At 58.2% G+C, this 55,948-nt stretch carries 54 protein-coding genes and 5 pseudogenes (2 of these 59 cut by a window edge); 22 read left to right on the top strand and 37 right to left on the bottom strand.

Translation table 11 applies throughout. From position 1 onward, the window contains the following. The 6 genes from FFH90_RS16865 to FFH90_RS16840 form a co-directional block, all read left to right on the top strand. Nucleotides 1–1,061, top strand: partial view of a polyamine ABC transporter substrate-binding protein gene (locus tag FFH90_RS16865; protein WP_018926094.1) — the 3' portion only. It extends 31 nt beyond the left edge of the window; the window shows 1,061 of its 1,092 coding nt (coding positions 32–1,092); its start codon lies off the left edge, out of view; the stop codon is at nt 1,059–1,061. A gap of 22 nt (nt 1,062–1,083) precedes the next feature. Then, the gene (speB, locus tag FFH90_RS16860) at nt 1,084–2,043 is read left to right on the top strand and encodes an agmatinase (protein ID WP_018926093.1); all 960 of its coding nucleotides are present in this window, start codon (nt 1,084–1,086) and stop codon (nt 2,041–2,043) included. A 107-nt stretch (nt 2,044–2,150) separates the two neighbouring features. Beyond that, complete coding sequence (locus FFH90_RS16855; RefSeq protein WP_018926092.1) at nt 2,151–2,867, top strand: YafY family protein; 717 nt, start codon at nt 2,151–2,153, stop codon at nt 2,865–2,867. A gap of 52 nt (nt 2,868–2,919) precedes the next feature. Beyond that, the gene (locus tag FFH90_RS16850; protein ID WP_008010768.1) at nt 2,920–3,261 is read left to right on the top strand and encodes a nuclear transport factor 2 family protein; all 342 of its coding nucleotides are present in this window, start codon (nt 2,920–2,922) and stop codon (nt 3,259–3,261) included. A 91-nt stretch (nt 3,262–3,352) separates the two neighbouring features. Continuing rightward, the gene (zapE, locus tag FFH90_RS16845; RefSeq protein ID WP_111453591.1) at nt 3,353–4,471 is read left to right on the top strand and encodes a cell division protein ZapE; all 1,119 of its coding nucleotides are present in this window, start codon (nt 3,353–3,355) and stop codon (nt 4,469–4,471) included. A 130-nt stretch (nt 4,472–4,601) separates the two neighbouring features. Beyond that, nucleotides 4,602–5,093: a GNAT family N-acetyltransferase gene (locus FFH90_RS16840; RefSeq protein WP_018926090.1), complete on the top strand. Its 492-nt coding sequence runs from the start codon at nt 4,602–4,604 to the stop codon at nt 5,091–5,093. A 65-nt stretch (nt 5,094–5,158) separates the two neighbouring features. On the opposite strand, the gene FFH90_RS16835 is transcribed toward FFH90_RS16840, so the two are convergent. Further along, a complete protein-coding gene (locus FFH90_RS16835; protein ID WP_138867634.1) occupies nt 5,159–6,904 on the bottom strand; it encodes a phosphoethanolamine transferase CptA in 1,746 nt (581 codons plus the stop codon). A gap of 194 nt (nt 6,905–7,098) precedes the next feature. Then, nucleotides 7,099–7,281, bottom strand: a complete 183-nt coding sequence (locus tag FFH90_RS16830; RefSeq protein ID WP_018926088.1) for a DUF6026 family protein — start codon at nt 7,279–7,281, stop codon at nt 7,099–7,101. 272 nt (nt 7,282–7,553) lie between these two features. On the opposite strand from FFH90_RS16830, the gene gnd reads away from it, so the two are divergent. Genes gnd through FFH90_RS16815 form a run of 3 tightly spaced genes read left to right on the top strand, consistent with a single transcriptional unit; the run spans nt 7,554 to nt 10,872 of the window. Then, on the top strand, nt 7,554–8,534 hold the full coding sequence (gene gnd, locus FFH90_RS16825; RefSeq protein WP_018926087.1) for a phosphogluconate dehydrogenase (NAD(+)-dependent, decarboxylating): 981 nt from the start codon (nt 7,554–7,556) through the stop codon (nt 8,532–8,534). Beyond that, a complete protein-coding gene (gene zwf / locus FFH90_RS16820; RefSeq protein ID WP_018926086.1) occupies nt 8,531–10,054 on the top strand; it encodes a glucose-6-phosphate dehydrogenase in 1,524 nt (507 codons plus the stop codon). Before gnd ends, zwf begins: the two co-directional genes overlap by 4 nt. Continuing rightward, on the top strand, nt 10,051–10,872 hold the full coding sequence (locus FFH90_RS16815) for a Cof-type HAD-IIB family hydrolase (RefSeq protein ID WP_064618116.1): 822 nt from the start codon (nt 10,051–10,053) through the stop codon (nt 10,870–10,872). The genes zwf and FFH90_RS16815 overlap by 4 nt, the downstream gene beginning before the upstream one ends. A gap of 55 nt (nt 10,873–10,927) precedes the next feature. On the opposite strand, the gene nhaB is transcribed toward FFH90_RS16815, so the two are convergent. The 3 genes from nhaB to FFH90_RS16800 form a co-directional block, all read right to left on the bottom strand. After that, nucleotides 10,928–12,430: a sodium/proton antiporter NhaB gene (gene nhaB, locus FFH90_RS16810; RefSeq protein WP_064618114.1), complete on the bottom strand. Its 1,503-nt coding sequence runs from the start codon at nt 12,428–12,430 to the stop codon at nt 10,928–10,930. A gap of 67 nt (nt 12,431–12,497) precedes the next feature. Next, a complete protein-coding gene (locus FFH90_RS16805) occupies nt 12,498–13,787 on the bottom strand; it encodes a hypothetical protein (protein WP_138867633.1) in 1,290 nt (429 codons plus the stop codon). Nucleotides 13,788–14,069: 282 nt separating this feature from the next. Then, nucleotides 14,070–14,336, bottom strand: a complete 267-nt coding sequence (locus FFH90_RS16800) for a hypothetical protein (protein ID WP_018926082.1) — start codon at nt 14,334–14,336, stop codon at nt 14,070–14,072. A gap of 343 nt (nt 14,337–14,679) precedes the next feature. Here FFH90_RS16800 and FFH90_RS16795 point away from each other — a divergent pair, with 343 nt between their 5' ends. Beyond that, complete coding sequence (locus FFH90_RS16795; protein WP_138867632.1) at nt 14,680–16,005, top strand: sigma-54 dependent transcriptional regulator; 1,326 nt, start codon at nt 14,680–14,682, stop codon at nt 16,003–16,005. 68 nt (nt 16,006–16,073) lie between these two features. Here the strand turns inward: FFH90_RS16795 and FFH90_RS16790 are convergent, their stop codons facing one another. From FFH90_RS16790 to FFH90_RS30715, 10 genes and pseudogenes are all read right to left on the bottom strand, one after another. Further along, nucleotides 16,074–17,378 carry a transporter gene (locus FFH90_RS16790; protein WP_138867631.1) on the bottom strand — a complete coding sequence of 435 codons (1,305 nt, stop codon included), beginning with the start codon at nt 17,376–17,378 and terminating at the stop codon, nt 16,074–16,076. A gap of 46 nt (nt 17,379–17,424) precedes the next feature. Beyond that, a complete protein-coding gene (locus FFH90_RS16785) occupies nt 17,425–18,171 on the bottom strand; it encodes a hypothetical protein (protein WP_064618105.1) in 747 nt (248 codons plus the stop codon). A 45-nt stretch (nt 18,172–18,216) separates the two neighbouring features. Continuing rightward, entirely contained in the window at nt 18,217–18,897 is a 681-nt protein-coding gene (locus FFH90_RS16780; RefSeq protein ID WP_138867630.1) for a C39 family peptidase, read from the bottom strand. Between the two features lie 67 nt (nt 18,898–18,964). Beyond that, a complete protein-coding gene (locus FFH90_RS16775; RefSeq protein WP_086946101.1) occupies nt 18,965–19,903 on the bottom strand; it encodes a heme utilization protein in 939 nt (312 codons plus the stop codon). A gap of 64 nt (nt 19,904–19,967) precedes the next feature. Further along, nucleotides 19,968–20,561 carry a hypothetical protein gene (locus FFH90_RS16770; protein WP_018926077.1) on the bottom strand — a complete coding sequence of 198 codons (594 nt, stop codon included), beginning with the start codon at nt 20,559–20,561 and terminating at the stop codon, nt 19,968–19,970. Between the two features lies 1 nt (nt 20,562). Beyond that, nucleotides 20,563–21,015, bottom strand: coding sequence for a hypothetical protein (locus FFH90_RS16765; protein ID WP_064618101.1), 453 nt, complete (start codon nt 21,013–21,015; stop codon nt 20,563–20,565). Nucleotides 21,016–21,386: 371 nt separating this feature from the next. After that, nucleotides 21,387–21,911, bottom strand: a complete 525-nt coding sequence (locus FFH90_RS16760; RefSeq protein WP_064618099.1) for an AAA family ATPase — start codon at nt 21,909–21,911, stop codon at nt 21,387–21,389. Continuing rightward, nucleotides 21,908–22,471 carry a nicotinamide riboside transporter PnuC gene (gene pnuC, locus FFH90_RS16755; protein ID WP_138867629.1) on the bottom strand — a complete coding sequence of 188 codons (564 nt, stop codon included), beginning with the start codon at nt 22,469–22,471 and terminating at the stop codon, nt 21,908–21,910. The genes FFH90_RS16760 and pnuC overlap by 4 nt, the downstream gene beginning before the upstream one ends. A 238-nt stretch (nt 22,472–22,709) precedes the next feature. Further along, on the bottom strand, nt 22,710–23,444 hold the full coding sequence (locus tag FFH90_RS30720; protein WP_370695259.1) for a methyl-accepting chemotaxis protein: 735 nt from the start codon (nt 23,442–23,444) through the stop codon (nt 22,710–22,712). 123 nt (nt 23,445–23,567) lie between these two features. Continuing rightward, nucleotides 23,568–24,254 (bottom strand): annotated as a pseudogene (locus FFH90_RS30715) (cache domain-containing protein); the annotation flags it as partial. A 384-nt stretch (nt 24,255–24,638) separates the two neighbouring features. Between FFH90_RS30715 and FFH90_RS16745 the strand changes: the two are divergent. Then, entirely contained in the window at nt 24,639–25,469 is an 831-nt protein-coding gene (locus tag FFH90_RS16745) for an undecaprenyl-diphosphate phosphatase (protein WP_026286415.1), read from the top strand. Beyond that, nucleotides 25,466–25,894: a DUF1294 domain-containing protein gene (locus FFH90_RS16740; protein ID WP_086946410.1), complete on the top strand. Its 429-nt coding sequence runs from the start codon at nt 25,466–25,468 to the stop codon at nt 25,892–25,894. The genes FFH90_RS16745 and FFH90_RS16740 overlap by 4 nt, the downstream gene beginning before the upstream one ends. Before the next feature lie 7 nt (nt 25,895–25,901). Here FFH90_RS16740 and FFH90_RS16735 read toward each other — a convergent pair whose 3' ends face one another. Continuing rightward, on the bottom strand, nt 25,902–26,261 hold the full coding sequence (locus FFH90_RS16735; RefSeq protein ID WP_026286414.1) for an MmcQ/YjbR family DNA-binding protein: 360 nt from the start codon (nt 26,259–26,261) through the stop codon (nt 25,902–25,904). Then, nucleotides 26,258–27,166, bottom strand: a complete 909-nt coding sequence (locus FFH90_RS16730; RefSeq protein WP_018926069.1) for a LysR substrate-binding domain-containing protein — start codon at nt 27,164–27,166, stop codon at nt 26,258–26,260. Before FFH90_RS16730 ends, FFH90_RS16735 begins: the two co-directional genes overlap by 4 nt. Before the next feature lie 130 nt (nt 27,167–27,296). Between FFH90_RS16730 and FFH90_RS16725 the strand changes: the two genes are divergently transcribed. Beyond that, nucleotides 27,297–27,908, top strand: coding sequence for an FMN-dependent NADH-azoreductase (locus FFH90_RS16725; protein ID WP_064618091.1), 612 nt, complete (start codon nt 27,297–27,299; stop codon nt 27,906–27,908). Nucleotides 27,909–28,077: 169 nt separating this feature from the next. After that, a complete protein-coding gene (locus FFH90_RS16720; protein ID WP_018926067.1) occupies nt 28,078–29,115 on the top strand; it encodes a dienelactone hydrolase in 1,038 nt (345 codons plus the stop codon). Nucleotides 29,116–29,142: 27 nt separating this feature from the next. Here FFH90_RS16720 and FFH90_RS16715 read toward each other — a convergent pair whose 3' ends face one another. The 4 genes and pseudogenes from FFH90_RS16715 to dapF all read right to left on the bottom strand — a co-directional run bounded on the left by FFH90_RS16715 (nt 29,143) and on the right by dapF (nt 33,395). Further along, nucleotides 29,143–30,330, bottom strand: coding sequence for an MFS transporter (locus tag FFH90_RS16715; protein WP_138867627.1), 1,188 nt, complete (start codon nt 30,328–30,330; stop codon nt 29,143–29,145). A 169-nt stretch (nt 30,331–30,499) separates the two neighbouring features. Next, entirely contained in the window at nt 30,500–32,089 is a 1,590-nt protein-coding gene (locus FFH90_RS16710) for an ABC-F family ATPase (protein ID WP_026286413.1), read from the bottom strand. Then, a pseudogene (locus tag FFH90_RS30380) lies at nt 32,073–32,344 on the bottom strand (hypothetical protein); the annotation flags it as partial. The pseudogene FFH90_RS30380 and the gene FFH90_RS16710, both read right to left, overlap by 17 nt. 214 nt (nt 32,345–32,558) lie before the next feature. Further along, the gene (gene dapF, locus FFH90_RS16700) at nt 32,559–33,395 is read right to left on the bottom strand and encodes a diaminopimelate epimerase (RefSeq protein ID WP_138867626.1); all 837 of its coding nucleotides are present in this window, start codon (nt 33,393–33,395) and stop codon (nt 32,559–32,561) included. A gap of 154 nt (nt 33,396–33,549) precedes the next feature. On the opposite strand from dapF, the gene FFH90_RS16695 reads away from it, so the two are divergent. Next, complete coding sequence (locus FFH90_RS16695; protein ID WP_018926064.1) at nt 33,550–33,891, top strand: hypothetical protein; 342 nt, start codon at nt 33,550–33,552, stop codon at nt 33,889–33,891. On the opposite strand, the gene FFH90_RS30375 is transcribed toward FFH90_RS16695, so the two are convergent. Together FFH90_RS30375 and FFH90_RS16685 are read right to left on the bottom strand one after the other, a co-directional pair. Continuing rightward, nucleotides 33,861–34,073, bottom strand: coding sequence for a hypothetical protein (locus tag FFH90_RS30375; protein WP_111453605.1), 213 nt, complete (start codon nt 34,071–34,073; stop codon nt 33,861–33,863). The two genes, FFH90_RS16695 and FFH90_RS30375, sit on opposite strands and share 31 nt — an antisense overlap. A 182-nt stretch (nt 34,074–34,255) precedes the next feature. Further along, complete coding sequence (locus FFH90_RS16685) at nt 34,256–34,933, bottom strand: SOS response-associated peptidase family protein (protein ID WP_028940522.1); 678 nt, start codon at nt 34,931–34,933, stop codon at nt 34,256–34,258. A gap of 234 nt (nt 34,934–35,167) precedes the next feature. On the opposite strand from FFH90_RS16685, the gene lpxO reads away from it, so the two are divergent. Beyond that, nucleotides 35,168–36,067 carry a lipid A hydroxylase LpxO gene (lpxO, locus tag FFH90_RS16680; RefSeq protein ID WP_026286412.1) on the top strand — a complete coding sequence of 300 codons (900 nt, stop codon included), beginning with the start codon at nt 35,168–35,170 and terminating at the stop codon, nt 36,065–36,067. A gap of 80 nt (nt 36,068–36,147) precedes the next feature. On the opposite strand, the gene FFH90_RS16675 is transcribed toward lpxO, so the two are convergent. Further along, nucleotides 36,148–37,008, bottom strand: a complete 861-nt coding sequence (locus FFH90_RS16675; protein WP_086944223.1) for a Ku protein — start codon at nt 37,006–37,008, stop codon at nt 36,148–36,150. Between the two features lie 213 nt (nt 37,009–37,221). Here FFH90_RS16675 and FFH90_RS16670 point away from each other — a divergent pair, with 213 nt between their 5' ends. Next, complete coding sequence (locus FFH90_RS16670) at nt 37,222–37,584, top strand: hypothetical protein (RefSeq protein ID WP_138867625.1); 363 nt, start codon at nt 37,222–37,224, stop codon at nt 37,582–37,584. 51 nt (nt 37,585–37,635) lie between these two features. Next, nucleotides 37,636–38,784, top strand: coding sequence for a PQQ-dependent sugar dehydrogenase (locus FFH90_RS16665; RefSeq protein ID WP_111453608.1), 1,149 nt, complete (start codon nt 37,636–37,638; stop codon nt 38,782–38,784). A gap of 55 nt (nt 38,785–38,839) precedes the next feature. Here the strand turns inward: FFH90_RS16665 and rimI are convergent. Further along, a pseudogene (gene rimI, locus FFH90_RS16660) lies at nt 38,840–39,286 on the bottom strand (ribosomal protein S18-alanine N-acetyltransferase); the annotation flags it as partial. Nucleotides 39,287–39,486: 200 nt separating this feature from the next. On the opposite strand from rimI, the gene FFH90_RS16655 reads away from it, so the two are divergent. Both FFH90_RS16655 and ilvA read left to right on the top strand, forming a co-directional pair. Continuing rightward, nucleotides 39,487–40,965 carry a RimK family protein gene (locus FFH90_RS16655; RefSeq protein WP_168206168.1) on the top strand — a complete coding sequence of 493 codons (1,479 nt, stop codon included), beginning with the start codon at nt 39,487–39,489 and terminating at the stop codon, nt 40,963–40,965. A 222-nt stretch (nt 40,966–41,187) separates the two neighbouring features. Beyond that, a pseudogene (ilvA, locus tag FFH90_RS16650) lies at nt 41,188–42,183 on the top strand (threonine ammonia-lyase, biosynthetic); the annotation flags it as partial. A gap of 30 nt (nt 42,184–42,213) precedes the next feature. Here the strand turns inward: ilvA and eco are convergent. Continuing rightward, nucleotides 42,214–42,695 (bottom strand): annotated as a pseudogene (gene eco, locus FFH90_RS16645) (serine protease inhibitor ecotin). A 391-nt stretch (nt 42,696–43,086) separates the two neighbouring features. Here eco and FFH90_RS16640 point away from each other — a divergent pair. After that, nucleotides 43,087–43,356: a DUF1652 domain-containing protein gene (locus FFH90_RS16640; protein ID WP_026286409.1), complete on the top strand. Its 270-nt coding sequence runs from the start codon at nt 43,087–43,089 to the stop codon at nt 43,354–43,356. On the opposite strand, the gene FFH90_RS16635 is transcribed toward FFH90_RS16640, so the two are convergent. From FFH90_RS16635 to FFH90_RS16625, 3 genes are all read right to left on the bottom strand, one after another. Next, the gene (locus FFH90_RS16635) at nt 43,353–43,751 is read right to left on the bottom strand and encodes a hypothetical protein (protein WP_138867622.1); all 399 of its coding nucleotides are present in this window, start codon (nt 43,749–43,751) and stop codon (nt 43,353–43,355) included. The two genes, FFH90_RS16640 and FFH90_RS16635, sit on opposite strands and share 4 nt — an antisense overlap. Before the next feature lie 90 nt (nt 43,752–43,841). Further along, nucleotides 43,842–44,111 (bottom strand): DUF2790 domain-containing protein, encoded by a 270-nt coding sequence (locus FFH90_RS16630; RefSeq protein ID WP_018926051.1) that lies wholly within the window; start codon nt 44,109–44,111, stop codon nt 43,842–43,844. Between the two features lie 171 nt (nt 44,112–44,282). Beyond that, entirely contained in the window at nt 44,283–44,816 is a 534-nt protein-coding gene (locus FFH90_RS16625) for a hypothetical protein (RefSeq protein WP_111453611.1), read from the bottom strand. A 373-nt stretch (nt 44,817–45,189) separates the two neighbouring features. Here FFH90_RS16625 and FFH90_RS16620 point away from each other — a divergent pair, with 373 nt between their 5' ends. Next, nucleotides 45,190–45,486, top strand: coding sequence for a hypothetical protein (locus FFH90_RS16620; protein ID WP_138867621.1), 297 nt, complete (start codon nt 45,190–45,192; stop codon nt 45,484–45,486). An 82-nt stretch (nt 45,487–45,568) separates the two neighbouring features. On the opposite strand, the gene FFH90_RS16615 is transcribed toward FFH90_RS16620, so the two are convergent. From FFH90_RS16615 to xylB, 8 genes are all read right to left on the bottom strand, one after another. Next, nucleotides 45,569–47,698 (bottom strand): lipase family protein, encoded by a 2,130-nt coding sequence (locus FFH90_RS16615; RefSeq protein ID WP_138867620.1) that lies wholly within the window; start codon nt 47,696–47,698, stop codon nt 45,569–45,571. A gap of 12 nt (nt 47,699–47,710) precedes the next feature. After that, nucleotides 47,711–48,505, bottom strand: a complete 795-nt coding sequence (locus tag FFH90_RS16610; RefSeq protein WP_138867619.1) for a hypothetical protein — start codon at nt 48,503–48,505, stop codon at nt 47,711–47,713. A 10-nt stretch (nt 48,506–48,515) separates the two neighbouring features. Next, nucleotides 48,516–49,346: a hypothetical protein gene (locus tag FFH90_RS16605; RefSeq protein ID WP_138867618.1), complete on the bottom strand. Its 831-nt coding sequence runs from the start codon at nt 49,344–49,346 to the stop codon at nt 48,516–48,518. After that, nucleotides 49,315–50,166, bottom strand: a complete 852-nt coding sequence (locus FFH90_RS16600) for a DUF4123 domain-containing protein (RefSeq protein WP_138867617.1) — start codon at nt 50,164–50,166, stop codon at nt 49,315–49,317. Before FFH90_RS16600 ends, FFH90_RS16605 begins: the two co-directional genes overlap by 32 nt. Beyond that, nucleotides 50,163–52,235, bottom strand: a complete 2,073-nt coding sequence (locus FFH90_RS16595) for a type VI secretion system tip protein VgrG (protein ID WP_138867616.1) — start codon at nt 52,233–52,235, stop codon at nt 50,163–50,165. Before FFH90_RS16595 ends, FFH90_RS16600 begins: the two co-directional genes overlap by 4 nt. Nucleotides 52,236–52,464: 229 nt before the next feature. Beyond that, entirely contained in the window at nt 52,465–53,196 is a 732-nt protein-coding gene (locus FFH90_RS16590; protein WP_018926045.1) for a hypothetical protein, read from the bottom strand. A gap of 396 nt (nt 53,197–53,592) precedes the next feature. Continuing rightward, nucleotides 53,593–54,531 (bottom strand): carbohydrate kinase, encoded by a 939-nt coding sequence (locus FFH90_RS16585; RefSeq protein ID WP_064618063.1) that lies wholly within the window; start codon nt 54,529–54,531, stop codon nt 53,593–53,595. Nucleotides 54,532–54,544: 13 nt separating this feature from the next. After that, on the bottom strand, nt 54,545–55,948 hold the 3' portion of the coding sequence (gene xylB, locus FFH90_RS16580; protein ID WP_138867615.1) for a xylulokinase. Its footprint extends 93 nt past the window's final position; 1,404 of the gene's 1,497 nt are visible here — the last part of the coding sequence; the start codon falls outside the window, past its right edge; the stop codon is at nt 54,545–54,547.

The following is a 55,948-nucleotide window of genomic DNA, read 5'->3' as shown; positions in this document are numbered from 1 at the left end:
CGCTGTTCCTCGCCATGGCCGTGCCGGCCCAGGCTGAGGAAAAAGTCCTCAATCTCTACAGTTGGGCCGATTACGTGGCGCCCGAGACCTTGCAGCGCTTCGAAAAGGAAACCGGCATCCACGTGCGCTACGACACGTTCGATACGCCGGAAGTGCTGGAAACCAAACTGCTCACCGGCGGCAGCGGTTACGACGTGGTGGTGCCGTCGTCCAGCGTCCTGGCGCGCGGCCTGGCGGCGGGAGCGCTGAAGGAAATTCCTCACGATGGCCTCAAGGGGTACGCCAACCTCGACCCGGACATGCTGGGAAAACTGGCGGCGGTCGATCCCGGTAATCGCTATGGCGTGCCTTACACCTGGGGCACGCTCGGGCTTGGGATGAATGTTGAAGCGGTAAAACAACGCTTGCCCAACGTACCGCTCAACAGCCTGGACCTGCTGTTCAAGCCCGAATACGCCAGCAAACTGAAAGACTGCGGCATCGCGATTCTCGATTCGCCGCAAGAGGTGATTGGCCTGGCGCTGCATTATTTGGGTAAAGATCCCTACAGCACCGACAAGGCTGATCTGACAGCCGCCGACGCCCTGTTGCGTCAGCTACAGCCGTCGGTGCTCTACGTCGCCACCGGGCGGCAGATCAACGATCTGGCCAATGGCAGCGTTTGCCTGGCACTGACCTACAACGGCGACGCGAGCATGGCCGCCGATCAGGCGCGCAAGGCCAATAAACCGTTCGAGGTGGCTTACCGCATTCCACGTGAAGGCACACTGGTGTGGCAGGACAACCTGGCAATTCCCAAGGACGCGCCGCACCCCGAAGCCGCCCGAGCCTTCGTCGAGTTCATGTTGCGCCCCGAATCCGTCGCTGCACTGACCAATACGCTGTTCTTCGCCACGGCCAATGAGGCGGCGACGCCACTGGTGGATGAGGCGGTGCGCAGCAATCCCGACATCTACCCGCAGGCCGTGGTGCGTGAGCGGCTGTATGCCGACCGCAGCATGAGCCTCAAGGACATGCGTCAGCGCACCCGCCTGTGGACCACTTTCCGTAGCCACCAATAAGCCAACAATAAGGAACACACCCATGGACGTCCCTGCACAGAACGATCAGGCCATGACCCGCGACAGTCTTTATGGGACTGCCGCCGAAAGCACCTACGCCGGTATCACCAGTTTCATGCGCCGGCGCTACAGCCGCGACTTGCGTGGCGTCGACGTGGTGGTCAGCGGCGTGCCGTTCGACACCGCCACCAGCAACCGTTCCGGGGCGCGTTTCGGACCACGCGGCATTCGGGCGGCGTCCACCGGGATCGCCTGGGAACGCCATTGGCCGTGGACGTTCGACCCGTTCGATCACTTGGCGGTGATCGACTACGGCGATTGCGCCTTCGATTACGGCGCGCCGCATTCGGTGCCGGAAAGCATTGAAGCCCACGCCGGGCACATCCTGGATAACGGTTGCGCGATGCTGACCTTCGGCGGCGATCACTTCATCAGTTATCCGCTGCTCAAGGCCCATGCCCGCCAGCACGGCCCGTTGTCATTGATTCACTTCGATGCCCATAGCGACACCTGGCCGGATGAAGAGGGCAAGCGCGTCGATCACGGCACGATGTTCTGGCATGCGGCCAGGGAAGGGCTGGTGGATCCGTCGCGCTCAGTGCAAATCGGTTTGCGCACCACCAATGACGATCATCAGGGCTTTCAGGTGCTGGATGCGCGGCAGGTTCATCGGCAAGGGTGCGAGGCGATTGTCGAGGCGATTCGTGCGCGGGTCGGTGATCACCCGGTGTATTTGACCTTCGACATCGACTGCCTCGACCCAGCCTTCGCGCCCGGCACCGGGACGCCGGTGTGCGGCGGCTTGAGCACGGTGCAGGCGCTGGAGATTCTCGGCGGCTTGCGCGGGATCAACCTGGTGGGGATGGACGTGGTGGAAGTGGCGCCGGCCTACGACCACGCCGACATTACCTCACTGGCTGCGGCGACCCTGGCCATGGAAATGCTGTGTTTGTATGCGGCCAGGCATAAGGTCGATCGGTAACAAGCCAAAATGTGGGAGCGGGCTTGTGTCTGGCGTTTCGCTACTGCCACTTTCTGACAGCAGCCTCTGCTAAGCTCCGGCGACTTCCAGCAAGGAGCCTGCCGACCGTGTCGCGAACCACTCGTTTACTGACCTTGTTACAAGTGCTACGCGGCAAAAGTCGTCCGGTGACTGCCGCGACATTGGCCAGCGAGCTGGAGATTTCCGAACGCACGCTGTACCGCGATATCGCTGAACTCACCGCACTCGGCGCGCCGATTTTTGGCGAGGCGGGGATCGGCTATGTGTTGCGCAGCGGTCTGTTTCTGCCGCCCTTGATGCTCAATGCCGATGAGACCGAAGCCATCGTGCTCGGTTTGCGCTACGTGGATCAGCGGGGTGATGAGGTGTTGAGCAAAGCGGCGGCCGATGCCCTGGCAAAAATCGCCGCGGTGCTCGACCCGACGGCCCAGGACGCCTTGCGCAACCCGACGGTGTTGCCGGGGCCGCCGGGTTGTGGCTATCCGCAAAACGCCGTGCCGTTGAATGTGTTTCGCCAAGCCATCCGCGATCAAGCCAAGTTGCATATCGATTACGCAGACGCCAACCAGGTGCCCAGCCAACGGTTGATCTGGCCACTGGCCCTGGGGTTTCTCAATGAGGTGCGGATCATCGTCGCCTGGTGTGAGTTGCGCAGTGCCTATCGCACGTTCCGCACCGACCGGATCTCGGCCGCCAGTGAACAGGGTGAGCGCTATCCGGGGCGGCGCAGCGACCTGTTGCGCACCTGGCGCAAGCAGATGCAACTGGATGAAGCAGGGCGTTTCACTCCTGACAAGAACTGACACCGGCTTGTTTTAGCATGGCTCCAGAAACAACTCACAAGGAGCCGTAAACATGTCCAATCCAGCCTCTTCACTGGCCCCCGCCATTGCCGCCTACATTGCTGCCGCCAATGCTCGCGACACCTCGAGGGTCGCCAGTTTTTTCGCTGAGGATGCCAACGTGTTCGATGAGGGGCAGCATCAGGTCGGCACGCAAGCCATCGCCCAATGGATGCAAGACACTGCGCAACGTTATCAGCCGCGGGTCGAGGTGCTTGACGTTCAACAGCGCACTGGCAAAGTGCTGGTGCACAACCTGATCTCCGGCACTTTTCCCGGCAGCCCGCTGGAACTGCGCTATATGTTCCGCCTCAATGAACAGGGCAAGATCGCCCGGCTGGACATCTCGCTGTAACCACCGGCCTATGTAGCAGCTGTCGAGCACCGCGACGCAGCTGCTACGGCCCGGGCTTGGCGAGCCGCTATAGAGACGTATACTGCCGCGCATGAATGTCGACTCTCCCTTAACCGCCTGGCAACACGCCATCGAACAGAAGGGCTTCGTCCAGGACGAAGCCCAGGAACATGCCGTGTGGGCGCTGCAAAAATGCCACGAAGCCTTGCAGGAAGGCCGCGCGCCCATCACCGGCGTGTACCTCTGGGGCCCTGTCGGGCGGGGCAAGACCTGGTTGATGGATCAGTTCTATCAAAACCTGCGCGTCCCGGCCCGGCGGCAGCACTTTCACCACTTTATGGGTTGGGTGCATCAGCGCTCCTTCCAGTTGACCGGTACCGCCGACCCGCTGAAGGCCCTGGCCCGCGAGCTGAGCCAGGAAGTGCGGGTGCTGTGTTTCGATGAACTGTTCGTCAACGACATCGGTGACGCGATCATTCTCGGGCGTTTGTTTCAGGTGATGTTCGAGCAGGGCGTGGTGGTGGTCTGCACCTCCAACCAACCGCCGGATCAGCTGTACGCCGATGGCTTCAACCGCGACCGCTTTGTGCCGGCGATTAGCGCGATCAAGCAACACATGCAGGTGATTGCGGTGGACGGTGGAGAAGATCATCGTCTGCACCCCGGCGCCGGCCTGCAGCGTTACTGGGTGAACGTTCCGGGTCAGCCCGGTGCCCTTGGCGATGTGTTCAAGGCCCTGACCATCGGCCAGACGCTATCCAGCGATCCGGTGCAGATCGGCTACCGTTCGGTCAATGTCATGCAGGCCAGTCGAACCGTGCTCTGGTGCCGTTACGCCGAGGTTTGCGAGCAGCCTTTTGCCGCCATGGACTTCATGGCCCTGTGCGACACCTTCAGCGCTATTCTGTTGAGTGACGTGCCCAATCTCAGCGCGCAAAAACGCGAAGGGCGCATCGCCCGCGGCACTGAAGACGGTGTCGAGCGGGTGGCGGCGGGGGATCGCGAGTTGCCACAGTTGTCGGTGCATGACGACGGCGTGCGGCGGTTCATTGCCCTGGTGGACGAATGCTACGACCGCAAGGTGCCGCTGTACCTCGAAGCGCAGGTACCGATGGAGGCGTTGTACACCGAGGGCTATCTGGAATTCCCGTTTCGCCGCACCCTCAGCCGTTTGCAGGAGATGCAGCTAAAACGTTTTGCCGAGGCTTGATGTCCGGGAGAAGGTGCAACGGGGCGAGAGGATCCAGTTGTCGGCACCCCGGCGCTCGCGATAAGGTCGCAGGACCTTTCAGTGCGCAAGAAGCGAACTGGGGCAACTTCATGTGTGATCGAGGGTGGAAATGGAATCCGCAGAAATTCTTGTGCTTCAGGCCAGTTACAGCAACCCGACACATGCCGAGGCGATTTGTCTTGTATTGAACCATTACGCCGAAGACCCGATGGGTGGCGGTAAGTCGTTGCCCACCCATGTGTTGCAACAACTGCCGGGGGAGCTGGCCAAGCGGCCCCATGCCTTCAGTGTATTGGCGTTTGTCGGTGGCGAGCCGGCAGGGCTGGTCAATTGCTTCGAAGGCTTTTCGACCTTTGCCTGTCGGCCATTGGTCAACGTGCACGATGTGGTCGTGGTGTCGAAGTTTCGCGGGTTGGGACTGAGCCAGAAAATGCTGCACAAAGTCGAGGACATCGCACGTCAGCGCGGCTGCTGCAAGATCACCCTGGAAGTGCTGGAAGGCAATCCAGTGGCCCAGGCGTCTTATGGCAAATTCGGTTTTTCACCCGGCATGTTCGACCCGGCGCACGGCCGGATGCTGTTCTGGACCAAAGCGCTTTAGTCCTCCGAGCCATAAAAAAGGGCGTCGATCAGGACGCCCTTAAGTCATTTGTCGGCCCCTCAAAACTACTGCTGAACGACCGCCGGGGCGACAGGCGCGACCTTGGGTTTTATCAGGCTGAAGTCGATCAACGGCCGCTGCTCACGCTCGTAAGGGTTGCCGATCATCAATGGCCGAGGCTTGAAGCTGTCGCTGACCAGGCTTTTGCTGCGGTCCAGTTCATCGAAACTCAGGCCGGCCAGATCCGCCCAGGTGTGAATCAGCTGGGAGCTGCTGTACGGTCGACCCAGATCAGCGGCAAAACTCCAGTCATGGGTTTCGCGCCATTTCGGCGAGGCCCAGGCCACGAATGGAATGGTGTACATCGGCGCGGTCGGCTTGTTCTCGTTGCGGCCCAGGGTGTTGTGGCCAGCGGAGTCGAACACGTCTTCGCCGTGGTCGGAGAGGTACAGCAGGAAGCCGTTCGGATCAGTCTTGGCGTAGTCCTTGATCAGGCTCGAGACCACGAAGTCGTTGTACAGCACCGCGTTGTCATAGCTGTTGTACGTCGGCACCTGATCGTCACGCACGCCGTCCGGCACGCCTTTGCGGTCGGTGAACTTGTTGAACGTCGGCGGGTAACGGTACTGGTAGCTCATGTGCGTGCCGAGCAAATGCACGACGATCAGCTTGCGTGGCGCCGCATCGGCCAGCGCCTTGTTGAACGGCTCGATCACATCGCCATCGTACTGGGCGGCGTTCTGGTTGCGGTTGTTGTTCAGGTACGCCTGCTCGTCGGCCTGTTCAGAGAAGGTCGTGAGCATGGTGTTGCGCTTGGTCATGGTCTGCTGGTTGGTGATCCAGAAGGTTTTGTAACCCGCCTGTTTCATCATGCTGACCAATGACGGCGTCGTCAGGTAGAGGTCCGGGTTTTCTTCGTCGGCGAACGTCAGCACCTGCTGCAGCGCTTCGATGGTGTAGGGGCGTGGGGTAATGACGTTATTGAAAACCGCCAGTTGGTCCTTGAGCTTATCCAGTTCCGGGGTGGTTTCCCGCGGGTAGCCGTACAGGCTCATGCGCTGACGGTTGGTGGACTCGCCGATCACCAGCACCAGGGTCGCCGGCTGATTGGCCATCGAGTCGGTGAAGTTCTTCAGCGGCGGGATCTTGCTGGCGCTGTCGAGCATGCCTTGCATGCTGCCCAGGGTACCGAGGTAACGGTGATAGGCCACGGCCATCTGCCATGGCACCGCGGGCTCGATGCGGGTTTCGAATTTCTCGAAGCCTTCCGCCAGGCTGCCGGTGTGCGCGGTCTGCTTGATCAGCGGGTAACCGATCACGGCCAGCACAATCGCCGTCGCTGCGATCAGCGCCTGGACGCGTGGCAGGTACACCGGACGCACGCGGGTCCAAAGGAAGTACGCGAATGCAGTGTGGGCGAGGAACGCCAGCACCATCCACCAGGCAAAATACTGCGTCAGGTATTCGCCGGCTTCAGACACGTTCGATTCGAACATGATGAAGATGACGCTCTGGGAAAATTCCTGCTGATAGATGAAGAAATAACCCAGGCTGGCCATCGAACAGGCCCACAGCACCACACCGATCAGCGCGGACATCACACGGGTTTGTCTGGGGAACAACAGCATCGGCGCGAGCCAAATGGCGCTCATCACAAAAGCCTGGCGGAACCCGCTAAAACCGGAGGTGCCCGTCAGTTGAATCAGTAGTTGGGTGATACCGGAGAAATACCAGAAGAACAGAAATAACCAGAGTAATCCTGCCCAATCAAAACCATTCGCAGACGTTTTGCTGCGTTTAAGCAAAGCCATTCAACACTCCAGCCTGATGATCGGCCGTCGGCACTCTCCTTGTCGCAGACGAACGGATGCCGCTCGCAAAGCAAGCAGCCACAAAGGGCCGGAGTATCGCCAAGCAAGTGTGAAAACTTTGTGAGTTGTCGCAGCGGACAGGATTGCAGCGAGTCAGAAACAGCGCTGGGCCGCTTCCGACTCAAGCGAGGAGATCAGGCGTGAGGAGCACGTTGGGTGACGGGCAAGGGCTGAGCCTGATTGCCTTGGGTCAGCAGGCGCAATTGCGCAACTTCCCGCTTCAACTGATCGCGCTCCTCTTTCAACTGGCGCAGTTCATCGCGACGGATCGTGACGTAAAGGGTTTGTGCTGGCAGTGCTGTGTGTACGGTGCCCATTGCTCACCTCGCAAATGGCGGTATCAACTGTAAGTCGACTCCCGAAATCGGGTGCTCACTTACTATCGGCGCCAATTTTGATTTCTTTTGCCCCTGAAGGGAACTTTTTTATTTTTCATGGTCGTTGTGTCTTCGGCACGATTCCCGACGTTATCAGTCTGGATCGGGCACAATGCCCGGAAACTTCATCCCACCGCTCTGGACTAACCTTCACTAGTCGCGTTGGGCTATAACCTTAGACACACTTTATTTGTAGTAGGGAGCATCAGTACATGCAACTCGGGATTATTGGACTGGGCCGCATGGGCGGTAATATTGCGCGGCGCCTGATGCTCAACGGGCACACCACCGTTGTTTACGACCGCAATACCGCTTTTGTCGATACCCTGGCCGAAGAGGGCGCCACCGGCGTCGCCGACTTGCCAGCCCTGGTCGCTGGCCTGGCCAAGCCGCGCGCGGTGTGGGTCATGCTGCCCGCCGGCGCACCGACCGAAGACACCATTGACACCCTGAGCACCTTGCTTGAAGCGGGCGATACCATCATCGATGGCGGCAACACCTTCTATAAGGACGATATCCGTCGGGCCAAAACCCTGTCGGAAAAAGGTCTGCATTACATCGACGTCGGCACCTCCGGCGGCGTCTGGGGCCTGGAACGTGGCTACTGCATGATGATCGGCGGCGATGCCGAGACGGTTAAGCGTCTTGACCCGTTGTTCGAGTCCCTGGCCCCGGGTATGGGCGACATTCCGCGCACCAAGGATCGCAAGTCCGATGACGATCGCGCCGAGCGCGGTTACATCCACGCAGGCCCCGCCGGCGCCGGCCACTTCGTCAAGATGATCCATAACGGCATCGAATACGGAATGATGCAGGCCTTCGCCGAAGGCTTCGACATCCTCAAGACCAAAGCCAGCACCAACCTGCCGGAAGATCAGCGTTTCGACCTGAACGTGGCCGACATCGCCGAAGTCTGGCGTCGTGGCAGCGTGGTCTCGTCCTGGCTGCTTGACCTGACCGCCGATGCGCTGGCGTCCGATCCGAAACTCGACGGCTACTCGGGTGAAGTGGCGGACAGCGGTGAAGGGCGCTGGACCATCGAAGCCGCCATGGAACAAGCGGTGCCGGTACCGGTGCTGTCGAACTCGCTGTTCTCTCGCTACCGTTCGCGCGGGCAAGGCAACTTTGGCGACAAGATTCTCTCGGCCCAGCGCTTCGGCTTCGGCGGCCATGTGGAGACTGCGAAAAAATGACCCACGTGATCCGCAGGAAATCCAAGGCAGAACCCGCACCGCCCACCACGCTGTTTTTGTTCGGTGCCCATGGTGATCTGGTCAAGCGCCTGCTGATGCCGGCGCTGTACAACCTGAGTCGCGATGGTTTGCTGGGGAATGGACTGCGGATCGTCGGCGTTGATCACAACGCCATCAGTGACGAAGCCTTTGCCAAAAAACTCGAAGATTTCATTCGGGCGGAAGTGGCAGCCAAGGTCGGCAAGGGCGATCACGCCCTTGATCCGGCGTTGTGGGCCAAATTGGCCAAACACATCAGCTACGTCCAGGGCGATTTCCTGGATGAGCGCACTTATGACGCGCTGGCGGCGAAAATCGACGCCAGCGGCACCGGCAACGCCGTTTTCTACCTGGCCACCGCTCCGCGCTTTTTCAGTGAAGTGGTGCGACGTCTCGGGGCTGCCGGATTGTTGCAAGAAGCCCCTGAAGCGTTCAGAAGGGTGGTGATCGAAAAGCCTTTCGGCTCGGATCTGTATACCGCCGAAGCCTTGAACGCGTGCTTGCTCAAAGTGATGACGGAAAAGCAGATCTACCGGATCGATCACTATCTGGGCAAGGAAACCGTGCAGAACATTCTGGTCAGCCGGTTCTCCAACAGCCTGTTCGAAGCCTTCTGGAACAACCATTACATCGACCACGTACAAATCACCGCCGCTGAAACCGTCGGCGTTGAAACCCGTGGCAGTTTTTATGAGGTCACCGGCGCCCTGCGGGACATGGTGCCTAATCACCTGTTCCAATTATTGGCGATGGTCGCCATGGAACCGCCGGCGGCGTTTGGCGCCGATGCGGTACGTGGCGAGAAGGCCAAAGTGATCGGCGCGATTCGCCCCTGGTCGATCGAGGAAGCGCGAGCCAACTCAGTGCGCGGCCAATACACCGCCGGCGAGATCGATGGCAATCGGTTGCCCGGTTATCGTCAGGAAACCAACGTCGCGCCCGACAGCACCACTGAAACCTATGTCGCGCTCAAAGTGATGATCGACAACTGGCGCTGGGTCGGTGTGCCGTTCTACCTGCGTACCGGCAAGCGCATGAGCGTGCGCGACACCGAGATCGTCATTTGCTTCAAGCCGGCGCCGTATGCGCAGTTCCGTGACACCGAGGTCGAAGAATTGCAGCCGACCTACCTGCGGATCCAGATCCAGCCCAACGAAGGCATGTGGTTCGACCTGCTGGCCAAACGGCCGGGACCGGCGTTGAACATGGCCAATATCGAGCTGGGCTTTGCCTACAAGGATTTCTTTGAAATGCAGCCTTCCACCGGCTACGAAACCTTGATCTACGATTGCCTCACCGGCGATCAGACGCTGTTCCAGCGTGCCGACAACATCGAGAACGGCTGGCGCGTCGTGCAGCCGTTCCTCGACGCCTGGCAGCAGGATGCAACCGTGGAGAGCTATGCAGCCGGCGAAGACGGACCCAAGACCGCTGACGAACTGCTGACCCGCGACGGTCGCGTCTGGCACAGCCTCGGATGATGGACGTCACGCAACAACCCATCCGTTTTCTGCTCAGTGACATGGACGGCACCTTGTTGCTGCCCGATCACAGCCTCAGCCAGCGCACCATCGATGCCGTTCGCGCCTTGCGTGACGCCGGCGTGCTGTTCAGCCTGGCCACCGGGCGTCCACCTAAAGCCATGTTGCAGCAGATCGAAGCCCTGGGCGTTGATCTGCCGACGGCGGCGTTCAATGGCGGCACGATCGTCAACCCGGATGGCAGTTTGCTGGTGGCGCATTATTTGCCGGCAACCGCAGCGCTGACGGCGCTGGCACTGTTTGCCGATCAGCCGGACATTGAAGTCTGGGTGTTCAGCGGTGGTGACTGGCTGTTGAAGGATCCGTACGGCCCGATGGTCCCGCGAGAGCAACATGGCCTGGGTTATCCGCCGGTGGTGGTCGAGAGTTTCGAGCCTTGCCTGGCACGCATCGACAAGATCGTCGCTGCCAGTAACAACACCGAACTGTTGATCGAGCTGGAAGCGCGGTTGCTGCCCATGGTCGAAGGGCAGGCGCAGGTGTCGCGTTCACAACCGGTCTATCTGGATGTGACGGCGGTGCAGGCCAACAAGGGCGCGGCACTGGCGACGCTGGCCGAGTTTCTCGGGGTGTCGCTGGAACAGACTGCCGCCATGGGCGACGGCGGCAATGACCCGGCGATGTTTCATCGTGCCGGGCTGTCGATTGCGATGGGGCAGGCGGAAGAGGCGGTGAAGCGTCAGGCGAACGTGGTGACCGGGGCCAATACCGAAGACGGCGCGGCCCAGGCGATCGAGCGATACATCCTCCCTCGATAAGCACACAAAACCAATGTGGGAGCGAGCAGGCCCGCTCCCACATTTTTGTTCTGGGTTACAGCCAGTAACTTACCGCGTACCAGCCAAGAACCCCCATCACCACGGTGTATGGCAGCGCCATCCACACCATCCGCCCGTACGACAGACGAATCAGCGGGGCAATCGCCGAGGTCAGCAGGAACAGGAACGCCGCCTGACCATTAGGCGTCGCCACGCTCGGCAGGTTGGTCCCGGTATTGATCGCAATCGCCAGGGTTTCAAAGTGCTCGCGGCTCATGTGGCCGGAGATGAATGCCTGTTTTACTTCGGTGATGTAAATGGTCGCGACGAACACGTTGTCGCTGATGGCCGACAGCAAGCCGTTGGCAATAAACAGCATGCCCGGCTGTTGATCCGCCGGCAGCGTTAGTACCCACTGGATCAGCGGCGCGAACAGCTGCTGATCGTGAATCACCGCCACCACGGCGAAAAATACCACCAGCAGCGAGGTGAACGGCATGGCGTCCTTGAAGGCGGTGCCGAGGCGGTGTTCGTCAGTGATACCGGTAAACGCGGTGATCAGCACGATCACCATCAAGCCGATCAGGCCGACTTCGGCGATGTGAAACGCCAGCCCGGCAATCAGAATCAGTGCCGCCGCCCCTTGAACCAGCAGCGCAGCGCGCTGACGCGAAGTACGCTCGGCGTTGTCTTCGGCGGCGTAGTTGGCCAGCACCGCACGCACGTTGTCCGGCAGCAGCGTGCCATAACCGAACCAGCGCAGTTTCTCCAGCAGTACGCAGGTCACCAGGCCCGCTGCCAGCACCGGCAACGACACCGGGGCGATCTTCAGAAAGAATTCGGCAAAGTGCCAGCCCATCTCATGGCCGATCAGCAGGTTTTGCGGCTCGCCAACCAGCGTGCAAACACCACCCAACGCTGTGCCGACCGCGCCGTGCATCAGCAGACTGCGCAGGAAGGCGCGGAATTGTTCGAGGTCGGCATGGTGCAATGTCGGTAACTGCCGGTCGTCGCCGAACTCACTGTCCTGACGCGGATCGTTGCCCGAGGCGACGCGGTGATACACCGAATAAAACCCCACGGCCGCGCTGATGATGACCGCGGTCACGGTCAATGCATCGAGAAACGCCGAGAGAAACGCTGACAGGAAACAGAACATCAACGCCAGCAGCGCCTTGGAGCGAACTCCCAGCAGCAGGCGCGAGAACAGAAACAGCAGCAGGTCCTTCATGAAGTAGATGCCCGCCACCATGAACATCAGCAGCAGGATCACCGGGAAGTTGTGCACCAGTTCGTCATAGAGCGCCTGGGGCGTGGTCATTTTCAGCAGCAGAGCTTCGATCAGCAGCAACCCGCCGGGCATCAGCGGGTAACACTTGAGCGCCATGGCCAGGGTGAAGATGAACTCCAGCACCAACAACCAGCCGGCCGCCACCGGACCGATCGTCCACAACACCAGGGCGTTGAGAATCAGGAATCCGATAATGCTGGCTTTGTACCAGCGGGGTGAATGCCCAAGAAAATTGTGTGCGAAGGCCTGGGCCATTGAGCCGGACATCGGCTACTCCTTGTATTAAGAAGCGCGCAACTTGCCGTAAGCGGAAGGGAAGATCAAGTGCAGGGAACTAGGGTTGATAGCGGGCGACGACGGCGCGGTAGTTGCCATCCAGTGAATAGCCGCCGACGACGATGCAACCATCGGCCTGCACGGCCAATGAAGTGGCGGTGTCCGGGCCTCGACTCAGGCGTGTGCGGACCCAGCCCATGCCATTGGCGAAGCTGCGATCCAGCGCCCCATTGGGTATGTAGCGAGCGAGAATGAAATCGCCTTCGAGCCCGCCGCCCGTCGCTCCGACCGTCAGTACACAGTCGTCCGGTTGTATCTGGGCGGCGGTCCACTGGCAGCCGCTGTGGCTGATTTCCAACAGTTGTGGTTGGCCGCTATTGCAATGCATGTCAGGTCGGCCATTGCTGTGAACGTTCAGGGCGAGGCAGTGCATCGGGTCGCGACTGCTGCCAAAACAATGCAAATCACCATTTTCGTGCTGGACGATCTGGCAGACCTGGGCACTCTGACCCCAGGCCTTGAAGCTCATGAAGCCATCCACGGCGAAGCCGTCATCCAGCTGGCCATCGGTGTGATAACGCGCCAGCAAACCTTCCTCGGGGAAGTTGATCGATCCGCCCACCAGGATTCGGCCGTCATGTTGCACCATCAGACTGTTCAGCCAGGTGTTCATCAATAAGTGCCGGACCATGACAAAGCCACGACCATTGAAGGTGCTGTCCAGCGAGCCGTCGGCATTGAGTCGAATCAGCATGCCGACGTGATCGGTCAATTCAAAGTGATGATTGGCCAGCAGCAGGATTCGACCATCGTCCTGCACGCAGATATCACAGGCCTCGGTACCCGGTACGCCGGGTGGTAACCAGGCGTCGCGAGCGCCTTCGGAAAGCTTCCCCGGCAGGCGCACCACGCAGCGGCCGTGCTCACCAAAACCCTGTATCGGGCAGCCTCGTTGATCAAACATCGCCACGGCGGGCAACGTACGATGAGCATTTTCGTAGTGCAGGCCGGCCACCAGAATGTTCCCGTCGGCCAGCACCCGCACTGTGCCCGCCATGGCCTCGTAGCCGTGGGCGAATTGCCCGATGACGCTGCCTTGTTTGCCGAAGGCCAGATCCGCCGAACCATCCTCACGCAGGCGGGCCAGGCCAAAGCGGCTGCCACCTGGCGTGCCGACCTTGGCTGCCACCAGTATTCGGCCGGTGTGGTCAATCGCCACGCCATTGATCCTGCTGGAAGTACTGCCGGCGAAATACACTTGAGTCTTGCCGCTGCCGGCGAAATGGCTATCGAGTTGCCCGGCGTCTTTCACCGCTGCCGGTATGGCAAAAGCAGTCTGGAGTGACATGCACGCATCTCCTTGCCAGTCGTCCTTGTCCGGGTGCCCGGAGGTTGACTGCATGAGAAGAACATTCAATCCCTGAATGCGATGATGCGCAACTGCCATTACGCTCGGGAGGAGCGGCGTTTTGTGCCAGAACAGTGTCTTCTCGAACCACTGACAAGCCTGCCAAGTAATCTGGTGGCTAGAAGTTGGAAAACGAAAATGGCGTTATGCAGCTGACCGTAGAAACCGTCAACTAAGGAGAAGAAGGGACGCGGATTACCGGGCGGTAATCCGCGAAAAAGATTAATGCGGCATGGACCACGATTGCAGTGTGTAACCTTCCTCGCTCAGCTCGGCGCGGGCTTGTTCCAGCAAGTGTGCAAGTTGCTGCGGATCGGAATAGGCACTGCTGGGGATTTGTTTGCTGCTGATGCGAGTGTTAGTGCGATCAATGATGGCCAGGCTGAGCTCGCCATTACCGTCTTGTGGAGCCCAAGCCACGCATTGAAAGGGTTGGAATGCGCGGTCGGCAATCAAAAGAGCTTCGTTGATACGGAGCGGGGCGTTCATGGGGTCTTCTCTCTGTGTGCCCAATCAAGTGATGTGCCGTCGGTTGGGCTTACCGTTCGGCTGGTTACTTGTACTGATGTCCGCAACCGGGGGTGGGGTCACACACAATCAAAAGAAATTTCAACTTTCTTTGATTCGCCGGCGATTCAGGCAGTTGCTGAAAGCTGAATGAAAGGTTCAATTCGTTAGGCAACTCATTAAGTGATTTTTTATAACTAATAAGCCGACGTCCCTATAAGCAATCGATACAAGCCCGCGTCAATATTTTGCTAGTGTTACACCGAAGCCCGCCAAATGACTGTTTTTAATAATATTTCCTAAAATTTGGCGCCAAGGAACAGTCATGATCGAAGCGCCTGCTTTACGACGTCTTTTAGTAGTGGATCCTTGCGACGACTGCCACCGTTTGCTGCCGGGTTTACGCGCTGTGGGTTGGGATGTCGACAGCTGTACCCTGGAAAGCGCCGCGGAACGAACCTGCGACGTCGGCCTGTTGCGCTTGCAGCCATTTCATCTGGAGCGTCCGGAAGCCGTCAAGGAACTGATCACCCGTAGCGGTACCGAGTGGATCGCCGTGCTCGATCAGGATGTCCTGCGAATGCAGAATGTCGGGGATTTCGTCTGCGAATGGTTTTTTGACTTCCATACCTTGCCGTTCGATGTTTCAAGGGTTCAGGTCACTCTGGGCCGAGCGTTCGGCATGGCGCGCCTGCGCGGGCAGGGCACGGTTCATATCGATCAGCCTGAACACGAACTGCTCGGCGACAGCAAACCGATTCGCGAGCTGCGCAAACTACTGAGCAAGCTGGCGCCCACCGAATCACCGGTGCTGATCCGCGGCGAAAGCGGCACCGGTAAGGAATTGGTCGCCCGTACCCTGCATCAACAATCCCAACGTCACAGCAAGCCATTCGTGGCGATCAACTGTGGCGCGATTCCCGAACACTTGATCCAGTCCGAATTGTTCGGTCACGAGAAGGGGGCCTTTACCGGCGCCCATCAGCGCAAGGTCGGGCGGATAGAAGCCGCCAACGGCGGCACCCTGTTTCTCGATGAAATAGGCGATCTGCCCCTGGAGCTGCAAGCCAATCTGTTGCGCTTCCTGCAGGAAAAACACATCGAGCGGGTTGGCGGCCATCAGCCTGTTCCGGTGGATGTGCGGGTATTGGCGGCGACGCACGTCGACCTTGAAGAGGCCATCGAGAACAAACGCTTTCGCGAAGATTTGTACTACCGTTTGAACGTCCTGCAAGTGGTCACCGTGCCGCTGCGGGAGCGCCATGGTGATTTATTGATGCTGGCCAACCACTTTTCCCATTTCTACAGCAGTGAAACCGGCCGTCGTCCGCGCAGCTTCAGCGAGGATGCGTTGGTCGCCATGGGCAAGCACGACTGGCCGGGCAATGTCCGCGAGCTGGCCAATCGGGTACGTCGTGGGTTGGTACTTGCCGAAGGGCGGCAGATCGAGGCGCGAGACCTGGGGCTGCTCAGTCAACACGCCTTCGCCACGCCGATGGGCACCCTTGAAGACTACAAGACCCGCGCCGAACGCCAGGCGCTGTGCGATGTGTTGAACCGGCACAGCGACAACCTGAGTGTTGCCGCCCGAGTCCTGGGCGTGTCACGGCCGACTTTTTACCGATTGCTGCACAAGCACCAGATCCGCTAGGGCGGTGCAACAAAAAAGGCCCGCTACGACAACTATCGTAGTGGGCCTTTTCTATTGCGGGGTGCGGTTTAGAAGTAGTACGGGAATTTCAGGCTGAAGGAAAAGTCCGGCGCATCGTCGGTCATACCGATGGACAAGTTGGGAACGATCGTCAGGTTGTCGGAGGCCGCGATGGTCATGCCGACGTTGAAGTAACCGGCGTTGGCGTCGCTGGACACCACCGACTCCCAATCCCCGCCATCCTGCTTGAGCTTGCTTTTGCGCTGCACCAGGTCAGACACCGAGAACGACATACTCATTTTTTCGTTCAGCGCGAACGCGATGCCCGCGCCAATCTGGAAGCTGTCGCCGATCCGCACCTTGCCCGGGACTTTCTGATTGACGGTGGCACTGATGTCGTCGAAGGAACCTTCGAAGTTGTGGGTGTAGGACAGGCTACCGAACAGAACCGCTGGATCGTAGGTCTTGACCAGCGAGATACCGGGGCTGATCGACCAGACGCCGTTGCCGGTTGGCAAGGTGTCAGGCACGAACAGGTTGGTATTGGCGTCGCTCTGGCGCAGTTTGATGCCGAACGGGTCCTTGCCGGTCGGCGCCTTGACGCGCAAGGTGACTACTGCATCCGGGGTGTTGACCGATTCGTCCAAGAATTTGTAGGCAATACCGAAGTTGACATCGCCCAGTGTCGGATCGCGTGTGACGCTTTCTTCGCTGGTCACTCCCGCCGCACCGTTGTTGGCGCCGCCGGATTGATACGTCGATTCGCGGTACACCACTGGTACGTTCAGGTCGAATTGCCAGCGATTGTCGAAGTTGTAGCGCCCGGTGAGGTCCAGCGTCCAGGTGTCGGCCTTGATCCGGTCCAGGTTGATGTTGCCCAGAAAGATCGAGTCCAGTGCGAGGAAGCCGTTGAGGATCAGCTGGCGGGTATCGTAACGCGAATAGGTCAGCCCGGTTTCGAGGCTGAACTTGCCGCCGCCGAAGAATCCGCTGGCCTCGTCATACAGGTTGGAAACACTCTGTGCCGGTTGAGAGTCATCGGCCAGCGATTGTCCATAGGAGCTGCCGCTGCCCGCGGCGCCGCCTGAAGCCGCGGCCGCTCCCGTCCTTGTGGCCACTTGCGGGTTGCCTTTCATGTCGGCTGGCGACTTGGCCAGGCGTTTAGGCGGTGCCGCCGCCGGTTGTTCCTCCACTTGGCGGACTCGTTGTTCGAGTACTGCCAAGGCCTTTTGTTGTACTTCGTATCGTTGCTTGAGCTCCATGAGTTGTTGCTTCAAAGCTTCCACGTCCGCATCGGACGCTGCTTGCAGCAGCGCCGACGGGAACAAAGTACTCAGACAAACGATCGCGCGCAGTGGTACTGACCGATACATGATAAGCCGTCCCCCATGAAGCCCGATGATCGAACATCAGCGTAGTTCAATATCCCAGGCTGCGAAGTGCTTTGAGTTGATTCAAATTGCAGTTGACTGCTCCGGCATTTCGACCGTTGTTGTTAAGCACCACATTAAGTTGCGTCAGGTTATTGACCCTGTTGCTGTTGCCCAGAAGCCGGGTGTTCTGCACCAGCCCCCCCTGAGCCGCCTGTTGCATGGCTGTGCCTTGGTTGTTGTTGGCCTGGATGGCCATTTGCACGCCACCACCGGTGGCCGCCACTGCGACGTTACCGGCGGCATTGCTGTCGGTAATGGTTTGCCCGCTCGTCAGCACCTGCCCTTGGACGGGACTCGGCGCCGGCGCCTGGTTGGCCTCCTGGACGTTGATGGCGACATTGTTGTAGGCGGTATTGCCGTCACCAGCGGCGCGAACAGTTTGGGTGACTCCCTGGGTAGTGGTCAGTCCTGCGCCACCGATCACATTTCCGGTGCCCGATGGCGGCGTACTGCCGTTACCGGTTTCTTTAATGGTCGACACGTAAAGTTGCGGCTTTACGGTAGAGGCCTGGATCTGCATGGCCGTCGCCACCCCGATCAGGTCTCCGCTGGCATTGCGCCAGGTGCTGCTCATGATGATGCCAAAGCTGATGATCCGCCCCGGCATGACATAACGACCGCGTAGCTCGGCGAGCTCATGGTCCTTGAGTTCGATGGGTTTGAATCCTGCATTGGCATAACCCGATGCGCTTGCTGCCAGGCAAGCGGCGGCCAGCCAGTATGAGGTTTTCATCTGCTGCTCCCAGGGCATCCAGCCCTCTCTATCATCAGTGGGCGATTAGAAGAAGTCGCTCTGAATGAAGCCAAAGTCCATCAATTCGGCATCTTTGACCGGGTTGAAAGTGTCCAGTTTGTTCTTGGCCGTCAGCGGTTCCGGAGGGCTACGCAATGCATTGGTTTTGTCGTACCCGGGACCCACGATAGCGAAGACGATGCCGTTCCAGCCTTTGACAAAGTCATCATGGGAATAGCGTTTGTGCCCAAGCACCGGGTCGCCGATATAGACCCAGTTCTTGTCCGCCCGCTGCATCACCACGAAATGCTTGTAGCCGCGAATTTCCATCAGCACCACCACCGGAATGGTCACCGCTTCGAGTTTCTCGGGCGGTATCCGGTAGCCACGCGCGCGCATGCCGATTGCTTCGATGTAGCGCTTCATGTCCAGCATGGAGAAACCTTGAGTACGGACAAGGTTCTGATCAGCATTGATCAGCATGCCTTTGATGATGTGTTCCTCATCGACATCGAGCCAGTAAGCCTGGCGTAGCACCGTAGCCAGTGCGGCAGCGCCGCAGCTGAAGTCGGTTTTTTGTTCGACGATGTCGCTGAACTTGCGCTCACGCACGCTTTGCACCTGCTTGTAAACCAGCATGCCGCCCGGTAAGGCGGCCACCGGCATCTGCGCCGCCTGAGTCAGGCCGCACAGGCACAGCAGGGCGAAACAAGCTGTCGTACGCATGATCGATACGCCTTTGGTGAACCGTGGAAAGAAAGCCCCGTTGCCGGGGCTTTCATTTCGATCGCGATTACATGCAGGCTCTGCAGCCGGCAGCAATGGACAGAGAGTTGCTTTGTTGGTTGCCCACACCCGCCGACACGTTGGCACCGCCGTTGCCGGAGAAGCTGTTCATCGAGTTGGTCATGGAGGCGTTGTTCACAACCGGGTTTTTCCAGCCGTCTGGAGTCAGCACTTGATGGGTGGTGACGCCAGCCAGATCGAAGGTGCCCACGGCGCTGAATTTGAACTTGTCATCGCCTCTGTGACCCCAGCCACTGTCGTCGATCGTCCCGGTGCCTTTGGCCTTGAAGGTGCCCGAGGACGTGGTGGTATCGGTGAGGGTGGTGGTGACGTGGGTCCGGTCAGCCTTGTTGTCGACATCCAGGCCGGTGGTGGATTGGTAAGCGTCAGCCGAGGCTGTTGCTACCCGGCCGCCAGACACGGCAATCGCCAGGTTGTTTTTCTGTTGGTTGAAGTTGCCGGCAGTCACGTTGATGCCAATGTTGCCGGAGCCGTTGTTGCCAGCATTGTTGAGCGTGGCGTTATTTTGGGTAGAGCGGTTTTTGACGTAGTTGTCGGTGTTGTACTGATAGGCGTTGGACGTTGCAGTGGCAGAACCGAAGATGAAACTTTCATCGGCGGTCGCCAGCGCGGCGGCGTTGTCTTGTTGGTTGCCGTCACCGCCAGCCACGTTGGCGCCCATGTTGCCATTGGAACCGTTGAGTGAGTTGTCGGCATTGGCAGTGTTTTTGGTGCCCTGGTTAAGTACCGAGTTGCCGCTGCTGTCCTGTGTGTCCCCTACATAGGCGTTGGCGGCTGAGTCGATTGACAGCTGTTGTTCCCAGGTGGGGCCTTTGGGGCCGTGATGATGGTGGTGACCACGATCGTTGTCGCTGGCCTGTGCAGCCATCGCCATGACGGATGCCAAGGCGAAGACCAGAGGCTTGAGAGCCATTGTGGGTTTCATGGTGATTCTCCGTGCTTATTAGTTGGTTAAGTGTTGGTTACTTTCTAATCGCACTGCGTTCGGGTCAGTCAGCGACCCGTATGCTCAGGGTGTTAGCCATTCGGTTCCCCACCCCGGCACTCTGGTTCACCTGAATCACTCCTCGGCTGCCGGTGAAGGCCTGGTCGCTTGTCACGACCTGGCGACTGCCTTTTGAAGCGTCAGTTGCCCCTGAGCTTGGTAACAACGCCACGTTCTGTTGAGAAAGGGCGCTATCGTCGACGCTTTGCGGCGCAGCACTGATGCTGATGCGCATTGCGTTGGCCATCTGGTTGTTGGCCCCGGCGCCCTGGTTGACACCCAGTGCACCGTTGCCTTGGCTGAAAGAGTTGCCGCCGATGGTGGCCGTCGCGTTCATCGACGGGTTGGCGGGCGTGTCGAGTTTCTGGATGACGCGGGTGGTCGCCGAGGCGTCAGTGGTGCCGATGGCGATGGCGCGGGTATTGGCCTGTTGCTGTTGATCGCCGGAGGCCTGGTTGACGTTGAAGTTGCCGTTGTACCGGGCGCCGGAATCCAGAATGTTGGCGGTGTTGACCACCGGAACGCTGGAGTCGGCCATGGCGCCTGGGCTCACACTGGCACCGATGACCAGAGCGAGAAGGATCAGGGAGCGGCTCATGTCATTGACCTCCCGCCAATCTGCCCAACGGCGCGAGGCCGGAACTCATGGCATGGTTGATCGTTCCCGAAATCGCGCCACCGCTACCGCCGCCGTGACCGGCACTCATGCCGGGCATCCCATTGGGATTGGTCACGACATTGAGGCTGCCGGGTACGCTCCCGTTCTGATTGATGTTGTTGCTGATGGACGAACCGCTGGCCACGCTGGCGAACTCACCATCGCTCAGTTCGGTGCTGTTGAGTGTCGAGGTGACACGATCCGAAGGGTTGGCGTTGACAGTGGTCGGGTAGGGGTCTTTTTGGAACGGCGGCCTGCCGACGGTGTGGGGCTGTACATCACGAGTGAGTACGATCACGCCATTGCCTTCAGCCTGAACATCAAGACTGAGTACCGAGACGGCGGCACATCCGAGCAGCATCAAGCGCGTAAAGCCTTTACGAAAAGTCCCCACGACTGCGATTCCTTCTGTTGTGCGCTGGCCCTAATCAGCGTTGTGAAGGAGAGAGCGAAAGTCGTGCCGCTTTTTGATTGTTGTTTTGATTCAAGGGGTTATCGATCAGGCTAAATGGATCCTTGATTGAGCTGTTTCAGGCCTGAGACAAAAGCGGGGGCTATAACGGGGAAAAGGAGGCGCAACGCTCTGGATCCATAGCTTGCGTGGTGATGTATCAGCGCTTTAACACAGATCATGACGCAATGATGAATAGCGCTGAAACGGGCTGTTCGAGTGCAAAGGTATGTTTCACAAACGGACGCATTTGAAAAATTATCGCAACAAATGCTGGGGGGCTGGGGGGGCTGTAGCAGCTGCTACAGCCGAATTCAGCAATCTAGCAGCAGAGTGACGGCCTGCAACGCTTGGGCTCGGCGTTCTGCCCAGTCACCCTGGATCACTTGAACAGATTGCCGATGCTGCTCCAGCCACGCTTGAGTCGCGTTGAAAAAAGCCCGGCGTTGATCCAGCTGCGGCTGACAGCGCTGGCCATCGTCGGTCCAGTCGACGAGTTCAGGCGACAACAGCAAGTGCAAGTCGTAATGCCGGGCCAGCAGCGCTTGTTCGAGCCAGGCCGGGCAATCGCTGAACAGGGTCTGGCTCCAAAGCATGTTGCTCAGCAAGTGCGTGTCGAGAATCAGCAACGGTGGCGCAAGGGCGCGGGCATCATCTTCCCATTGCAACTGGCCGCGGGCGATCTCGGGGATATCCGCGAGGCAGGTGTCCCGTGCCTCCTGTTCAATGAACCAACGCACGTATTCACCCACCAGAACGCCGCCGAATTGCTGTTGCAGCTCGGTGGCGAGCCAGCTCTTGCCGCTCGATTCGGGGCCCGTGAGCACCAGGACTTTCATGTGCGCAACGCCGGGTCGGCGCGCCACGACCGCCAGCCTTGCACCGCCAGCAGGGCGAAAACCCCATAGAGGGCGGCGGTCAGGTACAGCTCTTTGTAGATGAACAGGCCAACGAAGATGACGTCCAGCGCGATCCACAGCGGCCAGCATTGCAGGCGTTTTTGCGCCATCCATAACTGTGCTACCAGGCTGAAACCGGTCAAGGCGGCGTCGAGCCAGGGTTGGGCGGCGTCGGTCCAGTGAGCCATCGCAGCCCCCAGCAGCAGGCTGCCGACCGCGCCCACGGCCAGCCCGAGCGCGACGGATTGGCCATCGAGCAGGCTGACGTGCCGCCCGTCATGCGTCACGCCCGCGCGAGTCCACTGCCTCCAGCCGTAAAGCTGCAACGCGGCGTAGATCACTTGCAGCAACATGTCCGAATACAGCTTCACCTCGAAAAAGATCCAGCTATACAGCAGCACCATGACCAGACCGACCGGCCAGCACCAGGGGTTCTGTTTGACCGTCAGCCAGACGGCAATCACACCGAGGGCGGCGGCAAACAGTTCAAGCCCGGACATGGAGGATCCTTGGGGAAGACGAAAGGGGGGAGGATTGTAGCGGCAGGCGCGGCCAAGTAGAACCGGCTTGCGCAGTCCGGTGTAGCAGCTGCCGAGCCTGCGAGGCTGCGTTCGGTGTGGGCCGCATTCGGACGAAGCCGTCGTAAATTCTGCGCACACGGTCTATCTGGAACCGGCGTCGTCTGATTTCACGACTGCTGCGCAGCCGAACGCAGGCTGCGCCAGCTGCTACAAATGATCAGACGCGAAACTGCTTGAGCAACCCGTTCAACTGTTCGCTCAATTCCTTGAGATGAACACTGGCCACGCTCGACTGCTCGGCCGCCAATGCCGTGCTGTGGGACAACCCGGCGGCCTGGGTGACGTTCTGATTGATGTCTTCCACCACATGCGCCTGCTGCAAGGTTGCACTGGCAATCGAGGCATTCAAGCCGTTGAGGTTGCGCAAGGCCTGGCCGATGGCATTCAGGCTGGCACCGGCCAGGCCGGCCTGCTCGATGGTCAGTTGCGAGGCGCGGCTGCTGTCGCCAATGACCTTGACCGCCGCTTCGGAATGGCTTTGCAGGCGTTCGATCATCGACTGGATTTCTGCCGTCGACTTCTGGGTGCGCTGGGCCAGCAGGCGCACTTCATCGGCGACCACCGCGAACCCTCGACCTTGCTCACCGGCCCGGGCGGCTTCGATGGCAGCGTTGAGGGCCAGCAGGTTGGTTTGCTCGGCGATAGAGCGAATCACTTCCAGGACGCTGCCGATTTGCGTGCTTTCGTCGGCCAGCGTACGAATCACTTCCACCGCTTGATCGATGGTCGAAGACAGCTTGTCGATCTGCTGCAGGCTGCCATCGATATTGATCTGTCCCTGCTGCGCCTGAGATTCGGCATCGCGCATTTCACTGGCCGCGTGCTCGGCGTTTTTCGCCACATCCTGCACGCCGTAGGTCACTTCGTTGATCGCGGTCGCCACCAGTTCCATTTGCTGGGACTGCTGCTGGCTGCGTTGCTGGGCTTGTGCGGCGTCGTTGCCCAGTTCGCTGGAAGACTGGCCCAGCGCGCCGGCGGACACTTGCAACTGATTGATCACCAGGCGCAGCTTGGCGGTAAAGGCGTTGAAGTGTCGGGCCAGTTGCGTGACTTCGTCCTGGCCGTGGGTATCGAGGCTGCGGGTCAGGTCGCTTTCACCGCTGGCGATATTGGCCATGGCATTCACGGTTTCCTGCAACGGGCGCACGATGCTGCGGGCAATCATGATCACCAGCAGCGCCATGATCAGGGCAATCACCAGGCCGACGAAAGACGCCTTCCAGACTTGCGCATTAAACTCGGCCTGCATGTCGTCGATGTACACGCCCGAGCCGATCACCCAACCCCAGGGCTCGAACAGTTTGACGTAGGAGGTTTTTTCCACCGGCGCACTGGCGCCCGGTTTCGGCCAGCGATAGTTGACCATGCCGGCGCCCTTGGCCTTGGCGATGGCGGCCATTTCGTTGAACAGTGCAAAACCGTCCGGGTCGCGGATCGTCGAGAGGTTCTGGCCTTCAAGTTTTGGGTTGGTCGGGTGCATGACCATGACCGGCGTCAGGTCGTTGATCCAGAAATAGTCATTCTGGTCGTAGCGCAAACCCCGCACGGCGGTCAGTGCCTGCTGTTGCGCGGCGGCGCGGGTGAGGGTGCCGGCGGTTTCCAGGCCGTGGTAGTAGGTCAGGATGCCACTGGCGGTCTGCACCACATGCTGGGTCTTCTGGGCCTTGGCCTGAAAGAGGTCGTCGTGGATCTGCTTGAGCATCAACACGCCCAACGTCAACAGCATCACCACGGCCACGATCAAGATAAGCCACAAGCGTCGGCTGATCGACACACTGCGCAAGCTGTTCATAACGCTGTTACTCCGTTTTCTTGTTCTTGTCATAAACGATCGCCAGCATCCAACCACACGTTGCCGATCGGGCCTATCCTACTCAGGTCCTATTACGCGGCAGCGTAAATGAGGCTTGTCTGATAGGATTTCGGCCCCGCGCGGAAAAACCTGAGTCCAAGTCGATTTTTCACGGAATTTTTACGGTTTTGTGTGGATCTTGTGCGCGCGGGGTTTCAGCGCACGCTGATCGCGAATAACGCTCTACAAATTATTAACGGGGCATGCCTGGGGGCATGGCTTCTTGGGGGAATGATGGATCTTTGGACAGCCTTTCAGGCATTGATTTTAGGCGTTGTAGAAGGGCTGACCGAGTTCTTGCCCATTTCCAGTACCGGGCACCAGATCATTGTGGCGGACCTGCTCAATTTCGGCGGCGAACGAGCGATGGCCTTCAACATCATCATTCAGCTCGGCGCGATCCTGGCGGTGGTCTGGGAGTTCCGTCGCAAGATCCTCGACGTGATCATCGGTTTACCGACGCAGCCCAGCGCTCGACGCTTTACCGCGAACCTGTTGATCGCCTTCATGCCGGCCGTGGTATTGGGGGTGATTTTCGCCGACCTGATCCACAAGTACCTGTTCAACCCGATCACTGTGGCCAGCGCATTGGTCGTGGGCGGGATTATCATGTTGTGGGCTGAACGCCGGCAGCATGTCGTGCATGCCGAAAGCGTCGATGACATCACCTGGAAAGAGGCCCTGAAAGTCGGTTTCGCCCAGTGCCTGGCGATGATCCCGGGGACCTCGCGTTCCGGTTCGACGATCATCGGCGGTTTGCTGTTCGGGTTGTCGCGCAAGACGGCCACCGAGTTTTCGTTCTTCCTTGCCATGCCAACCATGGTCGGCGCAGCGGTTTACTCGGGCTATAAATACCGCCATCTGTTTGTGCCGGCTGATTTCCCAGTGTTCGCCATCGGCTTCGTCACCGCGTTTATCTTTGCGATGATCGCCGTCCGGGGCCTGCTCAAGTTCATCGCCAGCCACAGCTACGCGGCATTCGCCTGGTATCGCATTGTGTTTGGCCTGGTGATTCTGGCGACCTGGCAGTTCGGTTGGGTCGACTGGACCGCGGCCAAGCCATGAGCGATGCCGCCGCACGCAACAACCCCGGGCGCAAGCCCGGGGGAGCGATTCAAAACCTGCGGTTGAAATTGCTGGTGTTCGTTTTGCTGTGCGCAGTGCCGTTGTTTGGCTCGGTGTCGCTGTGGCTGCGCGGGGTGTCGGTGATTCCCCTGGCCGCCTATGGCATCGTCAGCGTGCTGGCGTTTTTCCTGTACTGGGGCGACAAGCACAAGGCCCGCGCCGACAGCTGGCGCACGCCGGAGAACGTCTTGCACGCGGTGGAACTGGCGGGCGGTTGGCCGGGTGCCTTGCTGGCCCAGCAAGTGTTTCGGCACAAGACCCGCAAGGTTTCGTTTCAACTGGTGTTCTGGCTCATCGTGCTGATGCATCAGGTGTTCTGGATCGACCAGTTGTTTCTGGGTGCTCAGCTGTTCGCGCTGTTCTAAAGCTGTTTTAAAGCAGCAAGCCGATCTGCGTGCGCTTGGGCAACTTGCTCACAACCAGTTGGTGGGAACGTTGCAGCAAGCCTTGCAGCTCTTCGGTGCCCAGCGGGTAGGGCGTGTCCATGATGATCCACTGCGCCCGGGCCAGATACGGCGCCGGGTGAATGCCCGGTCGGTCGCAATGGCCCAGGAACAGGTCCTTGTCGACCTTGAAGGCCAGGGACTGGCCCCGCAGGTTCTGCAAGGCGAACATCTTGCTCCCGGCAATCGAAAACACCCTTACGCCCCCCCACTTGTAATCCTCCCGCGCGCCGGGCAGCGCCAGGCAGAATTGCGCGACATCCTCTTCGCTCATTGGTCTTGCCTTCATAACAGTCGGTCCCCACAGGCATTGAATGATTCGATCAAATGGTCGATCCAGGCGCGTACTGCCGGCATTACCCCGCGCCGATGAGGGTAGACCGCTTGCAGCCAACCGCCCGGCAATGACCAGTCAGGTAGCAGCTGCACCAGCGAGCCGTTTTCCAGTTCCTGCTCGCAATACATCATCGGCAACACGGTGAAACCCAGCCCGGACAGGGTACACGCCTTGCGCACGAGAAAATCGTCGATGCCCAATCGGGCTTCGAATGTCATTTCACAGGCCTTGCCCTGCTGGTCGAGCATCCGCAGATGCACCAGCCGATCGGCTTCCAGTGCGCCCAATATCGGTACGTTTTTCAAGTCGTCCGGGGTCTTGATCTGCCGCTCGCGAAGAAACGCCGGGCTGGCGACCATGACAGTCTGCGCCTGACGTAAGCGGCGGGTGACCAGCAGTGGGTCTTCATCTCCCAGTTCCCGCACTCTCAAGGCGACATCGACGCCTTCGGTCACCAGATCAACCCGGCGATTGAGCAGCAGCATCTCCAGCTGAACCTGCGGGAATTTCTCCAGGAACTTGCTGATCACCGACGGGAACATGTCGTGGGCCAACCCCACCGGGCAGGAAACCCGCAGCCGCCCCCGGGGTTCGCTGGACATGCTGGCCACCGCTTCGTCGGCCATCTCAGCCTCCAGCAGCATCGCCTGACAGTGCCGCAAGTAGCGCTCGCCCACGGCGGTCAGGTTGAGTTGGCGGGTGGTGCGTTGCAGCAGGCGCGCGCCCAGGCGTTCTTCCAGTTCGGCGATGCGTCGTGACAACCGAGACTTGGGAATCCCGAGCAAACGCCCGGCCGCCGCGAAGCCGCCGGCCTCGACCACCTTGGCGAAGTAGTAGAGGTCGTTGAGATCTTGCATGATTTAAATCCAGCTGTTCTATCAGTGGGACGAACTATCGCATTATTGCCAGCTAATCAGCTATTGGTTTCGTTGGTAGGATTGTTTCCATCAGATCGCCGGGTGGCGATCCTCACCTTGGAGATCCCACATGAAATTACTGCATATCGATTCGAGCATTCTGGGTGACAACTCGGCTTCCCGTCAGTTGAGCGGTGAAGTCGTCAAAGCCTGGCAAGCCGCCGAGCCTGGCGTTGTGGTGACTTACCGCGACCTGGCCGCCGATGCCATCAGCCATTTTTCCGCCGCCACGCTGGTCGCCGCTGGCACCGCCGCTGAGCTGCGCAACGCCGCGCAACAGCATGAAGCCGATTTGGGTGCGCAGGCCCTGGCCGAATTCCTCGCCGCCGATGCCGTCGTGATTGCAGCGCCGATGTACAACTTCACTATCCCGACCCAACTCAAGGCCTGGATCGACCGCATCGCCGTAGCCGGCCAGACTTTCCGCTACACCGAAGCCGGCCCTGAAGGCCTGTGCGGCGGCAAGAAAGTGGTGATCGTTTCGACGGCTGGCGGTTTGCACGCTGGCCAACCGACCGGCACTGCTCATGAAGAGTACTTGAAGGTGATGTTCGGCTTCCTCGGTATCACCGACATCGAGTTCGTCCGCGCCCATGGCCTGGCCTACGGTGATGAAGTACGCAGCAAAGCCATGAGCGACGCTCAGGCGCAAATCAGCGAACAACTGTTCGCCGCCGCGTAAGGCTTGCGTAAAGTCGTAAACAGCTCGGGCAATACCCCTGAAACTCTGTATTCTGGTCATCGTGATGGCCAGGTACAGAGTTTTTTGTTTCTGGCGGCGATCAGTTTCTGGCCCAGGTTATGCAGTCGAGGGTTAATATCTGCGGTCAGGTAATAAGGTGGGGCATCCCATGGTGCGTCTTTGTGCAACATTACTGATTTGCCTGTTCGGCAGCCTGAATTCAGTGCACGCCGCGCCTGTGCTGTTTCCTCACTGGAGCGTCGGTTTCCATGAGATGACATTCCTCGACCCGCTGGACTTGCAGCCGATGCGCGCCATCGCCTTTTATCCGTCCAGTGAGAGGGAGCACTCCAGCAAGCTCGAGGGCTACACGGTCGAAGCCGGTGAAGACACCAAAGTCGCCATCGGACGCTTCCCGATGTTGATGCTGTCCCATGGCAACACCGGAACCCCGCTGGCCCTGCACGATCTGGCCACCTCGCTGGCACGCAAGGGGTTTGTGGTGGTGGCGGTGATCCATCCCGGCGACAACTCCAAAGACCACAGCCGCCTCGGCACCTTGAGCAATCTTTACGGGCGGCCGATCCAGATTTCCGAAGCCATTACCGCGACCTTGGGCGACCGTATGCTGGCGCCCTTCGTCAATGCCGATCAGGTCGGGGTGATCGGCTATTCGGCGGGCGGTGAGACCGCGTTGATCCTGTCCGGCGCCACGCCGGACCTGGACCGTCTGCGCCGTTATTGCCATGAGCGCCCGGACGATCATGATGCCTGCAACACACAAGGTGAATTGATCGTCGACCGCGATGACTTGCAGCCTGTGCCAGACCCACGAGTGCATGCCTTGTTGTTGATGGCACCGCTGAGTCTGAAGTTCGGCCGCCAGACCCTGGCCGACGTGCATGTGCCGGTGCTGCTATACAGCGGCGATGGCGACAAACTGGTGGCGTTCGACAAAAACGCCGCAGCGCTGGCGCGCAAACTGCCGACTGCACCGGATTTCAAATTGCTGGCCGGGGCAGGGCATTTTGTGTTCCTGGCACCGTGCAACGAAGAACAGATCGCCGCCATGCCGGCGCTGTGCACCGATGCCGACGGCGTCGACCGCAAGGACATTCACCGCAACCTGATTTCCGAAGCCGGACGTTTCTTTTCCCATGCCCTGGGCAAACCGAGTCGGGCCGGCATGCAAACTGCCGATCAATAAACTCCCACAAGAGATTTACAGCAGGCTTTAGACCATCGCCCGGTGTTTCAGTAACAGGGTCAAACCGAGCCCGGTCACGGACAACAACGCCGCACTGAAGAAAATCCACGCATACCCCAGGTTCAACGCCACCGCGCCCATCAACGGCCCGGCAATCGCCAGCGCCAGATCGAAAAACACCGCATAAGCACTCAAACCCGCGCCGCGACTGGAATTGGGCACCTGCTTGATCGCTTCCACGCCCAGCGCCGGATAGACCAGCGACAGGCCGAAGCCGGTCAGGCCTGCGCCAATCAAGGCGTAAACGGTCGAGGGCGCCAGCCACAACAGGATCAGCCCCAAGGTTTCAATGCTCATGCAGGCAATGGCCGAGGTGAAGCCGCCGAAACGGCTGATGCTGGAAATGAACAACAGCCGCGACAGAATAAAACACACCCCAAACACCGTCAGGCAGTAAGCCGCTCCCGTCCAGCTACGACTGGCGTAATACAGGGTAATAAAAGTGGTGAGCGTGCCGTAGCCGATAGACGCCAGGCTCAGGCTCGCGCCGAAAGGGGCAATGCGCCCGAATACCGCCCAAAACGGCAGCCGCTCGCCGCGAATCACTGGCACCGAGGGTTTGTTGCGGATCAACAGCAGTGCCAACAGGGCCAGTAACGACAGCACGATCCCGAGGCTGGCGAAGCCCAATTCAGCCACCATCACCACGCCCAACGGTGCGCCGATGGCGATGGCGCCATACGAGGCAATCCCATTCCAGGAAATCGACTGCGCTGCGTGTTCGGCACCGACTTTGCCCAAGCACCAACTGACGGTGCCGACCGCGATCAACCCTTGGGCAATCCCCAGCAACAACCGGCCGGCGATCAGGATGATCAGGCTCAACAAAGGGAAACTTTGCAGCAGGGTCGATATCAGCGTCAGTACGCCGCTCAACACAATCCCCGACAACCCGTAAACAATCGCCCGTTTGGTGCCGACGCTGTCTGACAAGCGCCCGGCCATCGGACGGCTGAGCAGGGTGGCCAGGTATTGCGAACCGATGGTCAGCCCCGCAACGATGGCGCTGAACCCCAACTGTTCATGCACATACCCCGGCAACACGGCAATCGGCAGGCCGATGCAGAGGAAGGCAATAAAGCTATAGAAAACGATGGAAACGATCTGCAGGGTGATCGCCATGGAGCTTTGCGGGGGCAGTTGCTGCACAGACATGAGTGCTCGTTCGCGGGCGGCGGTAGGAGAACTGCATCATGGCGCGGGCGTGAAATAAAAGAAAGCAGGCTAACGATGTGGATGACAGATCGGCAGTAAGTGGATCAACCTGAAATGCAAAAAGCCCCGTCACCAGGACGGGGCTTTCCATTTGCAGCCAGAAGCCGCCTTACATCAACACACCCTGACTACGCAGGTAGTCGTCATAGGTGCCGCTGAAGTCGATCACGCCATCGGCGCTCAACTCGATGATGCGGGTGGCCAGGGACGATACGAACTCACGGTCGTGGCTGACGAAAATCAGCGTGCCCGGGTAGTTCTCCAGCGCCAGGTTCAGCGCCTCGATGGATTCCATGTCCAAGTGGTTGGTCGGTTCGTCCATTACCAGCACGTTCGGCTTTTGCAGGATCAGCTTGCCGAACAGCATGCGACCTTGCTCACCACCGGAGATGACCTTGACCGACTTGAGGATCTCGTCGTTGGAGAACAGCATACGCCCGAGGGTGCCGCGAACCAGTTGCTCGCCGCCCTGGGTCCATTGGCCCATCCAGTCGAACAGGTTGCAGTCGTCTTCGAAGTCGTGCGCGTGGTCCTGGGCGTAGTAGCCCAGCTCGGCGGCGTCGGTCCATTTCACGGTGCCGGCGTCCGGGGTCAGTTCGTTGACCAGGGTGCGCAGCAGGGTGGTTTTACCGATACCGTTCGGGCCGATGATCGCCACGCGCTCGCCGGCTTCAACGGTGAAGCTGAAGTCCTTGAACAGGGTCTTGCCGTCGAAGCCTTTGGCCATGCGCTCGACGATGACCGCCTGACGGTGCAGCTTTTTGGTCTGCTCGAAACGAATGAACGGGCTGACACGGCTCGAAGGTTTGACTTCGGCCAGCTGGATCTTGTCGATCTGCTTGGCGCGGGAAGTTGCCTGCTTGGCTTTCGAGGCGTTGGCCGAGAAGCGGCTGACGAACGATTGCAGTTCCGAGATCTGCGCTTTCTTCTTGGCGTTGTCCGACAGCAGTTGCTCGCGGGACTGGGTCGCCACGGTCATGTACTCGTCGTAGTTGCCTGGGAACAGGCGCAGCTCGCCGTAATCCAGGTCAGCCATGTGGGTGCACACGCTGTTCAGGAAGTGACGGTCGTGGGAGATGATGATCATCAGGCTGGAGCGCTGGGTCAGCACGTTTTCCAGCCAGCGGATGGTGTTGATGTCCAGGTGGTTGGTTGGTTCGTCGAGCAACAGCACTTCAGGATCGGAGAACAGCGCCTGCGCCAGCAACACGCGCAGTTTCCAGCCCGGCGACACTTCACTCATCGGTCCGAAGTGCTGCTCGATGCCGATACCCAGGCCCAGCAACAGCTCGCCGGCACGGGACTCGGCGGTGTAGCCGTCCATTTCGGCGAATTCGGTTTCCAGCTCGGCCACGGCCATGCCGTCTTCTTCGGTCATTTCCGGCAGCGAGTAGATGCGATCGCGCTCGGCCTTGACCTTCCACAGCTCTTCGTGACCCATGATCACGGTATCGATCACGGTGAATTCTTCGTAGGCGAACTGGTCTTGACGCAATTTACCCAGACGCACGTTCGGCTCAAGCATGACCTGGCCACCGGACGGCTCGAGATCGCCACCGAGGATTTTCATGAAAGTCGACTTGCCGCAACCGTTGGCGCCGATCAGGCCGTAGCGGTTGCCCGCGCCGAATTTGACCGAAACGTTTTCGAATAGCGGCTTGGCGCCGAACTGCATCGTGATGTTAGCTGTGGAGATCAATTACTTTACCTATCAATGGGTTGCGAGCTGCGCATTTTGGCGCTTGGGCCATACCTGGGGCGTTTTGGAGTTTCTCCATCTCTCCCCAGTCACCGCTAGACTTCAACCGGCGCGCATAAGTCGAGAGCAGCATCTGGACGCTTGTCCAAGCTGTTGGGCAATAAAGGCGGGATTCATGCCAGACATTCTGCATATTGTCGCATAAGTGTGACGGCAGTTGTACGGCGCGCGATAACGTGTCGCGAGCTTCTTCAGGTTGGCCCCGCTGCTTGGGTCTGCCCGAGGGGATGGTTCGTCCTGGTGGGTGGCGAAACGCTGCGCAAATCCTTGATTACACGCCAATGTTATTTTTGTTCAGCGTTGTGTTAGGGACACTGGGCGCTGCTCTGGGTAAAGTCGGCAGCGCTTGCCCGGCCAGGTGTCTTTCAGAAGGATTGCTGAATGGCCAGCACTTGGTCAGGGTGGGCACCTATTCGGATTCGCCTCTGCGGGTGGGACGATATAGCTGCTCGGTAATTGTTCCCGAAAAAATAGTCTCTACCGGCCCGATGAGAAAGACCGGGCCCACGCCATCCCATTGAACCGTTACGGTGCCGCCATCACATTCAACCTCAACGGAATGGTCTAATAAACCACGACGAATTCCGCTGACAGCGGCGCCACAAGAGCAAGAGCCTGAACCAAGCGGAATACCACCCCAGCGCTCCCAAATGCGCAACCGTATGTGTTGTCGGTTAATGATCTGGACGAAATGCACGTTCGTCCTGAGAGGAAACAGTGGGTCGGTTTCAATGGTCGGTCCGAGGGTCGCTATATCAATGGCTGTCAGATCATCCACAAAATAGGTGCAGTGAGGATTGCCCATGCTGCAAGCTGCCGGGCCACCAGCCAGTGGCAAAACAGCAGTGTCCAGTTCCTGAGCCAGGGGAATATCCGACCAGCCGAAAAGCGGCTCGCCCATGTTGACCGAAATTGCGCCGGCTGAAGTTCGTTCGCAAGTGAGTAGGCCACGGTTGGTTCGCAGCGCTATCGAAGTCATACTGGATTCGCGCATCAGCATGTCCGCGGCACCCCGCGTTGCGCTGCCACAAGCATCCAGCGTGGAGCCATCTGCATTCCAAAACATCAAGCGGGCATCGGCATCATCGCAATCAAGCACTGCTGCGAGTTGATTGAATCCGACGCCTCGGTTCCGATCACCCATTCGCCGAGCCAAACTACTTGTCACTGGATTGGCCGAGTTTCGCGAGTCCACAATGACGAAGTCATCGCCATTGGCGTGCATTTTATGAAAACTCAGCGGCATAAATAGATCCTGGGCGAACTGGCGTTTGAGAACGATCTAGCCCCAATCACATAACCTTTGCAAGCCGTGAGCGGGTAAAGAAAAACACCGGCCCTCGAAACCGATAACGATTGATCGACTCTTGAATTAGTATTCCATCCCCCACCCAAGGAACATGGAAGTGAGAAACAAATTCGCAGCAGGTATGTTCTGTTTCCTGACGATTGTGACGGCTCAATACGCTTACTCCAGCGCTACGGATGAGTCCGCCGAAAACGCCTCATTGCTCTGCAAAATCCTCGATGGCAATGATGCCTTGACCCAGGCCTCCGAATTCTCGGCCGAGGATCGTACGGTCAATATCTCGGTAGACCGTTCTCCAGAGGACGCCAAAAAGCTTTGCCCGGAAATCAGCGCCATCGTCGAGTATCACGAGATGACTTTTACGCAAGGCTGGACTGTGCAGATCACTTCTCCAGACAGTGGTTATGACGTTGTTGCTATCTGCCCACTGTAATGATGGTGGTTGTCCTGTACGCCAGTGATCAGGTGCAGTGGAATGTGCTGTTGCTCATCAATGCATGTGATTTCGAAACTGCCCACTATTTGAGGGGGGCGCTCACTCAGCCCGGTCGACTCTTCTTCCTTTGCCTTAGCCATTCTCGCGTGGTTCGCTGCGATTTCGTTGAGAGTTGACACGTTACATCTCCCGGTGACTGACCAAGCGTATCGCTGGAGTCCTTAAACGTTAATGTGAATGCCGCCGCGTCAGAATTACGTCGTTCTGGGGCCGCTATCGCCGGCATGTGCAAACCCTAAGCCAGACATTGACGCGTATTCCGCGCCACGCTTTCCATGCGACGAATGGTGTCGCGCGATGTTCAGATAGGTTCGATCAGTCCAGGGCCATCGTTGTGCACATTGCCCACGGCTTGATCAACCTTGAACCACTCGAATGTCTCGGCCGGCTCGCCCTGCGACAGTACTATCTGCTCGGCTCGCTCTTTCGGCGTGGCCGGGTCCAGCCATTCCCGGGCCAGTTCGGCATTCAGCGTCACCGGCTGGCGATCATGAACATCCACCATGCCGCCCTTGCTGTCGGCGGTGATGATCACGAAGCCGTCATGTTCGTCCGGCTGATGTTCGTACCTTGGGTATTGACCGATCGCCGCGCACAGGATCGGTGCGCGATCCTTGCGGCGGATGAGGTAGGGCTGCTTCTTCGGGCCGCCCTCGTAAACCCATTCAAACCAGTTATCGATGGCAACGATCGCCCGGTGCGGCCATATGGCTTTGAAAAATGGGCCGTGACTGACTTTCTCGACCCTGGCATTGATCGGCATAGGGTGTTCTTCGGACCAATGCGGCCGCCAGCCCCAGCGAACCCTGTCGGCGTGCAGCACGTCGCCTTCCTGGTGGAAGAGGGCGAGCTGAGTCGTCGGTGCGGCGTTGTAGAGCTCGAATGGCTGATCGCCGGCATTGTTGACCAAGGCGTTGGGCATGCTCAGCGCCTTGACGAAGTCGTGAATGCCTCGGTACTGCGAAAGTCGTCCGCACATGGCTGAGCCCTCATGCTTACATCTGAGCTTAGACGATCCTTTGAACTAATAGGGCGTTAAAGCCGCGTGGCGTTTTGGCGGGCATGATTAGACACATTTTCACAGTTGAAGGTTAACTATTGGTTACAAAGTATGGCTAAAATGACATCTTTCGCCCCCATGTCGATTGTCGGCATGGCTCAAGAACGCGCCATCGGGACGCACTTTGTTCATTTCAGACGTGTGACGATTTCCGTGAAACTCATTATTGCCGCTATCTATGTCATCTCCATCGCGTATGTGCACTTGCGCGGTAAGGTGCGCCACAAACCAGGCCGCCAACTAAGCGACCACTCGACGTTTCTGGCGCCGATCAATTGCTTCCTTTATATGTTCTCGAAAATCCCCAATCGGCCTTATCTCAATCCGGCGGACTTTCCTGACTTGAGCCCTTTGCAGGCTCATTGGGAAGAGATTCGCGCCGAAGGCCAGAACCTGCTCAAGGCCGGGGAGATCAAGCGCTCGAATCAGTACGACGACGTTGGTTTCAACTCGTTTTTCAAAAGTGGCTGGAAGCGTTTCTATCTCAAGTGGTATGGCGACAGTCACCCATCGGCCGCGAAGCTCTGCCCGCGTACTACTGAACTGGTGCAAAGCATTGGCTCGATCAAGGCAGCGATGTTTGCCGAACTGCCACCGGGTTCCAAACTGGTCCGCCACCGCGATCCGTATGCCGGCTCGTACCGTTATCACCTGGGGCTGGAAACGCCGAACGATGCCGGTTGCTATATCAACGTCGACGGTGAAAGCTACCATTGGCGTGACGGCGAAGCGGTGATGTTCGATGAAACGTTCATTCATTACGCTGAAAACAGCACCCAGCAGAACCGCATCATCCTGTTCTGCGACGTCGAACGGCCGATGAAGTATCGCTGGGCTGCGGCGTTCAACCGCTGGTTCAGCCGCACAGTGATGGCGGCGGCGGGGGCACCGAACGATGCGGGTGACAAGACCGGTGCTATCAACCGTTTGTTTGCCAAAATCTACACGGTTCGCCTGCGCGGCAAAGCACTCAAAAAGCGTAACCGCGCTCGCTATTACCTGGAGAAGTGGGCGATTTTTGGCGGGTTGCTGGCGATTTTTGTGCTGATCTGAGTTTTGCTTTGCGGCGCATTTAGTCATTGCGAGCAGGCCAGTATTTTCACCGCATAACGTATGGGCACTCCAATAACCGATCAGCCACGAGAACGCTTCGTGGCTTTTTTATCTGTGCTCGCTTTGGCTTTTTCTGCCGTTTTACCGGCACTCCTGGCACCGAGGCTGCGCTTGAGCAGTTCAGTCAGATCGATCACATCCGCGGTCCTGCGTTCGTCCTCGCCCGTAGCGGTTTCGACGATTTCGATCTTGCCTTCATTCGCCTTCTGCTCAACCAGCGCCATGATCTTGTCTTCAAAGCTGTCGCGGTACTCCTCGGGTGTCCAGTCGGCGCTCATGTCCTCCACCAGCCGTTTGGCCATCTCCAGCTCGCCCTTGGCCAGGTCTGGCCTGGTCACTTCACTGCCCAACTCCAATTGATCCAGGCTGCGCACTTCGGCCGGCCAGCGCAGCATCACCAGAACCAGGGCCGATTCCAGCGGCATGACGGCCGCCAGGTGCTGGCGGGTATGCAACACCACACGGGCGAGGGCGACCTTGCCGGTTTTGCTGAGGGTTTCGCGTAACAGCGCATAGACCTTGCCACCGCGTTTGTCCGGCGCCAGGTAATAGGGTGTGTCGATGTTTTGCAGGGGGATCTGCTTGCTGTCGACAAAGGCAAAAATGTCGATGGTTTGGGTCGACAGTGGATGGGCCGAGCGAATGTCCTCTTCGCTGAGCACCACGTAACGACCCTTTTCGTACTCGACCCCTTTGACGATGTGCGCCTGGGTGACCTCCTTGCCAGTGACCTTATTGACGCGTTTATAGCCCACCGGCTCCATGCTGCGACTGTCGAGCCAGTTGAAATCGATCCCGTGGGAAGACGTCGCCGAGACCAGCGCCACGGGGATGTGCACCAGACCGAAACTGATTGCGCCTTTCCAGATTGCCCGTGCCATCGTCGTGTTCTCGTCAGCCCATTGATGTTCAGGTGACCTGTTGCCCGGGGGAAAGTTTCAGTCGGCTGCGACCCGCTTTTGCGGGCTGATCGACGGTGCAGTCAACTGGTGTTACATCTTCTGAAGGAGGTTTTAGTTAACAAATCCGAACCCCGGGCGTAGCGTGGCTCTATTCATCCATGAAGCGTTGCACGCGCTTTTAGAGAGGTTTCCATGAACCGATGTGTGTTCGGCGTCATCGCACTGGCGTTGAGTGGCGTGCTAAGCAGCCTGGCCCTGGCCGATGCCGCCGCGCCGCCATCCTCGCCCTTGCTGCTGGCCCAGAACCTGCCGGGCAGCACCAATAACAATCCTTACAACAACCCGATCCGCCGGGCCAATCCCAACAGCATGCAAGGCACGCGACCCGGCATCCCGGTGATCCGCGGGCCGAGTACGGCGCCTGCGCCGCGACCACCGACCCTGGAGAACGGCGGTATCGGCAACCGTTATCCGCAGGATCGCCAGGCTCCCGCCAGCCCACCGACATTCATACCCAATCCACCTCATCGGGACGCAGACACCAGCAACCGTTGAACGGCAGGACAGAGGTCTTGCCAGCCATTTTGACCACAAAAGGAATCGTGCATGTTGCATAAGACCCTCCTGACTACACTATTTGCCGGCGTACTGATCATCAGTGCGCCCGTGTTTGCTGCGCCTGCCCAGGAATTGAAAAGTGAGGAGGGCACCCTTGAGGTCACGCCGATCGTTAAAGGTCTGGAGCATCCCTGGGCGCTGGCGTTCCTCCCCGGTCGCCAAGGGATGCTGGTGACCGAACGGCCGGGCAACCTGCGGGTGGTCAGTGTCGATGGCAAACTTTCGAGTCCGCTCAGCGGTGTGCCTCAGGTCTGGGCCAACGGGCAGGGCGGGTTGCTCGATGTGGTGTTGTCGCCCGACTTCAAGCAAGACCGCATGGTCTATCTGTCTTATGCCGAAGGTGGCGGTGAGGGCGGCAAGGCGGGTACGGCGGTCGGTCGCGGAAGGTTGTCGGAAGACCTGACGGCCCTCAAGGATTTCAATGTGATCTTCCGTCAGGAGCCCAAGCTTTCGGTTGGCAATCACTTCGGCTCCCGTCTGGTGTTCGACCGCGACGGTTATCTGTTCATCACCCTGGGCGAGAACAACGATCGACCCACGGCGCAGGACCTCGACAAGCTGCAAGGCAAGGTCGTGCGGATCTATCCGGACGGCAAGGTGCCGAAGGACAACCCCTTCGTCGGGCAAAAAGGCGTACGCCCGGAAATCTGGTCCTACGGCCATCGCAACCCGCAAGGCGCGGCGCTCAACCCCTGGAGCGGCACGCTCTGGGAAAATGAGCACGGCCCCCGGGGCGGTGACGAAGTCAACATCATCGAGCGTGGCAAGAACTATGGCTGGCCGATAGCAACCCACGGCATCAACTATTCCGGCCTGCCGATCCCGGAAGCCAAGGGCAAAATCGTCGAAGGCACCGTAGGCCCACAGCATGTCTGGGAAAAATCCCCCGGCCTCAGCGGCATGGCGTTCTACGATGGCGATCGCTTCAAGGCCTGGCAGCACAACGTGTTTATCGGCGCGCTGGTGGGCCAGGAGCTGATCCGCCTGCAGTTCGACGGCGACAAGGTTGTTCACGAAGAGCGGCTGTTGGGTGAGCTGAACAAACGGATTCGCGATGTGCGGCAGGGGCCGGATGGTTATCTGTATGTACTGACCGATGAAGACGATGGTGCGTTGTACAAGGTTGGGTTGAAGTAAACAGACTCGCACAACCTTTGTAGCTGCTGGCGTAGCCTGTGTTCGGCAGCTTCTACAGAACGTGTTTCTCCAGTCGCATCGCGTCGGCATGGTCCTGGTAATAGTCATGAATCAGCCCGAATCGCCGATAACCGTTGCGTTCGTACAGAGCGATTGCCATCGGGTTGTCGATGCGAACTTCAAGTCGCAGGCAGGCGCAATCGTGCTCAAGGGCGCAGGCTTCGGCGCGTTCGAGCAATTGCTTGCCCAGCCCACTGCCGCGAGCATCAACGGCGATCGCAATCGAGTACAGACGTGCCCGTGAAGTACCCCGGTGAAACAACACCAGCGCATACCCCACCAATCGCTCGCCACGTTGGGCCACCAGCAGTTGCCCGTGAGCCCGGCTGATCATCCATCGAAAACTGCGCCGGCTGAGCCGGTCGGTGGTGAAGCATTGCTGTTCGAGTGCCAGCAGCGCTGGAACGTCTTCAATGACCGCCAGGCGAAAAACAGGATTCATATGGCCGCCGTAAAAGTTGTGTAACGAAACGGGACTTTCGAAAAAGTTCGTGCTTAATAGGAAAGGTCTTGTTCTCCAACGGATCAATCACTATGTCAGCGGTACAAGGTCATTGGCGCGAAGTATCCGAACAAACGTTGCCGGCGGCAATAACTTCTGCAAACTATTTAAATGCCTCGATCAGAACTTCCAGTCCGTTGATGATAATCGTCGAACGCAAGGAAGACTGGGCCTCATACTTTCCCAGTGAAGACATCGTCACCGCCCAGGAATACCTCGAACAGACCCGTAACAACGAGCAGGGCAAACGGGTTCAGGTGATCAACCTGTGCCGCAGTTACAAGTACCTCGGGCACGGTTATTACTGCTCGCTGTTGGCCGAAGCGCGGGGGCACAAGGTGATTCCGTCGGTGCGGACCATCAGCGAGCTGACCCGAAAGTCCCTGTATGGCCTGGCCCTGGACGATCTGGATAAAACCCTGGAAAAAGCCTTAAGTCATCATGTCTACAGTGACACCGAAGGTTTCACCTTGACCCTGTACTTCGGCCAGACCTCCATCGAGCCATTACAGGAATTGGCTCGACAGTTATTCGAGGTTTTCCCTTGTCCGATATTGTTAGTTGAATTTCGCCGAACTAACGGTTGGCACATCGAAGGTGTAAAGTTTGGCACCTTGCATAAGTTGCGTGAAGATCAGGAAGACCAGTTTGCTAACGCGCTGGATAGTTTCAGTCGCAAGATCTGGCGTCTGCCGCGCTCCAGGCGATTGACCCGTTATGACTTGGCCATTCTGCACGATCCGCAAGAAACATTGCCGCCCTCCAACCCCAAGGCTCTGGACAACTTTGTCAGGGTCGGCAAGATGCTGGGCATCGACGTTGAGCTGATCGAACGCAAAGACTACGCCCGAATCGCCGAATACGACGGGCTGCTGATACGCGAGACGACAAGCGTCGACAACCACACCTATCGTTTCGCGAAAAAAGCCGAGAGTGAAGGCCTGGTGGTGATGGACGATCCGGCGTCGATCCTGCGCTGTACCAACAAGGTTTACCTGACTGACTTGCTCAAGAGCCATCAACTGGGCATGCCGGCCACTGAAATCCTCTACAAGGAGCGACCGGAAGACTTTGAGCGGGTAGGCGAGCGTCTGGGGTTTCCTTTGGTGTTGAAAATCCCCGACGGCTGTTTCTCAAGGGGCGTCATCAAGGTCGAAAGCCAGCAAGCCTTGCTCAAGGCCACCGCCGAACTGTTCGAACACTCGGTGTTGCTGCTGGCCCAGGAGTTCTTCTACACCGAGTACGACTGGCGCATTGGTGTGCTCAACCGCAAACCAATTTTTGCCTGCCAGTACTTTATGTCCAAGGGCCACTGGCAGATCTACAACCACAAGGCCAAAGGCCAGGACATCAACGGCGAATGCCGCACCCTGGCGGTTCACGAAGCGCCGCGCGCGGTGGTTGAACTGGCGGTGAAAACCGCGAATCTCATTGGCGACGGACTCTATGGCGTCGACCTCAAACAGTCCGGCGACAAAGTGGTGGTGATCGAAGTCAACGACAACCCGAACATCGACGCCGGCATCGAAGACGCGTACCTGCAGGACGATCTGTACACGTTGGTGCTGGAAGAGTTCGTCCGGCGGCTGGAGCTCAAACGCCGTGGTCAGGCTTGGTGAGTGGCCTCAACCTACCGAGCTTGTTGAAATTTGGCCATTGACTTGCCATCAGCGTCCGGCTAATTTCCAGCCATGACTTCCACCGTATTGCGCTGCCAGCCAAGCATTATTACCGCCATTCCTTATTTGGCGGGCTAGCTCACGACTGCAGCACCCAACCCGCCCTAGAGGCGGGTTTTTAGTTTCTGTCTCTTGGGCTCCGATCAACGTCAGGAGACGACCATGAACAGCACCCCCGCCCAGCAGAGTTTGCTTGAGCATTACGTGAAAAAGATCCTCGCCGCGCCGGTCTACGAACTCGCCGTGCGCACGCCGCTGCAAGCGGCACCGGCCTTGTCCGAGGCGTTGGGTAATCAGATCCTGCTCAAGCGCGAAGACTTGCAACCGACTTTTTCCTTCAAGATCCGTGGTGCTTACAACAAGCTGGTGAACCTGAGCGATGAACAGAAGGCTCGGGGCGTGATCACCGCATCGGCAGGCAATCATGCCCAAGGCGTAGCGTTGGCGGCTCGCGAGTTGGGGATTGCCGCCACTATCGTCATGCCCTGCACAACGCCGGAATTAAAGGTGCTGGGTGTGCGCAGCCGGGGTGCCGATGCGGTGCTGCACGGCGAAAGTTTTCCGTTTGCCCTGGCCTATGCGCTGGACCTGGCACAGCAAACCGGCCGCACCTTTGTCTCGCCCTTCGACGACCCGGACGTGATCGCCGGGCAGGGCACCGTCGGTATGGAGATCCTTCGTCAGCACCAAGGGCCGCTGGATGTGATCTTTGTGCCGGTGGGCGGTGGTGGCTTGATCGCCGGTATCGCTGCGTACGTCAAATACCTGCGCCCGGAAGTGCGCATCATTGGCGTCGAGTCGGAACATTCCGCCTGTTTGCGGGCGGCCTTACAGGCCGGCGAACGGGTTGTGCTGCCAACCGTCGGCACCTTCGCCGATGGTGTGGCCGTCGCTCAGATCGGCGCGCATGGTTTCGAGGTCTGCCGGTTTTGCGTCGATGAAGTGCTGACCGTCAGCAACGACGAACTCTGTGCCGCGATCAAGAATATCTACGACGATACCCGCTCGATCACCGAACCTTCCGGCGCCCTGGCCGTGGCGGGTATCAAGCAGTACGTGGCGCAAACCGGCGTCCGAGGGCAGACCCTGGTGGCCATCGATTCCGGCGCGAATATCAACTTCGACAGCTTGCGTCATGTGGCCGAGCGCGCCGCGTTGAATGGCGCCCCGGCATAAGGGATGGGCGGATTATTCCTGAACGGCTTTCTCGACGCGGCTCGACGCCGACCAGATCCGGTAGCGCACTTCAACATCATTGGCACGTAGAGCACGATCGGCAATTTGCTGTTGTAGCGAAGCCTGAAGCCGTCACCGACCACCGGCACGAAGTCCTGTTTGCGCTTGCCGTCAGGGCAGGCCATCAGGGTGCTCATCGGGCCGGTGACTTTTTCCAGCCGGTAAAACGGGTAGCCCCAGCCTTCGAGGTTCTTTTCCTCAAGCATACCGCCTAGACGCTGACGGTTGCAGTCGACGGTCAGGGTCTTGCCGGCCAGAATTTCGACCTGGTAGGCGTCTTCCTGTTTTTGCGGGGCGAGATGAATGACCTGGCGGGTAAAGCCGCTCTCTGGTTTGGGATACGGCGCGACGTCTTCGAGTGTCGCGGCCTGGGCAACGGACGACAGAACGGTAACTATCAGCCCGACGGTCGTATTAAAGGGCAAAGCACCCATAATGCCTCCTTGCGTGTGCGTTGGGTCAGCGGATACTGAACAGATGGCCGCATTCTCACTGCCGTCCTCGGTCAATGCAAACCCGCCATCAGAGATGGGTTGCAAAATGCAGGTATTGAAAACTGACCTTTCTTGCATTTTGCATGACGCAATGTGTTGCCATCTTCTCTAAAACCTTGATTTGCCGACGAGCCGCAGGGCGAAATTCCGGGCATGTTTTATGCTGAAGCTGTCTTGAGCTGACCACGGTCCCGTTGAGTCAGCGCTGAAACAAAAAAAACGGTCGGACGTTGGAACGATGAAACCCGCAAGGAAGAAAAGAACGGGTGATCTGAGCTCCGACCGACAATTGATTTTCGATTGGCAATCTCACAATACCGAGAGGGTGGCCATGTTTCTTTCTGCCTTGGAACTACGCAATATCGTTGAAAGCAGTTTTCTTCCGAAACGCTGCCAATGCACGCTATCTCCGGATCTGTCGATGACCGTCAAGGTGTATTCGGACAACGAGACTGACCATCTCGACCTGTGCGTCACCGGCATAGACGCCCATCGCCTCAACGGATGTCGGGAGATTAATCATCTGATCGCCGAGTTACGCACCGACCTTGAGCACAAGACCCATAGCCATTTGCCCAGCACTAAGTCGAAAGCTCATTAGCCGACTGTTTCACCCAATTCGAGCGACACGCGCCGGGTCTGGATAAACCCCAGACCCAGTGCCAATTCCACCAGGATCGCCAGTAAGATACCCGGCCCGGCATGACCATTGAGCCATTCGCCAAAGCCCAGCGCTGCCAAGCCGAAACAGCCAACCATAAAGCCGCTGCATATCGCACTTCTCGCCGCCGAGGGCGGTGCCTGCCGCAGGAGATAAAACATCACCCCAAGCGCACCGAACAGCACCGCACTGCGCCTGGCCACAAACCCCGCTGCGGGCGAATACTCGATACTCCAGATCGCCAGCAACCATTGCGGCATCAAACCCCACACCAGCGCCAGCAGAAAGCAAAGCGCGGCGGTGAACGTTGAAAGCGTGCGAAACGAGAACGGCATGGCGAATCCTTTCGGCGGTAGAGGGGACGCCAAAGCATAGCGTCAGAATCCCCGCAGGCCTACCGCCAAGTGCCGAATCAGAATCGTCTGTCAGCTCTGATAACTGCACGCGTCAGAAAGTTTTCGATAGGTAATTTCCGCAGGCTTGCCCGAGGTGCTATCGATGTACTTCATGTCCGCCGTGACCACTTCGCAGTCCAGCGTCGACGGTTCGGTCATGGAAATGACCTTGCCCACATTCAGCGGCATGCCGTAGTGATAAGGCACGGCCTGAGAGGACGACGTGTCGTTGGCCTGAGCGAAACCGGCGAAAGCGGTGCAGGCGAGGGCGGTGGTCATCAGCAGTGTTCGCATGTTCATGATGGGTCTCCAGTGCAGAGGGGAAGCCAGTTCGATGCAAGAGCGTCGAACCTGCCGCACTGGGCGTCAGAGGGTGCTGAGGGAGTGCGGTCCAGTAAAGTTTTGGACCGCAGGATTAATCGAAGGTTAAGTAGCGGGCTAATGGTTGTTGCGAGCCGGTTGTATGGTTATCTATTCGAGGCGCACAACCTTGAATCCACGTCGATCTGGAGGCGTCTCTATACCAGCGGGTCCTTCCAACTGCCCCCTTCCAGCAACATAGTCATAGACCAGAAACTTCGCCGACACTTCATACCCGATATTAGGAATGACCAGTCGGATCTGCTCTCGTCCGAGGTACAGCCAACGTGGTAGCGCCTTCTCGGCAAAATCGATTCGCTCGACGGTGTGAGTGACAGGGTTCTTGCGTAAAACGACGCCTTTTAGATACGGCGAGCCGTATGCGAAGGCGAATATCAGGCTGGAAGAAACACACTTTGCCAGGAAGACTTCGCCGAAAAAGTCGAAATCCGGGATGTCGGTAAAGGCCGGTTGGATTTTGCTGTCGAGTTTCACAAACAGGCGGTGGCCTTGCGCATTCGTTTCCGCCAGCAAGGACACCTGAGTTCTATCGGCCAAAGGGCAGGTGAGGATTGTCTGGAGTGGTTGCGCGTAGGCCGGGGCGGCTAGCAGTGCCGCGATGATGTACTTCCATGGTGTTTGCATTCGGGGAAATCCCTTCGGTTGTCGGGTCCTACGTTACTGCCCTTGAGTCGTGATAAATCCTAAGAAAGCTTCGTCCCGTTCCTACAGGCTCGGGCGTGTTGTCGTCTTTCGCCGGCCGGCTGCCAGCGTTTACTGTTTGGCGTCGCTGCAAAATCAGCGAACAGGTTTGGTCACCTGTTAACGTCGCACATATTTGTGCCCTCATTCGCACTGCGGACTTCTACGTCTCGTATTGCGTTGTAATGGCGGCTGTGTGCGGGACGCCTTCGGGCGAGCCGATTTGGCGTTATCGGTTGACCAAGCCTGTGCACAGCCGCCACCCATCGTTTGGTCACGGTGCTGGCGATTACTAAATTAATGCCGAGTAATTACTATGCCAACGATAAACCCATTCCCCGAGCGCTACCGTTCAATTAAAAGTGGCCTTACCGACTCAAATCCCTTGGTGATCGACACTGAAGCCAATCCCCAAGACATCCTCGAATCCGCCCTCCAGCGCATCCGAGCCTCCAGCCAGTTACTTGAAACGCTCCACTGCCTGTGCTTCAAGCACGGTGATGTTCAGGACATCCCGCACATTACCCATGCGCTTTATCTGCTGACTCAGGATGGTTACGACCTGCTGCAGGTTGCGCAGCAGCGGATGATGGGCTGGAAAGCGCCTGCCTGACGCCACAGCATGACAAACAAGCCAGTCCGTTATGGTCGCTGGCTTGTTTGCGGGACACACCGAGTCATTGCTGTCCTGGAAACTAAGCTGTCCTCAGTTCACTGCTGCTCGCTTGAGGAATCATCGCGAGCTGGACCTCGACAGTATTTTCTTTTTTCGCCATCCAGCGATCGACGTTGATTTTATGTTCCGGCGCCTGAGTGGCAGAGCCGTAAATGTCTTCGGGCGTCAGTTTAAGGAAGCTCAAGGCGTGCAGCCGTTGCCGGGCGGTATTCAACCGACCTATTTCCGCTCTCAGTAGACTCGCTTCTCGCTGGCTTGCCTGACGATCGTATTGGAAGGCATTGTTCAGTTCAGCTTCCTTCGTCTTCAAACGGTCCTGCATTTCTTGCAGTTGGTAGTAGACCTGATCGTACTCAGTCTTGGTCACCACCGTGGTTCCGCTTTCCTGGGTTTGTTGCCAGCGGCGCAATGTTGCCCAGGCGTACGGAATGTAGGAGGGCACCATGAAGTGATCGCTCATGTGGAACAGTTGCTTCACAAAAGCGGCACGGTCGGGCAAGTCATCGAACTTTTTCAATGCCTTGGTGCAGGCGGCCTCTTCGATGGAGTCGCAACCTGGATCCCAGAGAACTGCGGATTGCTCACGTCCTTTAAAGTGGACGGGCATGAAGTGGTGCAAATTACCATGGTGCTCATATGGCGAACCGCCGGTTCGCGACAGGCCTATGGCGAAAATAAGTGCGCCTAAAGGGGCGGTGACAAAACTGATGATTACGCCGGGCACCCAGATACTTTTGCGAGTGTTCATCCAGGGCGCGGGAACACTTGGGATCGGGTCGTTGTTGTTAACCATGCGGTGATGGGCCAACTCTGCCGCGCCGTTGACGAAGTCTGCGTCGCCGGCTCTTGGGGAGCCGTAGGTGTAGAGAAGGACGTCGTATTCGTTGGGATCACGTCGTAATGCTTCTGCAAGCAAGGTAGCGATCGCCCCACCAAGGCTATGCCCACAGACAATGATCTTTTGGCCCGCGTAAAACTGATCGAGGTAGACTTTGATGAATTCGCTCATTGCTTTAAATGCGTCGTAAAAGCCTTGGTGTGCTTTACCTACACCTTCCACAAATGGAACTTGCTCTGCATCAGTATCCCGAATGAAGTCTGCGCCTTCCAAGGTTCCTCGGACGGCGATCAGAATTATTTCGTCGTGGTGAGTTATGAACGCTTGGGTATCGCTGCCACCTTTGATCTTACCATCATCGAAGAAGTGCCATTTGGCGGGGTGCTCTTGCTTTACACTCGAGTCAGGCTTGTTTTGTTTGTACAGCGTGGGGTCGAATGGCAGGATCTCGAAACGCTTCGAATAAGGTACATCTTCATAAAGTGGATAATAAGCAGTTGTTTGGTCTTTGTTGACTTTCCAAGTTTCTATGAAGCTGGCAAGGCTATTGCCAAACATATACCCAACGCTCGGGTCGAATGGGAATGATACCTTGTCGATAGGGTTTTCGGCTGGTTCTTGGCCGAAGTTGCTGTAGCTCAAGCTGGCAAACAAAGAAAGCTGATACAAGTTCAAGGCGTTGAACTTGTTATCTTTTGAAAACATAGGTCGAAAAGCACGTAGTGGCCGAACTTCTAGGGTCGAGTGTTTGTTGGGAAGAAGGGCGACCCCTGATAAGTTTGACTTTTCCGGTCCGAAACCAAGGTCGCCCATCACCTTTAGTAAATTTTGATTTGGTGGGTATTTACTTTTGGATTCAGGAGGTAAATGACTAATTGTTTCAACAAGATGTCGAACTTCAACGTGAAAGAACTGGTCGGCTTTGGCTTTCGCAGGATTGTTGTCGACGCGCAAACCATCTTTTCGAACGAAACGGGTTTTTTCGGCTCGTACCTGGAGCTCGGTAATTTTTAGTGGATAGTTTGGTCTGGTCATCAGCAGCTTATAATTTTTTTCGTCTCCTTTGTAAGCGCTATCAATAGTGAGGGCTACTGGTCCTTCATAATGGTTTTCAACTTTTGCAAAACCTTCAGCATCTAGAACTCCCTCATGGATTTGCTCTGTGCTATCTACAAGTTTATAGGCGAGACCGGCATAGGGCTTACCATCTCCCGACTCATCCACTAGTTGAAAACTAACCCATGTGCCTCTGAGTGGGCAGGCGGGTTTAGTTTCGTTCAGTAGCGGTTGTGTTGGTTTTTTAACCGGCATAAATGAATTTCCTTATTCAGTGCAAGCCGGGTAGATGGTGCAGTCACGTCCATCCGGCATTTTGAAAGGTTTGAAATCAGTTTTATTGTCACCACAGAAAGCGTAGGGATCCTCGATGCTGTCACCCCTACAGCGTTTCCAGCCAGTTGGAAATTTTATCCAAGTATCGCCTATAGCTGGCTTTTCCTCGTTTATCATGGTGAAGACTACTTTTACTGTCTTTCCTGCGAGCTGGTCACGTTGCAGAGCGCCACCGATAACTGGACTGGTTGTCTGGGTTTTATCAGTTGCCATTTTGCATTTAAGTATCTTCGTGATGTAATTCTTTTTTCCGATAGTACGAAATAACCATTGGCACTGGTTCTGAAATACTATTGGTGATGTGAGCGATTGGTTGTTGGTGATTCCATCTTGGAATGAAAGACCTGCATAGTCTCTCCCGATATCTAGTCGCTTTGCGCCATATTTGCCTTGAACCTCGAAACTAAAGCTATCCAATACTAAAGGGCATCCTCCAGCCTTGCTGGTTAAGGGGACCTCAAAGTTGGCAGTTTGCGCATCCTTGTTAAGCTCTTGCTCAAAGAATTTTAAGCCTGGATAGTTTCTTTCCTCGGGGTGTGGAACAGTGCATGTTTCTCCAGTGCGAGGGATATATGACGCTTCACCTCTCAAGCGGAATTCAGGCGGGAGTTCAGTTAATAGCGTGAAACTGTCGGGTTGAGCCGTCGAGCAACCTGTAACCCCAAACGTTCCCAAACTGAGGATTGCAACGCGGGCAATGCAACGGAAAAAGTCGGGAGTATCCATGATGAAGTCCTTATTCAGTGCAGTTGGGATAGACGGTGCAATCACGTCCATCCGGCATTTTGAAGGGTTTGAAATCTGTTTTATTGCCATCACAAAATGCGTATGGATCCTCAAGGCTGTCGCCCATGCAGCGTTTCCAGCCAGTGGGGAATTGCACCCAGTTGTCACCAACGGCCGGTCTTTCCTCGCTTGATATAGCGAAAATTACTTTTATTGTCTTGCCTGCAAACTGAGCACGTTGCATGGGACCTTTAATATCTGAGTCACTTGCCAGATCCGGCGTTTCCACAGATTTACATTTCAGAATTTTTACAATGTAACGGTCAGGCCCTGCAGTGCGAAAGAACCATTGACACTGCTTCTGTAATACCAAGACTGAGGGAGGAGCGGGACTGTTTGCATTTCCATCCCGGAACGAGATCCCTGTGTGAGCCCTACCTACATTCCGGAAGTCAGCACCATATTTGGCGTCAACCTCATAGCCAAAGCTATCCAGCACCAAAGGACAACCACCTTCCTTGCTCGTCAGCGGAACTTCGAAACGCGCCGTTTGTGCATCGTTACTCAGCTTCTGCTCAAAAAACTTCAAACCCGGATAGTTCCTGCCTTTTCGAGGAGGGACCGTACAAGCCTCTCCCGTTCTAGGCACATAAGACGCCTCACCTTTAATGCTGAACCCCGGCGGTAATTCGGTCACCAGCGTAAAACTGTCAGCAGATCTAACCGAACAACCAGAAACCGCCATGACACCCGCAACAGCGAACAACCAAAGCAAACGTCCCGAAAAGGTTGCGTCAGACCCCTCCACCTCACCCACGCTCTGACTGACCCAGCTGCGCATCAAACACCCGCTGACACCGCGCAAAATGTTGCTCTGGCGTCTCATCCGGCAGCGGCTGCCAGGCCACATCGTCCGCGCACTTGGGATCAAGCCTCAGGCTGAGCATGAACTCGCGCTGTTCCGGCGTGTTCCATTGCCAGGCCTCAAGCAGGTCCATCTGTTCTTCCAGCCATTCGCGGACGTTGCGGGTTTCGGAGAGTTTGGCGGCGGCCTCGATGTGGTACACCAACAACCAGCGTTTCAGGTTCTCGCGCAAGATGCCGCGCGTGCGCTCCGGCGAGTTTGGAATTCGCATCCACGGCGCGGGGTTTGGCACCGGGTACATGCCGGGCCTGGCGTTATCCGCGCTTTTCCACTGCTCCTCGTCCCAATACAGCACGCTGCTGATCGGGCCCAGCAGCAAGGGGCGTTCGGCTTCGCTCAGGTTGGCGAGGCAGCGAGCTATCACGCGGTTGTCCTGAAAACGGAACAACGAACGTTCGCCGTCTTCCTCAATCACCATTCGCGCTTGCCAGTGTTGGGTCAGGCCGTCGAGGTCGGCCTTGTCCATGCTGCCGATCCAGCCCCAGTTGCGCTGTGGGTCGTCCAGCAGTTGGCGAAAGGCATCGGTGCCGGGGTTGTGCAGTTCGGTCAGCCACGGGCTGATGGCGGCGAACTCGGCGTATTGGGTGCGTCGATAGAGTTGCACCGAGCGCTGCATCAGGCCTGCGCTGTAGAGCGAGGTGACGGGGTTCGGTTCGGCGAGGCTGTCGAGGGCCAGGATCAGGACGCGATTGAGTTTTGCTTGTTCGCCAAGCCAGTTGTTCAGTGCGTCGCTCATGCTGTTGCCCCCAAATCACATTTGCCTTCACGGCAGGCTTCGCAAATCGGGCAGCGGATGTCGCCGGCAGCTCGGGCGGCTTTGGCCATGGCCATTTGCACGGCGGCCGGGACGAGCAGGGCACCGGCCTTGTCTTTGGCGGCGGCCCAGGGGATGACGGGGTCGAGAATCTGAATACCCGAACCAGCGCCGGGAGCCCCCCCGGAATTCACTTTCACCTCAGCCCCACTAATCGTCACACCCCCCGCATCAATCTTCACAAAGCTGCCGCCAGCCTTGGCGGTCAGCTCCATGCCACCCTCGACCACCACCTTTTCCCCAGCGTGGTAGTGAATCTCCTGACCGGCCTCGACAAACTGCGCCGTGCCGACCTTCACATGCTGGGTCACGCCCACGGTGAGGTGATCATCCGCCCGTGCTTCGGTCTTGCGGTCCAGATGGGTAATCCGGTGCTCTTCCACCTTGAACTCGCTGAACACATTGGCCTCGACCGTGTCGTGCCGTTCATTGCCGACGCGGATCTTCTGGTCGTGTTCGATGTTTTCATCCCAGTCGCGCTGGGCGTGCAGGTAGATCTGTTCCGCGCCTTTTTTGTCTTCGATGCGAAACTCGTTGTAGCCCTTGCCGCCCGGCGAGCTGAGGGTTTTGAAGGTGCTGCGGGTCTTGTTCGCCGGCAGGTCGTAGGGGACGACGTTTTCCTTGTGGTACAGGCAGCCGGTGATCAGCGGTTGGTCGGGGTCGCCCTCGAGGAAGGTGACGAGCACTTCCATGCCGACTCGTGGGATGGCGATGCCGCCGTAGGCGTTGCCGGCCCAGCCGCTGGCGACGCGTAGCCAGCAGCTGGTCTTGTCGTCGGCCTGGCCGTCGCGGTCCCAGTGGAATTGCACCTTGACCCTGCCGTATTCATCGCAGTGGATTTCTTCCCCCGGCGGGCCGGTGACGATGGCGGTCTGGCTGCCCAGCACTTGCGGTTTCGGGTGTTCCAGGGCTGGGCGGTAATGGGCGTCCCACGGGGTGGCGAGGAAGCGGTTGCGGTAGCCCTGATGGAAATCGTCCTTGCTGTCGGTGACGTCGCTGGTGATGTTCTCGCCAAGCACTTGCGGCTGTTTGCCCTCGTGGACGATTTCCAGCAGCAGCCACAGGTCGTTCCATTCGGCGCGCGGGTGTTCGCTGAGGGCCAGGAAGTGGCCGCTGACCAGAGTTGGCTCGTCACCTTTGCCTTCGGCCAGTTGGTAGTCGCTGCGATGACGTTCCAGGGCGCGGGTCGCCAGTTGCTTGCCGCGCGCGCGGTCGGTGAAACGGCCGGGGTAGTCGTAGTCTTCGAGGTCCGGGGCGAACGCGCTTTTGGCTGCGCTTTCCGGCAGCAGCCGGGGTTTTTCGAAGTCGTAGTCGCGGCGGCTGACGCGGGTGGTGCGGGTTTCCAAGCGCAGGTTGAAGCGCTTGATCACCGTCTTCTCGGCGGCCATGCCGGAGTCCTGCTGGTAGCTCACCGGCGCCAGTTTGCGGAACACCGTCTGGTCATCGCCGAACACCAGTTTGTGGCCACTGGCCGAGTGCTGGAAGTGGAAATGGATGCCTTCCTCTTCGCACAGGCGCTGGATGAAATGCAGGTCGGATTCGTCGTACTGCACGCAGTACACGCGCTCCGGGTAGATCGCGCCGAGCTGGAAACTGTAGGCGTCGGCCAGAATGCCGCGGGCTTCGAGGACCTGGGCGATGATCTTCGGTACGCTGAGTTGCTGGAAAATCTGTTGGTCGTGGTTGTGGCGCAGGTAGGCCAGTTGCGGCACCAGACTGATGCTGTAGCGGGTCAGGCTCTTGCCGGAATCGCCTTGCTCGATGCGGTACACCAGTCCGTGGATTTTGCCTTGGCCGGTGGCGCCGAAGGTCAGACAACCGGGCTTGTGCAGCAGCTCTTCGAGTTTCAGGTCGGGGCGGGTGCTGACCAGTTCGATGTCGAAACAGAACGGCTGGTTGAGGGCCTCGCGGCCGATGAAGCTGAGCACCTGAAGGTCGACGGAAACGCCTTCGAGGGTGAGGGAGATATGGATTGCGTTTGCGTCCAGCATGCCTTGAATTCCGTCCTTTGAAAAAGCAGGGGGCGGATGGTGCAGTATTAAATGGCCATGTTCAAGGCGAAAATGCCGTAGGTCAGGGGCCTGACGCTTGTAGGGCTTTCCCCTATAGCTGAGGTTTTGCACGATGAATACAGGCACTTTTCGAGGCAATTGACCGCTACGCCATATAAAAAAGAAGGCCCCACAGATGGGGCCTTCGTTTATGACTCAGCCAATAAATTCAAAGCGATTGCAGGGAAATGGTCGCGCTCTGAGAGTTTTGCTGGCTGTCAGCATCCATCCAGACCCACTGCGTACCGTCGCCTTGCAGATTATTGGAAATACTCTGAATCTGCGAGTAACTGATCTTGACGGCCCCAACTTCACTTGCAGTAGGCCCGATCGTGGTGACCTGGCCGGAGAGCAGGCCGTTCGACGTCTCGTTGACGACGAACACGGTCGCTTGCGCCTCACGGAACTGGCAAGAGAGGAACTGTGTAATGGTGCTGGTGATCGTCAGGTTCATCCATTTCGATGGAGGGACCGCATAGTAGCGGGTGTACTTGTTGAACGGATGCTGCTCACCATCGGCCGGCAGCGGATAGTTGCTGAGCCCCGATGTGTTGGTCGGCATGCTGACACTTCCCAGCCAGATTTCGACCTGTGATTTACCGGCGTTGCTGGACAGTGAGACCGAAACGGTTTGAGTATCGGTGCCCGAGACAAAACCCAACGATGCCAGGCCTGCATTGGCCGTGGTGCCAGGCACCGTGATCGGTACGGGCGGCTGGCTGTTGCTCCAGTTCACGGAGACAGTCGAGTTGTTGTCATTTTGCGCGGAGTTATAGATAAAGATCCCATACAGTTGGCCTGGGCTAAGCGCGGTACAGGTGGCTGTATCACCTGCGGTGAGCGTAATGCGTTGTCCGCCGTTCCAGTTAATTTGGGCAGCTGAGATAGCGACACTTTCCATGTTGGAGTTCCTTTTCCTGTTGTGGTGGTATAAGGATTCGCACAGCAATTGTCCTTACCTGCGCCGTGCGTGGAAAAGATACTAGTTGAAGGTATGTAGCGGTCAAGTAACTAACTGGTTGTAGTTGGCTGCATGTGATTATTTTTTTGGAATAGTTGCAAGTATAAATCGCTATAAATTTTCTCAGGTGTAAAAAATATAAAGCTGTCAATGACCGCTTATCTTTTGTACGGGTTTTATTTTTTAAATTGCAATAAGACTATATCTAAAAAATATAATGGGAGAAAAGATGTAGCGCCCAATGAAGCAAGATATGCAAGCTGTCTTTTATTCAAGTCCTGCGGCAGGCCCTGAAATCAGGACCCGCCATAGTAGAGGAGGTATGGGGGGTGTATTTCAGCTCAACTGCCGCCGATACGGCAAATCCGGCCCGGTCTTGCTGCAGGTCAACGCGGCGGCACTCACCGCAAACCTGAGCATCCCGTCAATCTGCTCACGGCTGAGCCGCTGCACACCCGCAACCGAATCCAGCTGCTGCTCGGTCAGCCAGGTAATCAGCGCCGCCTGGAAGGTATCGCCAGCCCCAACGGTGTCGGCAATCTTCACCGAACAGGCCGGCACCGACCATGTGCCATGAGCCCGGCTGAACACCGTCGCCCCCTGACCGCCACGGGTCAGGAACACCAACTGACAACGATGCTCCAGCCAGCCTTCGATCACGCGCTGCGGATCCTGCTCGGGATACAGCAGGCTCAAATCTTCGTCGCTGACCTTGATCAGGTCGGCAAGCTCCACCAGGGTGGCGATCCGTGAACGCCACAACTCGATGTTCGGCTCGGGATTCAGGCGCACGTTCGGGTCGAGGCTGATCAGGCGTTTGCCACTTTCGCGCTGCACCAGCGCCAGCAAGGTATCGGCAACCGGTTGCACCACCAGCGAGAACGAGCCGATGTGCAAGCCGCGCACTTCAGGCCCCAGTTGCGGCAGATGAGCAAGGCTCAACTGCCGATCCGCGCAGCCTTCGCCGCGAAAGCTGTAGTGAGGCGAGCCGTTGGCACCGACCGCGACCATCGCCAGCGTGGTCGGCGCGGCGAAGTCCACGAGGTAATCCGGGCGCACGCCTTCATCCTGCAGCACTTGCTGCAAGCGGCGGCCGAGGTAGTCGGTCGACAGTCCGGCAAACAGCGCGGCATCCACGCCCAAGCGGCGCAACCCCACTGCAACGTTGAACGGCGAGCCGCCGGCAATTGCCTTGAAATTCACTTTGGATGCCAGGCCGCTGGCATCGTCTTCGCTGAAGAAATCGAATAGCGCTTCACCACACACCAGATACATAGTTGCTCGCTCTTTAAAGGGTTGCGACATGCTGTTGATAGCGTTCGTAGGCCTGCTGACAGGCCTGTACATTTTCTGCAATCGGCAGGGTTTCACTGGCCAGGTCGAGCTTCACGCAGCGCTCGCACAAGTCCGCCAGGCTGTCTTCGTGGCCGTTTGCCCAAGACTTGCACCACGCTGCCTGAATCGCTGCGCCAAGCGCCGCGGCCTCGCTCTGTTCGGTACAAATCACTGGCGTATTCATGATGTCGGCGACGATTTGCCGCCACACCGGGCTCTTCGAGCCGCCGCCGGTCAGGCAGATGCCGCGGCTTTGTAAGCCATTGTGGCGCAGCAGGTCCAGCCCGTAACGCAAACCGAAGGTGGTGCCTTCCACCACGGCGCGGCACAGATTGGCCCGGGTCAGGTTGGTCATGGTCAACCCCAGCAGGCTGCCGCTGGCATGGGGCAGGGCGGGAACGCGTTCGCCATTGAGGAACGGCAGCATGCACACGCCTTCAGCACCAATCGGCGCGTGTTCGACCAGGGCGTTGAACTGCTCGATATCCAGTTCGAACAACTCGCGAATCGCGCCGGTGGCATTGGTCAGGTTCATGGTGCAGATCAGGGGCAACCAGCCGCCGCTGGAGGAACAGAACGTCGCCACCGAGGCGTCCGGACTGACGTGCGCTTGCTCGGCATAGGCGTAGACCGTCCCCGAAGAGCCGAGGCTCATGGTGATCGCGCCGGGCTTGATGTTGCCGGTGCCGATCGCGCCCATCATGTTGTCGCCACCGCCGCTGGAGACCAGGGCCTTGGGGTTGATGCCCAAATGCTCGGCGATGCCCGGCAGGATCGTACCGACCGGCTGGTGGGCATCGATCAGCTCCGGGAGCGCGGCTTGCAGGCGCCCGCTGGGGTCGATGTCGCGCAGCAGTTGCAAGTCCCACTGGCGCGTACGTACGTTGAAATAGCCAGTGCCCGACGCATCGCCGTACTCGCTGCAACTGCGGCCGGTAAGCCAATAGTTGAGGTAGTCATGGGGCAGCAGGATGCGGGCGATGCGGGCGAAAATTTCCGGGTGTTGTTCTTTGGTCCAGAGCAGCTTGGACACGGTGTAGCCCGGCGCGATAACGATGCCGAGGCGCTCCAGGGAGCCTTTTTCACCGCCCAGATGAGCCAGTAGACGATCATTCTCCGGGGTGGATTCGGTATCGCACCAGAGCTTGGCCGGGCGCAGTACCTGGCCGTGATCGTCGAGCGGCACCAGACCATGCTGCTGGCCGGAAACGCCGATGCCGAGGATGGCCTGACCATCGACATCCGCGGCGAGCAACGCGCGACGGGTGGCCTGGGTAAAGGCTTCCAGCCACTGGGCAGTGTCTTGCTCGCGACGGCCATTGGGGCCGCTGATGAGGCTGTGGACAGCAGCGCCCTG

The organism is Pseudomonas sp. ATCC 43928 (genome assembly GCF_005938665.2).
Classification (GTDB): Bacteria; Pseudomonadota; Gammaproteobacteria; order Pseudomonadales; family Pseudomonadaceae; genus Aquipseudomonas.
The sequence above is the reverse complement of the archived record's forward strand: the minus strand, read 5'-3'. Positions and strand labels throughout refer to the sequence as shown.

What these genes read in the sequence shown, in the direction of transcription:
- speB (WP_018926093.1), top strand. Translation starts at nt 1,084, where the DNA reads ATGGACGTCCCTGCACAGAACGATCAGGCCATGACCCGCGACAGTCTT.
- FFH90_RS16850 (WP_008010768.1), top strand. Translation starts at nt 2,920, where the DNA reads ATGTCCAATCCAGCCTCTTCACTGGCCCCCGCCATTGCCGCCTACATT.
- zapE (WP_111453591.1), top strand. Translation starts at nt 3,353, where the DNA reads ATGAATGTCGACTCTCCCTTAACCGCCTGGCAACACGCCATCGAACAG.
- FFH90_RS16840 (WP_018926090.1), top strand. Translation starts at nt 4,602, where the DNA reads ATGGAATCCGCAGAAATTCTTGTGCTTCAGGCCAGTTACAGCAACCCG.
- FFH90_RS16835 (WP_138867634.1), bottom strand. Translation starts at nt 6,904, where the DNA reads ATGGCTTTGCTTAAACGCAGCAAAACGTCTGCGAATGGTTTTGATTGG.
- FFH90_RS16830 (WP_018926088.1), bottom strand. Translation starts at nt 7,281, where the DNA reads ATGGGCACCGTACACACAGCACTGCCAGCACAAACCCTTTACGTCACG.
- gnd (WP_018926087.1), top strand. Translation starts at nt 7,554, where the DNA reads ATGCAACTCGGGATTATTGGACTGGGCCGCATGGGCGGTAATATTGCG.
- zwf (WP_018926086.1), top strand. Translation starts at nt 8,531, where the DNA reads ATGACCCACGTGATCCGCAGGAAATCCAAGGCAGAACCCGCACCGCCC.
- FFH90_RS16815 (WP_064618116.1), top strand. Translation starts at nt 10,051, where the DNA reads ATGATGGACGTCACGCAACAACCCATCCGTTTTCTGCTCAGTGACATG.
- nhaB (WP_064618114.1), bottom strand. Translation starts at nt 12,430, where the DNA reads ATGTCCGGCTCAATGGCCCAGGCCTTCGCACACAATTTTCTTGGGCAT.
- FFH90_RS16805 (WP_138867633.1), bottom strand. Translation starts at nt 13,787, where the DNA reads ATGTCACTCCAGACTGCTTTTGCCATACCGGCAGCGGTGAAAGACGCC.
- FFH90_RS16800 (WP_018926082.1), bottom strand. Translation starts at nt 14,336, where the DNA reads ATGAACGCCCCGCTCCGTATCAACGAAGCTCTTTTGATTGCCGACCGC.
- FFH90_RS16795 (WP_138867632.1), top strand. Translation starts at nt 14,680, where the DNA reads ATGATCGAAGCGCCTGCTTTACGACGTCTTTTAGTAGTGGATCCTTGC.
- FFH90_RS16790 (WP_138867631.1), bottom strand. Translation starts at nt 17,378, where the DNA reads ATGTATCGGTCAGTACCACTGCGCGCGATCGTTTGTCTGAGTACTTTG.
- FFH90_RS16785 (WP_064618105.1), bottom strand. Translation starts at nt 18,171, where the DNA reads ATGAAAACCTCATACTGGCTGGCCGCCGCTTGCCTGGCAGCAAGCGCA.
- FFH90_RS16780 (WP_138867630.1), bottom strand. Translation starts at nt 18,897, where the DNA reads ATGCGTACGACAGCTTGTTTCGCCCTGCTGTGCCTGTGCGGCCTGACT.
- FFH90_RS16775 (WP_086946101.1), bottom strand. Translation starts at nt 19,903, where the DNA reads ATGAAACCCACAATGGCTCTCAAGCCTCTGGTCTTCGCCTTGGCATCC.
- FFH90_RS16770 (WP_018926077.1), bottom strand. Translation starts at nt 20,561, where the DNA reads ATGAGCCGCTCCCTGATCCTTCTCGCTCTGGTCATCGGTGCCAGTGTG.
- FFH90_RS16760 (WP_064618099.1), bottom strand. Translation starts at nt 21,911, where the DNA reads ATGAAAGTCCTGGTGCTCACGGGCCCCGAATCGAGCGGCAAGAGCTGG.
- pnuC (WP_138867629.1), bottom strand. Translation starts at nt 22,471, where the DNA reads ATGTCCGGGCTTGAACTGTTTGCCGCCGCCCTCGGTGTGATTGCCGTC.
- FFH90_RS30720 (WP_370695259.1), bottom strand. Translation starts at nt 23,444, where the DNA reads ATGGAACTGGTGGCGACCGCGATCAACGAAGTGACCTACGGCGTGCAG.
- FFH90_RS16745 (WP_026286415.1), top strand. Translation starts at nt 24,639, where the DNA reads ATGGATCTTTGGACAGCCTTTCAGGCATTGATTTTAGGCGTTGTAGAA.
- FFH90_RS16740 (WP_086946410.1), top strand. Translation starts at nt 25,466, where the DNA reads ATGAGCGATGCCGCCGCACGCAACAACCCCGGGCGCAAGCCCGGGGGA.
- FFH90_RS16735 (WP_026286414.1), bottom strand. Translation starts at nt 26,261, where the DNA reads ATGAAGGCAAGACCAATGAGCGAAGAGGATGTCGCGCAATTCTGCCTG.
- FFH90_RS16730 (WP_018926069.1), bottom strand. Translation starts at nt 27,166, where the DNA reads ATGCAAGATCTCAACGACCTCTACTACTTCGCCAAGGTGGTCGAGGCC.
- FFH90_RS16725 (WP_064618091.1), top strand. Translation starts at nt 27,297, where the DNA reads ATGAAATTACTGCATATCGATTCGAGCATTCTGGGTGACAACTCGGCT.
- FFH90_RS16720 (WP_018926067.1), top strand. Translation starts at nt 28,078, where the DNA reads ATGGTGCGTCTTTGTGCAACATTACTGATTTGCCTGTTCGGCAGCCTG.
- FFH90_RS16715 (WP_138867627.1), bottom strand. Translation starts at nt 30,330, where the DNA reads ATGTCTGTGCAGCAACTGCCCCCGCAAAGCTCCATGGCGATCACCCTG.
- dapF (WP_138867626.1), bottom strand. Translation starts at nt 33,395, where the DNA reads ATGCCGCTGAGTTTTCATAAAATGCACGCCAATGGCGATGACTTCGTC.
- FFH90_RS16695 (WP_018926064.1), top strand. Translation starts at nt 33,550, where the DNA reads ATGGAAGTGAGAAACAAATTCGCAGCAGGTATGTTCTGTTTCCTGACG.
- FFH90_RS16685 (WP_028940522.1), bottom strand. Translation starts at nt 34,933, where the DNA reads ATGTGCGGACGACTTTCGCAGTACCGAGGCATTCACGACTTCGTCAAG.
- FFH90_RS16675 (WP_086944223.1), bottom strand. Translation starts at nt 37,008, where the DNA reads ATGGCACGGGCAATCTGGAAAGGCGCAATCAGTTTCGGTCTGGTGCAC.
- FFH90_RS16670 (WP_138867625.1), top strand. Translation starts at nt 37,222, where the DNA reads ATGAACCGATGTGTGTTCGGCGTCATCGCACTGGCGTTGAGTGGCGTG.
- FFH90_RS16665 (WP_111453608.1), top strand. Translation starts at nt 37,636, where the DNA reads ATGTTGCATAAGACCCTCCTGACTACACTATTTGCCGGCGTACTGATC.
- FFH90_RS16655 (WP_168206168.1), top strand. Translation starts at nt 39,487, where the DNA reads ATGATAATCGTCGAACGCAAGGAAGACTGGGCCTCATACTTTCCCAGT.
- FFH90_RS16640 (WP_026286409.1), top strand. Translation starts at nt 43,087, where the DNA reads ATGTTTCTTTCTGCCTTGGAACTACGCAATATCGTTGAAAGCAGTTTT.
- FFH90_RS16635 (WP_138867622.1), bottom strand. Translation starts at nt 43,751, where the DNA reads ATGCCGTTCTCGTTTCGCACGCTTTCAACGTTCACCGCCGCGCTTTGC.
- FFH90_RS16630 (WP_018926051.1), bottom strand. Translation starts at nt 44,111, where the DNA reads ATGAACATGCGAACACTGCTGATGACCACCGCCCTCGCCTGCACCGCT.
- FFH90_RS16625 (WP_111453611.1), bottom strand. Translation starts at nt 44,816, where the DNA reads ATGCAAACACCATGGAAGTACATCATCGCGGCACTGCTAGCCGCCCCG.
- FFH90_RS16620 (WP_138867621.1), top strand. Translation starts at nt 45,190, where the DNA reads ATGCCAACGATAAACCCATTCCCCGAGCGCTACCGTTCAATTAAAAGT.
- FFH90_RS16615 (WP_138867620.1), bottom strand. Translation starts at nt 47,698, where the DNA reads ATGCCGGTTAAAAAACCAACACAACCGCTACTGAACGAAACTAAACCC.
- FFH90_RS16610 (WP_138867619.1), bottom strand. Translation starts at nt 48,505, where the DNA reads ATGGATACTCCCGACTTTTTCCGTTGCATTGCCCGCGTTGCAATCCTC.
- FFH90_RS16605 (WP_138867618.1), bottom strand. Translation starts at nt 49,346, where the DNA reads ATGCGCAGCTGGGTCAGTCAGAGCGTGGGTGAGGTGGAGGGGTCTGAC.
- FFH90_RS16600 (WP_138867617.1), bottom strand. Translation starts at nt 50,166, where the DNA reads ATGAGCGACGCACTGAACAACTGGCTTGGCGAACAAGCAAAACTCAAT.
- FFH90_RS16595 (WP_138867616.1), bottom strand. Translation starts at nt 52,235, where the DNA reads ATGCTGGACGCAAACGCAATCCATATCTCCCTCACCCTCGAAGGCGTT.
- FFH90_RS16590 (WP_018926045.1), bottom strand. Translation starts at nt 53,196, where the DNA reads ATGGAAAGTGTCGCTATCTCAGCTGCCCAAATTAACTGGAACGGCGGA.
- FFH90_RS16585 (WP_064618063.1), bottom strand. Translation starts at nt 54,531, where the DNA reads ATGTATCTGGTGTGTGGTGAAGCGCTATTCGATTTCTTCAGCGAAGAC.